This is a genomic window from Candidatus Enterovibrio escicola, assembly GCF_002464935.1.
GTDB classification, from domain to species: domain Bacteria; phylum Pseudomonadota; class Gammaproteobacteria; order Enterobacterales; family Vibrionaceae; genus Enterovibrio; species Enterovibrio escicola.
In genome coordinates this window covers 1-57,671 of the sequence record NZ_NBYY01000039.1, presented here as the reverse complement: position 1 = coordinate 57,671, position 57,671 = coordinate 1, and the positions used below count along the sequence as shown (strand labels likewise).

The following is a 57,671-nucleotide window of genomic DNA, read 5'->3' as shown; positions in this document are numbered from 1 at the left end:
TGCAACAAGCCGCTGACTGCGGCACCGACAACTTAGTGACGTCACTAACGCGTGCAAAACTTCAGTACCGCCATAAGCAATACGAAGAAGCATTGGCAAGTTTACAAGGTTTGATTCACGACTACCCTCGTAATGTGATTTTGTTAACTTTGCTAAAAGATACATATCTGCAGTTGCAGGATTGGCAAGCTCTGCTGAGTTTACTGCCGTCACTTAAACGCATCAATGTCATTCCGGAGGAAGATACACGTAAGCTTGAGATAAGGGCTGAGTGTGGTTTGATTAATTATATTGCCATGCAAAAAGGCAGTGATAGATTACTCACACATTGGAACAACCTATCCCGTACGACGCGTCAGCAAACTACCTGTATTACTTGCCTCGTTAAGCAACTCATTGCACGTAATGCGGATGATGAGGCTTATGTAATTTTACGTGAAAGCTTCAAGAAGAAACCCGATGAAACACTCATACATTTAGTATCTCAGTTATCGTTGCAAAATTATGATCCAGTGATCGTTAAGTTAAACGAACTGCTGCGTTATAACGAAAAAAGCTCTGTAATACACAGCACAATAGGACAACTGTATTTCCGTAAAGGAAAGTGGGTAGAAGCGAGAGAGCATTTTGAACGTGCGTTAAATATTCGTCCAGATGTTACCAATTATGCATTACTGGTTAATACTCTCGAAAAGCTTAATAAATCTAGCATAGCCAGCAGAATTTCTCGTGAAGCACTGAAACTTGCGTTGCCTCATCAATAATGAAACATGTGCTTATCAAGCAATATACAAAGTGTGGTGTTTCTTTACTCACACTTTTACAGAAACTGAAAATATATTTAAATTTCAGAGAAGATGCGACGAAATTTAAATAATGACTCCGACAAGTATAGTTTAGAATGAGGAAATAAACTTATAAAAATATACGCTCTTCCCGCCAAAGCCCGCCACAAAAGCACACGCAGTACTGCCATGAATGGCGTTGTTCTCAGAACACACTCGCATTACCCAATCATTAACGATGCTCAGTGCAAACCACCAACATATTGTGAGATTGCGTCGATTTCCTCGTCAGTGAGCTTCGATGCTACAATCTGCATCATACCGTTCATGTCATTGACACGTTGTTTTTCTCGAAAAGATATCAACTGCATTTTGAGATAGTTAGCATGCTGCCCAGAGATTTTTGGGAACCCTGATAGCTTTGTACCATTTCCACGTGGGCCGTGGCATGCAGTACATGCGACAATGCCACGTTCTGCATCACCCGCTATATACAACTGCCTACCAACAGGAATAGACGCCTCAGGCGTATTACCAATTTTTGTCGTTTTAGAGGAAAAATACGCAGCCAGATCATTTATTTCTTGTTCCGATAATTCTGCTACCATATTAGCCATTATTGGATTAAAACGTCCCTGTTCACCCTCTGAGGTAATGCCTAATTTAAAGTCGTTGAGCTGTTTTGCAAGATATATTTCATGTTGACCCGCCAGTACGGGGTTTTCAGGAATAACACTGTTACCATCTGCAGCGTGACAAACTGCGCAACTTGTTGATTTTGCTTTGCCTGCTTCTGCATCACCCAGTGCATAAACAGTAGCACTCACAATGAATGTGAGTAGGATCGCTAATTTACTCATGACATCCCGTTTATAATTATCGAGCTCAAGATGCTCATACAATCGTAATATAATTATGGTGCAAAAAACTAGCATCCTTACTTTATACACTTTATATATAAAAGTAATCAATTGCCGACACAAAATCAAGATGGAGTTAACAGTGAATCATTCACTTAACTATCGTAACACCCACTTTATTACCAGTGCGCAGAATATTAGTTATCTGCCACCGGATACTGGAATTGAGATTGCCTTTGCTGGCCGCTCCAATGCTGGAAAATCAAGTTCTATCAATAGATTATGTGACCAGAAAAAGCTAGTATATGTAAGTAAAATCCCTGGTCGTACACAACTTATCAACCTTTTTAAAGTAGGTGAGGGATACCATATCGTGGATTTGCCTGGATATGGCTACGCACAGGTGCCACTGGCATTGAAATTAAAATGGCAAAAATCACTGGGAGAATATTTACAAAAACGTGATCAGCTTAAAGGCTTGGTTGTACTGATGGATATCCGTCATCCACTACGTGAATTAGATCAACAACTGATTTGTTGGGCGGTAGATTGCAATTTGCCAATGCTTACGTTGCTTACTAAATGTGATAAATTTAAAAAAGGTGCACGTAACTCTGAATTGAAGAGAGTGCGTGAAGCTGCACTAAACTTCGGTGGCAATGTACAAGTTGAATTATACTCCTCCCTCAAAGGGATTGGCGTTGATATGCTAAGGAAGAAACTGGATAGTTGGTACTTCCCGTATTCTGAAATCTGTATAGACAAGGCAGAGGGTGTAGACACTCTCGATACGGGAAATGGCGTTAAAGGATGAATCATTGTGTTGGATAAATTAGTAAATATTTTTTAGCATAACAGTTGCTTCATGTTCTACGACATTAGATGAAATAATCTTCTGCTGTTATTTTTTGAATGTTTGTGAACAGATGTTGGAAGTAATAGTAGGGGTTAATGTAGTAAAGATTGGTATTCACCTATAAACTACTAGTTTAAACTGACTTTCCTGCACTAGGTCATGTGCTAGTTTGGATTGTCGCGCTCCTAGGTAGACGGACTGGAGTTTGAATGGACGTACGGTTGAGCTGGCTTGTACGTCAGAGCTGGCAAGCTATGGGGGACGGCACGCTGCTAATCCCTTACGGTTCTATGCCTCGCCTCGTCATGGCATATTTGAACACTTAAGCATTGCGAGACAGGTCGCCAGAAATTGAAGTTAGGAACAGTGCTAGCGCCTTTCTCAAGCAGCTAGGCAAGGATGCGACCGGAGAGAAGACAGGAAGGTATACCAATTTCAGAAAGCAGATTATGGCTCTATTGGCTTACAGTCTGACGCTAGGCTTCATCACGGCTACAATCGTGATTAATCTATAATGGTAAGCCCATCCGGTGGTCTGAGGCATGGATAGGCAACCACGACGACGAGGGCGTACTATGGCTAGGCGTCATCACCTTTTCCTAGGAGAGTATTACCACACCCTGACGGATCATGCGGTTCCTTTAGACTTGCGAGCTTTGAGATCATTCACCGGCACGCCTTGGCAATGGACATTTATGTAATACTGGCCGATAGGCTGCATCGGATCAACGACGACCCCTTGGTATTGCATTGGTGCAACCTATGGGAACAGTTTGGGCAAGAGTACGGTGGCTCGGAGACTGACAAGAACTTCAAGAAGAAATTTATTCTTGTGCGCCAGCAGGTTCTGGCCATCTATCTAAATGGCAAGGTTAAGTAGGTTACTGGTATCATTCTGATGATGCAAAGCCCCCAACAAAAAACCCTACCCTGACCGAGAAAACGGCACTACGGCTATTCTGGTACCTTTAAGGTACCGTCTGAACACTTGACAACCGATCTCTAACACCGCGCTGCCTGCTAGGTAGCGTCGTCTATCCAAAAAGTGACTGAACCACGGTTTATTAATGCTTGATTATCTGATCGTAGGAATTGAGATTAGTTCATATATTTGGGAAACATTGCCCCGATAACCGACAGATTCTAGTCATGTAATAGTTGCTTTTATTTCATATATAAAACCCTGGCTCTTCAAGCTTAGAGAAAATTTTACTTTACTTTAATTTAATTTGCATATGCATCACGATTAAATACTCCTTTTTCTTTTAGGTTATACCAAGGGTTAAACAAGGATAAAAACCTTGATCAATTACAAGATGGAGATACAACGCATGTTGTACTAGAGATCGATTGGATGAAGTCTCAAGCAGGGCTTGGAGGAAAGCATCATGTTTGGAGAAATTTTAGGGATAAGGTTATTCAGTAGTCAGTGGATAAGATTAATGCTGAAACAGATCTGCCTGTAATATGGAAACCAATTAAGACAGGGTGTTCTATTTCTGCAGTTAAGTTCAATTAACCTGAGCTGCGCATAAGAAATGAACTAAATGCCAAAGTCTCGATACCTAGATTAATGGAAAGCTATCACTATCGTCATCACTTCGCTAACTGAGAGGCGAAAAGGCTTGTTTCTTTGTTTGAAATCGGAAGAAATTAGGGGTTTTTTCCATGCAAGGAGGAAATTTTGGTAGAAGTCGTTGATATCGCTGAAAACAGCGTCTGAGTTATTCATGCCCAAGTCCTTGTGCAGTTAATAGTTTATTTCAAACGATTAGATCGTGACTTGGGCATTTAGTTCATTTCTTATGTGCAGCTCAGATTAATCATATTTCCTCTTGATGTACAGGAAGTGGGGCTTATTTGCGAAGTAGATGATCCATGGTCTTTAGTGGGTAAAAAGATAACCAATACTAGCTTTGCTATGGTTGGCAACCTGAATTGAGACAAATTATTTCTCACTCATTCAAGTTGTCGTGAAAGCGAAATCTTTAAGTTCTTTCTCAATCTGTTATTTATATTCAATGTTGAATTTTGATGCACGGATAGTTTCAATGTGTACGATATCTCTTTCAGAGAATATCTATATTGTGAACAAGATCTATACGTAACGCCCATAAGATCATATTACCACGCACTAAAAAATAAAGGAGTAATGCCCAATCTTCCACCTCGAAGCAACGCTTGGTACTGGGAGAAATGGTATCCGAGAAAGGAAGCTGTAAAGTCGTTGAAAGAAGACAAACTAGCGGAGTGGAAAAGGATAAGAGTTTATCACAAACGCTCATTAACAGAGACAGCAATATTTCGCTATAAACAGTTGTTAAGCTCTAAACTCACTCTTCGTAATTAAAAAGCTCAAGTTGGTGAAGTGCTGGAAAATGTGAAAGCGATGTACAAAGTTATAAGACTCGGTATGTATGTTTGCCAGCAGACAAATTAAAACTGTAAAAAATATTGGTATCCGTGCGTTATAGGCCTGATTGAATAAACAACGCCCATTGAGAAGGGAAATTTTGAACCCTTCGTATATGTTTAAAATGACTCTATCAGAAAATGATTGAATACTTAAGATCAACGAAAATTCACGATAAATTAATTGGTACATTCATTGTATCTGAATATTATCTTTAAATCATAATCAACTTATTGAATACATCACCCAGAGGTGGTGTTTTATTATTCGCTTGTGATCTAAAAGTACATTAGAAAGGTGCGATGTGAGGAATCTATCGTTAGAATAGACGTCCGAGGATGCACAAAGCGAAAAATCTTTATGGGTCATTCTTAGAGAGATTATAAATTTTGCTGGGAAGTTAGAAACTATAGGTAGCCTTGATGTCATTAGAAATTTTAGAGCAGCTTGAAGTCAAAATTAAGATGGCAGTAGATACTATTTCTCTACTACATATAGAAATTGAAGAGCTTAAAGAAAGGAATAAAATACTGGATCATGAATCGGAGACTGTCCGTGAAAGCCGAGATATCTTGGAGCAGGAAAATATAGGTCTACGAGCAGATCATGAAGTATGGCAACAACGCATACGCTGCTTACTTGGTAAAATTGAAGAAATAGAATAGAGAAACAGATCCCATGTAATCTATTTCTGACCATGTATCCAATAGATAGATCTTAGTGTAAAATATCTACTTTCCAAGGTGATCTTTGTGGCTATCATTGCCGATTGTGCAACAAAACCTTCCAGCTTGAAGATACATAGCCGACTTATTAGGCAGGAATAAGAGATAGAATTGTTAATTTTTTCCATGAACAATACTGGTATCTAAAAGCCTTTTCGAGTACTACATGTCTGCATTAATGCGGTTTTCAGTGTTTTAATAAACTCGTACTTCAGTGCCCAATCACACTCCTTCTTGATATGTAAGATATAGTGCTTATCTGCAAACAGTAAACGCCGATCTAAAACTGCCAAAATCAAGTCATTAACCTGGGTTACGCATAAGCGATGAACTAAATGCCCAAATAGAGATCTGATCATTTGAATCACATCATCAGTCGTAAAAGGACGTTAGCATGAATAATTTAAACGTTGTTTTCGTCGATGTTGATGACTTCTGCCAGACTTTCCTTCCTGCATGGGAAAGATACCTAATTTCTTCCGGTTTCAAACAAAGAAATAAACCTTTTCGCCTCTCAGTTAGTGAAGTGATGACGATAGTGATAGCTTTCCATCAATAGGGGTATTGAGACTTAAAAACCTATTACATCCACTTTGTTTGTCGTTACCTCATAATCGGGCAAGGCCAACAGGGATTTCCTTCGTTGATTCGTCTAAGCTACAGGTTTGTCACAACCTACGCATTATTAGACATCAGGTTTTTAAAGGTACTGAGAAGCGAAGAAAAGGAACGATGGGGTGGTTCTACGGTTTCAAATTACACCTCATTATCAATGACCGAGGTGCATTATCTCAGTCAAAGTGATGAAACTTTGGAACTGCCTGATGCTCCGGAAACGATTTATTATTAAAACCGTTTTTGACCAACTAAAAAATATATCCTAAATCAAGCATTCTCGGCACCGTAGTGGTATCAGCTTTATGGTCAACTTGCTGGCGGGGCTCATCGCGTATTCATTTCAACTAAAAATACCAAGTATTAAAATGATTCGGCTTGATAAGAAAGTACTTATGCAGATCTGCGGTTGATTATTATCTATGCGGTGTATTTCTTGTCGGTTGTTAATTTGGCAAGACCAATCAACAGGTTACACCGTGTTATTCCCTACCCCTACACCAGAAATTACTATAGCTCTCGCCGTATATTTTTAAGCCTGTAGTATCAATAACAACGTGGGTGATAACTCCTAGACTCGGTAAACGGCACTTAATTTATACGTTTTTTGAACGCTTATTAATACAAGTTTATGTAGGGAATTTTAGCGGGATATTCATCAATGTAAAAACTGAATTGAGAAAGCCTTCTAACGCATGAAGTGGGAACTTAAAAATACCTGTCATGATCAGTGCTGTTTCAATCGCGGTATTGATAAATATAAACCCACGGTCATGATGACCGTGATGCTTTAGACAATGGATGCCTTAATAGCAGTGTTGTTTATCCAAAAAGTGATTGAGCTCCAGTTTACTAATGATTGATTATCTTGTTTCAATTGCTGATCTTATACTGAACCCTTCCCATCGTCACCTCCGCTTAATTCCATGATGATCTAATCGTAGAAATTGTGATTAGTTTAGATATTTAAAAAATAACGCCTATTGAAACCGTACGTGTACTAAAATTCGACATTGCTTATGGATAACAAATTTAAAATTAAATTTTTTACCTCCACGAAAATAAGTGTTTATTATCTGGAAATAAATGAGCAGCTCTTCCTGTATATTTGGTGGGAATTCGGTTACACATCAGGGTATAAGTTTCTTAGAACGTAGACAACCGTATTTATGCAGGTGTATAGCATTCGCGAGGAGTAGCAGATACACCCATTATTAAGAGCAAATTCAACTTGTTATTATTTTATCCCTGCCTGATAAGTCGTTTATGTATATTAAAGATGGAGGCTTTGTCAACATGAGGGACAACGCTAGCGTTGTATTCACCATGACTAATACTATACTGTCTCACCATTCTTGTTTGCAGGCAAGAAAGACATCTAACGTCAACGGTAGATGTAATTTTCACCCTGTAAAAGTAGGTATTGTCTAGGAAGGCACTAGGAACCTCCTGGAGGTTCTTTTGAAAAAGGTCAGCTAGGATTTTTGGTGTTGGAAAAGGCTTTAATTGGTTTATCCGGATTCTTAGCGTATACTGAAATGGTCTGTCTCTTATCCCGCTATATCCTCAAAGTAAAATACCCACCGCAAACAGCACATTGGTTAGCAGTGCCACTTTTACCATGTTAGCCATCATGGGTCTTAGGGATGCTCCTTCAGAAGAGGAGAGAACTACTTTACTGTGCTTTATAGTCAGTGGAATTGTTAAGATAAATAACCATTTTGAAACTGGTATGTGCTCTAATATGGAGAAAAGGGTAAAGCATGCATAGGCACTTGCTAGTAAGACTTGGTGGTACGTACGACTACGGTGTGAACCCATGCGTACGACTAGTGTACGTTTGTTGCATGCACGATCATTGTCAATATCCCGTAAGTTATTAATATTTAGAACCGCAACCGCCAATAAACCGCAAGCGGTTGCAGGTAGAAATATAAAGATATTTAACGTACCTGTCTGTAAATAATAAGTACCCGCAACACCAATCAAACCAAAAAAAACAAGTACGGAAAGATCTCCGAGACCATGATACCCATATGGTTTACTACCTATAGTGTAATAAAGCGCCGCGATGATCGCAAGGGTACCTAAGACCATAAAACTAAGGATATCGGAGACTTTATGTAAAGCAGTAATTAATAAAATTAAACCGGATATTATAATTAATACAAGATTTAATATCATGGCTTTTTTCATTGTATAGGGTGTTACAAGACCTAGTTGAATAGCGCGTTTTGGGCCTATTCTTGCATCATTGTCCGTGCCTTTGACAGCATCACCGTAATCGTTTGCAAGGTTGGATAGGATCTGTAACAACAGTGCCGTAATTAGTGTAAGTAATGCGATTGTAAGCGAAAATCGCACGGTTTTAGCGGCTATTGAGCTGCCACACAAAATGCAAGCAACTGCCAGCGGAAGTGTTTTAAGACGAATGGCGTCAAGCCAAGTAGAAAATATGGTTGAAAACATAGCTTCTTTAGATAGCTTAAGAATGTGGCATCATTATTGGAACTTTCTGGTCTATAGGAAATAGAATTGCCAGAGTTATTTGATTTTATTAACTGCCATGAAATAAAAAAGGCTGTATTTTGGCAGCCTTTTTTTATTACATTATTGTAATTTACAATATGAAGCGGCTTAGATCTTCGTCGTTAATTAACGTATCGAGGCAATTTTTGACATAATCAGCATCAATGCTGATAACGTCGCCACTACGCTCACTAGCTTCATACGAAATCTCGTCTACCAGACGCTCCATCACGGTGTGTAGTCGACGAGCACCAATGTTTTCGGTTTTTTCGTTTACACACCACGCTGCATTAGCAATTTCTTCAATACCGTCTTCGGTAAAGGATAAGTTCACTTTTTCAGTACCCATCAGTGCAGAGTATTGCTCAGTCAATGAGGCTCTTGGCTCAATTAAAATACGTTTAAAATCTGACGCAGATAAAGCTTCAAGTTCCACACGGATAGGTAGACGACCTTGCAATTCTGGAATCAAGTCTGAAGGTCTTGCAACTTGAAATGCACCAGAGGCAATAAACAAAATGTGATCTGTTCTCACCATTCCATGTTTGGTTGACACTGTGCTGCCTTCTATCAGTGGTAATAGGTCACGCTGTACACCTTCACGAGATACGTCGGGACCAGAGTTTTCACAGCGTTTACAAATTTTGTCGATTTCATCAATGAAGACGATGCCAGTGTTTTCTACGGCGCTGATTGCTTGTTCTTTCAGATCTTCCTGATTTACAAGTTTAGCAGCTTCTTCTTCACCCGCTGCCTTTAGTGCATCTTTTAGCTTCATTTTGCGCTTTTTAGGAGTATTACCACCACCTAAATTTTGGAACATGTTTTGTAGTTGGCTAGTCATTTCTTCCATGCCAGGAGGTGACATTATTTCCATGCTCATTTGGGGTCCCGCCAAGTCAATTTCGATTTCTTTATCGTTCAGTTGACCTTCGCGAATCTTTTTTCGGAAGCTTTGACGAGTAGACGACTCCGTTTCCGGATCTTCTGGTTTTCCCCATGCATCACGAGTGGGTGGAAGCAGGACATCAAGAATACGTTCTTCAGCAAGCTCTTCAGCATGGGACTTTAACTTTCCCATTGCTTGCTGGTGTGTCATATTTATTGCAACGTCTGTCAAATCTCGAATGATGCTTTCAACTTCTTTACCGACATAACCAACTTCTGTGAATTTAGTGGCTTCTACTTTAATGAAGGGTGCATTTGCAAGTTTTGCTAATCGGCGTGCAATTTCAGTTTTACCCACACCGGTAGGTCCAATCATCAAAATGTTTTTTGGTGTAACCTCTGCACGTAATTCCTTGCTTAGTTGCATACGACGCCAGCGGTTTCGAAGTGCGATGGCAACGGCGCGTTTGGCTTTGTGTTGACCGATGATGTGTCGGTCTAGTTCAGACACGATTTCGCGTGGAGTCATTTCAGACATGCTGGGATCCTGCATTAGTAATCAAGCTCTTCAATGGTGTGGTGTTGGTTGGTGAAGACACAGATGTCGCCAGCAATGGTGAGTGATTTTTCTGCGATCTCGCAAGCATCCAACTCGGTGTTTTCAAGCAGAGCAGTCGCTGCCGCTTGTGCAAAGCTACCACCAGAACCTATTGCAATCAAATCATTCTCTGGCTGCACGACATCCCCATTACCCGTGATGATGAAGGATGCTGTTTCATCGGCAATTGCCAGTAACGCCTCCAAACGGCGCAGGGCACGATTCGTTCGCCAATCTTTGGCGAGTTCAACAGCAGCCTTAGTTAAATGACCTTGGTGCATCTCCAGTTTACGCTCGAAGAGTTCGAATAAGGTAAAGGCATCCGCAGTACTGCCAGCGAAACCCGCCAGTACTTTCTCATTATATAAACGACGTACTTTGCGGGCATTGCCTTTCATTATAGTATTACCCAGTGACACTTGGCCGTCACCGGCAATTACTACTTTGCCATTGCGGCGGACTGAAACAATAGTTGTCACAGAAAGACCTCTTTGTTTTATTCTGACATAACCAATAGTTATTTATATTTTATATTTTTTATGGTTTGTTAAAAGCATTAAGTGGGGGTGAAGAAAAGTAAATTCAAGGGGACTCAGGATTGAGATCCTGCTTTTATGCAGTTATTTCGTTTAGCACAATAGTTGGGAGGGGTCAGTTCCAATACCAGATAGCACAGGGTTCAATGTTTGCGCGACGTAGCATATTTTTGTCATGTTCAGCCTCACGTTTGAGCTGGTATGGGCCTAATACGACACGATACCAGATGCCTTTCTCGCTTCTACTAGTTGTGATATTACTATCTAAACCTTGAAATGCAATCATTGCTTTGCGTCCATCTGCTTGGGTTTCATTGCGATATGCACCACATTGCATCAAATAGGGGCGGTTAGATATTTTTTGCTCGTTAGTTTCAATATCTACCTCTTTATTTTCCAATTCGTTAATGTAGAACCAATGTTCTCTTGGTTGAGGGGGTAGTGTCTTTTTTGCTGTCATCTCACGTATTTCTTTTTCAGACTTCTCTTTTTTAGATTTAGTAGTGAGAGGTGCATCAGTTCTTTTTGGAAGAGTTGATTGATTGTTCGTGGAGAGATAATAGAGGGCATACCCAAAAGCACCGACTAATACTATAGCGAGTGCAACTCCTCTCAAATCGAAGGTCGCTCTAAAAGTCAGTTTTTTTGTATTTTTTGGTGGTCTTAGAGGCTTTTTGCCACGTTTTACGTAATCTCTGGTTGCCACTGATTTTTATATCTTTTCTACTGTTGGGAACTATATGGTACCTGCCTTCCGTACATGCTGGTACCAACAAACGGAGATTAGTGTGAGGGCTGTGCCACGCTTTCACGAATTATCATCTGTCCGTTAAGCAGGTGTAATCCTCTTTAATTCAAACAGCAACGAACGTAATATTTATTCTAATGATTAAGGACAAGCTACCTTGTTAAATATTCAAGTAATATGTTTCTCGTACCATTGATGTCATGCTCAACGGTAAATCCATTGCCTTTAATCATCTTTGATGAACCTAGTCTCTTATCAATTGAGGCCTCCTAGGTTTGAGTTTTTGATGTGTAGGTTTCATTACGTTCTACTATTTGTTTAACCTCAGATCTATAATATGCAAGGATTTTTCAAACTGAGTAATTTTAAGGCTAGGTTTTTTTAGTTGAAACAGATAAGCAATGAGTCCAGCAATAAAGTTGACCATAACTCTCACACCACTTTAGTGCCGAGAATGCTCGATTTGGGATATGTTTTTTAGTTGGTCAAAAAGGGTTTCAATAATAAATCATTTTCGGAGCATCAGGCGGTTCTAAAGTTTCATCACTTTGGATTTAATATTCTTTTTCACACCCGTTATCAGTGTCTACTCTCTTGTCTGCCAGTTCCCGATCGAATGGACCAGAGATATAACCTTTATTTCCGTATAAACACCCCCAAATCTCGTTAACCATTTCCGATACAGGTTTTCTATCATCCACGTTATCCGTCGTTACTTTGACTGAGACAATGCCACCTTTGTCATTGATAATAAGGTGTAATTTGAAACTGTAGAACCACCCCATCGTTTCTTTTTCTCTCTTCTGGGTACCTTTAAAAACCTGATGTCTGAGAATGCGTAGATTGTGACAAGCTTAGTAGCTTGTATTAATCAACGAAGGCAATCTCTGTCGATTTTGCCTGACGGTGAGTGAGGTAAGATCAAAGCGGAACCAGAACACCTTACATGAGCTTGAGCATACTCGTGTAGGTAACTAATTCAGGAAATTGGTTGGTGAGGTAACCCTAAATAAAGTGGATGTAATAAGTTTTTACGTCTCGATACCATTGATTGATGGAAAGAGATCACTATCTTAATCACTTCGCTAACCGATAGGCGATAAGGCTTATTTTTTATTTATCACTGGAAGAAATTAGGTTTTCCCAAGCAGGGAGGAAAATCTGGCAGAAGTCGTCGATATCGACGAGCGCAGTATTTAAGTTATTCATACCCAAGTCCTTATGCAGTCAATAGTTTTTTTCAAACGATCAGATCGCGACTTGGACATTTAGTTCATTTTTTATGCGCAGTTCAGGTTAAATGTATTGAGAACAGAATCGACAAAAATAATTATTTTGATGAAGAAAAAGCACTGTATGCTGAACTTTATATTTTTAGAGCGAGTAGAGCTGTCAGATTTTTCCTAGATGACTAGAGAATGAACATTCATGCAGATGCATATCAATACCGCCGTAAAGTTGGTTAGATTTAAGACAGTGTTTACGCTGTACAGCGTATGAGGATTTATCACAAAATGTTATAATGAAGGAATGGTTCATATAGTCTGTGTAAACTGCCACAGTGGCAGTTTATGTTCTAAAGGAGCATCTTTGGTGCAAATAATCAGCAAGAACACACGCATTTTATATAATCCATTATTGTTGCGTGAAGACCCTACTTTTTGCTTTGATATTGATTTATGGTGGGAAAAAGATGCAGTGGTTGGCTCAGCGGAGGGAAGAGGCACCACATGGTTTGTTCAAACGTCTACTTTAACAGCTGCTTTACGTCATTATCGTCGTGGAGGTTTGCTCGGTAAGTTGATATTCGATAGTTATTTCTTTACTGGATGGGAGAAGGTTCGGTCCATACAGGAGTTTAATCTGTTGAATTATCTTCGAAGTAAGGGTATCCCTGTTCCCCGACCACTTGCTTCTAGAACGATTAGAGAAGGGATGATTTATCGAGCAGATCTACTGGTGGAGAAAATTGAGAACGCTAGAAATTTAGTTGACGTACTGCTCACTACGTCACTGGGTGCCGAAAAGTATCGGTTAATCGGCATATTAGTTCGTCGATTACACGATGCTAATGTGTGTCATAGCGATCTCAACATCCACAATATTTTACTTGATGTAACGGGTAAGTTTTGGTTGATTGATTTTGATAAATGTGGGTGTCGTGACGGAGAAAACTGGAAGATTTCGAATCTTATACGCTTATTGCGTTCGTTTCGAAAAGAACTCAGCAAGCGTCAGATTAAATGGCAAGAGTCTGATTGGCAGACACTTATTCAAGGTTACTATTTACCAAATTGATAATTGTATTCATACCTCCAATTAAGAAGAGTAGAAAAAGGACAGGGGTTATCACAAACGCGCATTATCAGAGACTATTCCTCTGATGGGGTGATCCACATAGCAATCGTTTCGAGTGTCTTACTAACGGCTCCTCGGTTCTTGTTAACGATGTTCCGCGCTGCGTCTCCCAAGATCTGCCGTTGTATAGGGTTATTAAATCTCTCGATAACAGTTTCTGCGATCTCTTGCACATTATCACTTACAGTACAAGCGCCAACTGCTATCAACTGATCAGCGATTACTTGAAAATTAAAATAACTCGATCCCGTAATTAGAGGTTGGGATAATGATGCGGGCTCAAGAAAGTTATGTCCCCCTACTTTCTTGTCTACTAGACTTCCTGCCATAAAAACCACATTAGAAACTGCTAACAATATCATCATTTCACCCATGGTATCGCCTAGATATACATGGGTTTTTTCAGTAATAGGTTGGTGAGTGCTGCGGCGTATTTGTGAGAATACTTTTTGTTTGATAAGTGTTGCGACATCATTAAAACGTTCAGGGTGACGCGGAACGAGTATCATAACTGAATTCGGAATTTTATCTAACACTGCACGATGTGCATCAAGTAAAATTTCATCTTCACCCTCGTGTGTACTGGCAGCAATCCATACAGGACGCCCTTTTAGTTGATGTTTAAGTGTAGTAACGGCCTCGATAGTTTCATCAAAAAAAGGCAAGTCAAACTTAACTGAACCAGATACTGAAACTTTATTTTTAGCAACGCCAAGCTGAATAAAACGGTGGGCATCATTTTCGAATTGACAAAGAATGTGATCGATATTCTTAGAAAGAATATTAAATAATGGTTGTATTTTCTGGTAATTATGCATTGCTCTCTCTGAGAGTCGTGCATTTATTACGATTACTGGTATCCCAGCTTTATTTACCGTTACGAGTGTATTTGGCCAAAGTTCGGTTTCCATGATCAGCATAATTTTAGGATTTATGCGTTTTAAAAAGTGTTTAACAGCAAAAGTAAAGTCTATAGGCATGTATCTATGTACTATTCCATTTCCCAGTCCAGCAACTATGTCAGCACCTGTCGCCGTCGTCGTGGTCACTAATATTATTTGGTATGGATATTTCTTTTTAAGCGCTAATATTAGGGGTTTTGCCGCAATGACTTCTCCAACAGATACTGCATGGATCCAAATGGGACTGGTTTTAGTCAATTTTGGGGTGAAACCAAAATGCTCACCCCATCGTTTTCCTACATTTGGTTTTCCATCTTGAGAACGGTAAAGTCCAAACAGTAGAAATGGGGTCGATATTGCTAGCAACAGAGAATATAGGAGGCTCACGGAAAGACCTTTACTGTTGGATGTAATCCTAGGTTAAAATTTAGGATCCCCAATAGGAATTTTGGACAAATTGTAGTAAATCATTGTACTAGATTTTATGTCTTTGCCATAGTGGTTTACTTGTTCGAAAAAGTCCTTTTTGTAGGAGAATTTATTACTGTCATGGGCTTCAACAAAATTTACGACAAGGAAGAATTTAATTACTCCCGTAAGTAACCTGAGCTGCGCATAAGAAATGAACTAAATATCCAAGTCGCGATCTGATCGTTTGAAAAAAACTATTGACTGCACAAGGACTTGTGCATGAATAACTTAAACGCCGTTTTCGTCGACTTCTGCTATACTTTCCTTCCTGCATGGGAAAACATCTTATTTCTTCCGATATCAAACAAAGAAACAAGCCTTCTTTCTTCTCAGTTAGCGAAGTGATAAATATCCATCACTCGGGGTATCTAGGCTTTAAAACTGATTATATCCACTTTATTTACCTTTACCTCACCAACAAATTTCCTGAATTAATTAACCTCAGATCTGTGTAAGCAAGAGCAGCGTTGATAAATATGAAAGCGATGAACAAATAAGATAAGAAGTCATACATGACGATTCATACATATTGAGAATACTTGATCTGTGTCTAAAGACATCAGCTTAATATAAAATTAAAGGGCTCGGTTACAAGCGAGCCCTTTAATTTTATATTAAGCTGATGTCTTTAGACAGAATAATAAAGTTCAAATTCTAATGGATGTGTAGCCATGTTTATTTTTTCAACATCTTGAGATTTTAATTCGATGTAAGAATTAATGAAATCATCAGAAAACACGCCTCCTGCTGTCAGAAACTCACGATCGTCATCTAAACATTGCAGTGCTTGCTGTAGCGACTCCGCAACTTTTGAAATTTTAGCGGTTTCTTCTGCTGGTAGATCATATAGGTCTTTATCCATCGCATCCCCTGGGTGCGTCTTATTTTTAATACCGTCAATACCCGCCATCAGCATTGATGCAAAGGCTAGATATGGATTAGCCGCCGGATCACAGAAGCGAACTTCAATACGGCGCGATTTCGGGTTAGGTGTTGCTGGGATACGGATAGATGCTGATCGATTACGTGCTGAGTATGCAAGCATTACAGGGGCTTCATAGCCAGGAACTAAACGTTTATATGAATTGGTGGCTGGATTAGCAAAAGCATTGATTGCACGTGCATGCTTAATGATACCACCAATGTAATAAATGGCCATTTCAGATAGACCCCCATACTTGTCTCCCGCAAATAGGTTTTTACCCTCTTTTCTAAGTGACATGTGAACATGCATCCCTGAACCATTATCACCAACCAACGGTTTAGGCATAAAGGTTGCTGTCTTACCAAATGCGTGAGCAACATTATGAACAACATATTTATAGATTTGAATTTCATCAGCTTTAGCCGTTAAGCTGTTGAAGCGAGTAGCGATTTCGTTTTGACCTGCCGTCGCAACTTCATGATGGTGTGCTTCAACTACCAGCCCCATTTCTTCCATAACCAAACACATGGTAGAACGGATATCTTGTGATGAATCAACCGGCGCAACTGGGAAGTAACCACCTTTAACTCTTGGACGATGGGCTTTATTTCCTCCTTCAATTGTTATACCGCTATTCCAACTTGCTTCTACATCGTCAATTTTGTAAAAAGAACCTGACATACTAGTAGAAAATGTCACGTCATCAAACAGAAAGAATTCAGGTTCTGGACCAACCAATAGAGTGTCTGCCAGACCAGTCGATCTCATGTAATCTTCCGAACGTTTCGCGATAGAACGTGGATCGCGATCATATCCTTGCATAGTGGCTGGTTCAAGGATGTCACAACGGATATTCAGGGTGCTAGCTTCAGTGAAAGGATCCAGTATAGCAGTAGGCGTATCAGGCATCATTACCATGTCTGATTCATTAATACCTTTCCACCCTGCCACAGAGGAACCATCAAACATTTTACCATCCTCAAAGAAATCAGTATTAATTTGATGGGCTGGAACCGTAATGTGCTGTTCTTTACCTTTTGTATCGGTAAAACGTAGATCAACGAATTTCACTTCGTGTTCCTTAATTAAGGCAAGTACATTCTCAACTGACATGTGATAATATCTCCGATATTAATGTTCTCTACATTGGTTAATTTGCTTAATTCACTTAATTTACGTAGGTAAAAGTGGTCTTTCTTCCCTGTTCGTCCCTGTATGGTGAAAGTTATATCAAGTTTTAAGTTCCGTTATTGCTTAATTTTATATTGGTTTATCCAAGATAAATTGGATACCGTTATTATTATTATGGTACGCAAACACCTAGGAGGTACAACTACAGGTTCCATGTCCCACTTCCTCACTCAGCAGCTATTGTTCAATGTTATCAATAAATGATTCTGCGAAAAAACACCAGTGTTGTTCTAGCTGTGATCTCGATCGGAAAGTGGGAACAATACCGTCATTGCTTTTAAACAAAGCTTGTGATTGACGAAAAAGCAGAAAGAATTAGTATTCCTAGGAAAGGCATTATTTCCCAAATATCTTAACTAATCGCAATTCCTACGATCAGATCATCATAGAGTTAAACTGGAGCTGATAATGGGGAAAGGAAAGGACAAAGCAAAAGATCAGCAACTGGAAACAATATAATCAAGCATTAGTAAACCGAGGCTCAGTGATTTTTTGGATAAACATCATTGCTATTCCAACATGGCTTTGTCTAAAGCATCACGGGCAGCGTGCCCGTGGGTTTATATTTTCGGATACCGCGATTAAAACAGCACTGATGGTGAAAGGTATTTTTAAACTTCCACTTCGTGAATTAAAAGGCTTTCTCAATACGGTTTTTACGTTGATGAATGTCCCGCTAAAATCCCCTATACACACCTACATTAACCTCAGATCTGCATAAGCGCTTGCTTATCAAGCCCAGTCATCTTGATGCTCGGATTTTTCGGTTGAAATGAATACGCGATGAGTCCCACCAGCAAGTTAACCATGAAGATGATACAACTATGGTACCGAAAATGCTCGATTTGGGATATGTTTTTTAGTTGATTAAAAACGGTTTTGATAATAAACCATTTCCGGAGTATTAGGCAGTCCCAAAGTTTCATCACTTTGGATTTCATATTCTTTTTTACACCTGTTATCGGTGTCAATCCCTTGTCTGAAAGTTCCCATTCCAATGGACCAGAGATATAACCTTTATCTCCGTATAAACACCCAAACGCTTATCAGTTATTTCCGACACAGACTTTCTATTTATCCACGTTAGCCGTTGTCACTTTGATTGAGATCATACCACTTTGATCCACTGATAATAAGGTGTAATTTAAAGTTGTAGAACCACCCCATCGTTCCTTTTCCGCGCTTCGCGGTACCTTTAAAACCTGATGTCTGAGAATACGTAGGTTATGACAAACCTGTATCTTGGCCGAATCAACGAAGGTCATCCCTAACGATGAGTGAGGCAAGAGTAAATCGGAACCAAAACACCTTACATGAGCTTGAGCATACTCGTGTAGGTAACTAATTCAGGAGATTCGTTGGTAAGGTAACCCTAAATAAAGTGGATGTAATAAGTTTTTACGTCTTGATACCATTGATTGATGGAAAGAGATTACTATCTTAATCACTTCGCTAACTGATAGGCGATAAGGCTTATGTTTTATTTATCACCGGAAGAAATTAGGTTTTCCCAAGCAGGGAGGAGAATCTGGCAGAAGTCGTCGACATCGATGAAAACAACGTCTAAGTTATTCATGCTCAAGTCCTTGTGCCGTCAATAGTTTATTTCAAACGATCAGACATCGACTTTGGCATTTAGTTCATTTCTTATGCGTAGCTCAGGTTACATTAAATAAGCGTTCAAAACCGTAAAAGTTAAGTACCGTTTACCGAGTAGTGGAGCTGTCCGTCGCCCACGTCATTATTGATGTCTCAGACCTGAAAGTATATGACGAAGGTGAATGGAAAACACGTAAACACAGTTAAGGAGAAACAACGCATCTGGCGCAAACTTCATCTTGCCAATGATGAGTATACTCATGAGGTTATTGCTGCAAAAGTTATCCTAGTTTTTGTGGGTAACAATGAGATTTTACCTATATTGTTTAACCCATTACGACGAAAGATACAGCAAGTCAGTGCTGATGGAGCCTATGATACAAGAGCATATCACCACGTACTGAAGAACCAAGGAATAACGCCCAGTATGCCACCTCGAAGCAACGCGGGGTATTGGGAGGAATGGCATCCGAGAAAGGAAGTTGTAAAGGTTTTAAAAGAGGATACATTAGCGGAGTGGAAAAGTACAGGGGTTATCATAAACTCTCAATAGCAGAGACAGCAATGTTTCGCTATAAACAGTTGCTCAGCCCTAAACTTACGCTTCGTAATTACAATGCTCAAGTTGCTCAAGCGCTGGCAAAGATGAAAGCGATGAACAAAGTTATAAGGGTAGATGTGCCTGTTTGCCAGCAGATAAACTAAGACTGTAACAAATATTGGAATCAGTGCGTTATAGGCCTGATTTGATCAACAACGCCCTCGGAAACAGAAAGTATATCCTGTTAATGAGGAGGAAACCATAAATGTAAATTAGTTTCATGTCATATTGTTGAATGTATATTGGGAGAAAATATGTTATTTTATTGCAGTATTTTAATCAAGTGTCGGTAAGCAACCTAGTGGTTTTTAACTACACATATTTTTGAGTGAAAGAGTATCCATGTCTACGTTACAGATAGATAAATTGAGAAATATTGCGATTATCGCGCACGTTGATCATGGCAAAACAACATTGGTTGATAAACTGCTTCAGCAATCTGGCACCTTAGATACTCGTGGAGAGCACGAAGAACGTGTCATGGACTCTAACGATATCGAGAAAGAACGTGGCATTACTATTTTAGCGAAGAATACAGCTATCAACTGGAATGGTTACCGTATCAATATTGTTGATACACCAGGGCATGCTGATTTCGGTGGTGAAGTTGAGCGTATCATGTCGATGGTTGATTCTGTTCTGTTAATTGTGGACGCAGTTGACGGTCCCATGCCCCAAACTCGTTTCGTAACACAAAAAGCCTTTGCTCACGGCCTAAAACCAATCGTTGTTATCAATAAACTTGACCGTCCAGGCGCGCGTCCTGATTGGGTTTTGAATCAGGTATTTGACCTGTTTGATAACCTCGGCGCAACTGATGATCAGCTAGATTTTCGTGTGGTTTACTCCTCAGCCCTAAATGGTTGGGCAACTCTGGAGGAATATGAAGTTGGTGAAAACATGGAACCCCTATTCCAAGCAGTCATTGATAATGTTTCCGCACCAGAGGTTGATATAAATGGTTCTCTACAGATGCAAATTTCTCAGTTGGACTACAGTTCGTACGTGGGAGTTATTGGTGTTGGGCGTATCACTCGTGGTTCTATTAAACCAAATCAACAAGTCACTGTTGTTGGGGCTAACGGTAAAAAGCACAATGGTAAAGTAGGTAATATATTAGGTTACCTTGGCCTTGAACGTTACGATATTGAAGTAGCTAATGCAGGTGATATCGTCGCGGTTACAGGTTTGGGGGAACTAAAAATTTCTGACACTATTTGTGATGTGAATGTAATAGATGCATTGCCACAGTTGTTAGTTGATGAACCCACAGTTACCATGACATTCCAAGTAAACACATCACCGTTTGCAGGTAAAGAAGGTAAATATGTCACGTCACGTAATCTCCTTGAGAGACTGAATAAAGAACTGATTTATAACGTTGCTCTGCGCGTCGAAGAGACTGGTGATCCAGACCGTTTCAGAGTATTAGGCCGTGGTGAACTTCACCTGTCTATCCTAATCGAAAATATGCGTCGTGAAGGTTTCGAACTGGCGGTATCGCGTCCTGAAGTTATTATAAAAGAGGATGGCGGACAAAAAATGGAACCGTTTGAGACGGTGACTATTGACGTTTTGGAAGAAAACCAAGGTGGTATTATGGAGAAAATTGGCTTGCGTAGAGGCGAGTTGACTGACATGTCTACTGATGGTAAAGGTCGTATCCGTATGGATTTCATAATTCCCTCTCGTGGCCTGATCGGTTTCCAAACCGAATTCTTAACGTTGACTTCAGGCACTGGTCTGATGTATCATGCGTTTGACCATTATGGATCAATGAAACTTGGTGTTATCGGTCAGCGTAAAAATGGCGTCCTGATTTCAAACTCAATGGGAAAAGCATTAACTTACGCACTTTTTAACCTGCAAGAGCGAGGCCGTCTATTTACTGAGCATGCAGATGAAGTTTATGAAGGGCAAGTAATAGGTATCCACAACCGGTCTAATGACCTAACAGTAAACTGTCTTAAAGGTAAGCAACTGACTAATGTCCGTGCTTCTGGTACTGATGAAGCTCAAGTCCTGAGCCCAGCTATCAAATACACCCTTGAACAAGCACTGGAATTCATCAATAATGATGAGTTGGTAGAAGTAACTCCCTTAAATATTCGTATCCGTAAAAAATTACTTTCAGAGAACGAACGTAAACGCGCAAGCCGCGACGGTAAATAAGATTACTAATTAGGGATTCTGTACTAAATCCCTAATTTTCTCATTGGAAGTTAAACACTATTAAAAAGCATTCTATCTGTAATAGTAGACACTACTATATAACTACCTTGATAATCATGCCAACGAACCATTCAACTTATTGAATGGAATAACCGATTTACCACCCTCATCATCACAGCAATACATAAAAGCGTTCGGTGCAACACTTTCCAATAGCATTATTTCTAATCAAGCTACTATAGATCAGGATGATTAAGAAAATTTGACGTCAGTTTAAGATATAACATCTGTTAATTTCACCTGATAGAGGGAGAAAGTAGATTGAATCTCTCTCTTCCACAATAAATGAATGCGTAAACAATGATTTTCTTTAATCGAAGCTCCCAAGCATACATGAGTCAGCGTGAGTTATTTTGTTACCCACGAAAGACCATCACTCATCTACTTCTACTTCGCAGATAAGCACCACTTCCTATACATAAAAAGGAAATGTGTTACACAACAGGTTGTAAGTTTTTTAAAACCCTAACAACCTTGATTAATGCTGAGATGTAGCACGCGAGAGGAGTTACGGATACCTGTATTGTTCATAGCACGTTCAACAATTTACTCTTTTATCCCCACCTAACAAGCTATGTATGTATATTTATGTATGTATATCCAAGTTAGAAGCTTCGGTAACATATTTGGTAACGATAGCGTTGGTATCCACCACGGCCGATAGCATGCTGTTTAACCGGTTTATATACAGGTAAAGCAACTTATAATATCAACGGTAGTTATAAGGTGCACCTTGCAAAAGCAGGCGTTTGATATGAAAAATAACCTATTGAATGTATAACCAGAACTCGTGTGTTACATTTACAATAAATGATGAATAATTAACCAGTGTTTTAGGGTGGAAAAAACCTTTACGGTTAGAAGTAGTAACTTGCATGGTTATTGATAACCTCTCCGCTTTCCTAATATTGATCGTTGATGGTATCATGCATTATTACCAATTGATTCTAGCCAAAATTGGTCAGCATCGTAAACGCCTCGAGTGAACTGCTCACTGCTTGTTTCTGGGTAAAGTTAGGATATTGATTTCTAATCTACCAGTCAGGATGAAGCCCTGCTTGTGGTCGTCAATTTTCTATAGTATCGTTGCCTCCAGAAGAATCAGGAAGAGGATCGAGATGAGACACAAGGTAAAATCCTTAATACATTGAAGTGTCATTGACTTTTTAAATAATAGACTACGGTTGAAGCTGTGTCACAAATCAAGCTTTCCTTTCCAGATATAGTGCGTACTTGGTTGGCCTTCTCCATACATCTTATCCTCAGGATAAACCACGATCGATTGATGGTCAATGCTGGGTACATGGCATATGTAACGCTGTTGTCTCTAGTTCCCCTGATGACAGTGATTTTATCAGCCTTATCTGTTTTTTCCAGTGCTTCCAGCATAGAAGAAGAGATCAAAACGTTTCTGCTGCGTAACTTCCTACCTGCTTCGAATGAAGTATTGGAAATCTACCTCAATCAATTTATTGCCAATGCAGGCAAGGTAACCGTAGTAGGTGTCGCATTCTTGCTTCTGGTTGCATTAATGCTTATGTCTGCGATTGATAAAAGCCTTAATTATATTTGGCGAGTAAACCAAAAACGTGCACCCATGATATCGTTTTCAATTTACTGGATGGTTTTAACATTAGGTCCTATACTTCTCAGTGGCAGCATTAGTATCAGTTCATATATGGGCTCGTTGAATTTTTTTCACCTCGGAAGCAGTGAAAAGTGGCTTTCATCGCTGCTACGTACCGTGCCGTTCTTTCTTGTATCTGCTACGTTTCTAGGTTTGTATACACTGGTACCTAATCGTCCGGTGGTGCTTTGGCATGCTCTTGTCGGTGCAGTGTCAGCCGGTTTAATGTTTGAATTCAGTAAAAAGGTATTCGCTATTTATGTGGTAAATTTTCCATCTTATGACCTAATTTACGGGACATTAGCAGTGGTCCCTTTGCTCTTTATGTGGGTATTTCTGAGCTGGTGTATAGTACTACTTGGGGCGGAAATCACTACTTCACTTGGTGAAAAGCAATTTTGGCAACTTCATCGTCCTCAGAAATAACTGAAAGTACAGATAATTAAGATAATGTAGAAGGACGGATCTTATTATGCTAATTCAGCGAATTAGTGGAGCTTGCATTCAAGTCTAAAGTACGTTACTTTCCAAGCAAATTGCTACTGCCCTTTATTTAAAAATAACGGCAAGGCGCTTAAATCATAAAAACTTCTTAGGTTGATGATTGTTCCTTGCAGGAGCGCAGGTAATATCTGCATACGTGACTCTTTTAAAGTCTATCCATTTTTTACGTACTGTTTCAAAAACCCATTAAAATTCTCATTTATCCCTAGTTCCCATAAATGGGATAAAGGTGCCCAAAGTAAATTTCAACATCCAAAGCTTTTACTATCTTTTCATGATGAATAACCTCTCAACCATTATCTACCATAATTGTATGGTAACCATTCACTAGGTTCCTATTAACAGCAAAGATTAGCAATAGATCGTCATAAAGTGACGACCATTTCTTGCTTGGTTTTTGTCTGTTGAAAGATCCAGACAGTTGGTAACACTGTAAATTTAAGAAGATCAGTAACAATAAGGTAAAGATAAAGAACCTGTTAGCATTGAGAAACGACCTGATATTGCAGACAAGAAGACTGCATTTTCTCATTTTGAGATTAACTTTGTCATCGGGACTTGACATAAATTCTTCTGCTTACCCTAGTGGGATAAAGCCAATAGACTTTGCTACATCAGAAAGATGTGCAATAAGAAGGTGGGTACAAGATACGAGTGGTTAAAACGTTTATTGGTGTTGTAGATTCCACCTTCTATGATTTCAAAATTATCACGTCAGATAACGGTATAGCGTACGTCGGTCATGAAGCGGCAGGAGAAACCTAATAAAGTACAAAAATCGTAAACATCGGTGATGTTGGTGTCTAAATTAGACATGCCTAAGTCATTATAGAACTGATAGTTTGACTCCAGCGATCAGATCTCGGCTTAGGCATTTAGTTCATTTCTTATGCGAAGCTCAGATTAGTCTAGCTGTGGCCCCGCTTTAACTAATGACTGGCCTTGAACATTATCTGTATATTCCTCAAAATTTTTGATAAAGAGCTGTGCTAGAGCTTTAGCTCTACTTTGCCATTCCAATGGGTCAGCATAAGTATAGCGAGGATCTAAAATATTTGGATTCACAAAAGGTAAGCAAGTTGGAATTTCGAAATTGAAGATAGGAACTACTTTTGTTATTGTATCCTCAAGAGAGCCATCCAAAATGGCGTCGATAATACTGCGGGTGTCTTGGATCGAAATACGTTCTCCAGTGCCATTCCAACCTGTGTTGACCAGATACGCCTCTGCTCCGACCGCTTCCATGCGCTTAACCAATACGTCTGCATACTTAGTAGGGTGTAATGTTAGAAACGCTTTACCAAAACATGCAGAGAAGGTTGGTGTTGGTTCTATAATACCACGTTCAGTACCCGCAAGTTTGGCGGTAAAACCAGACAGGAAATGGTACTTGGTTTGCTCAGGTGTCAATTTTGATACTGGAGGTAACACCCCGAACGCATCTGCTGAAAGGAAGATAACTTTATTAGCATGACCAGCTTTAGACACAGGTTTGACAATATTTTTGATATGGTAAATTGGATAGGAAACACGGGTATTTTCTGTTCTGGAACAGTCATCAAAATCAATTGAACCGTCGCTACGAACTGTAACATTTTCTAACAAGGCATCTCGATGGATAGCATTGTAAATGTCGGGTTCAGCTTCTTTTGATAGCTTGATGGTCTTGGCATAGCAGCCACCTTCAAAGTTGAAGACACCGTTATCATCCCAACCGTGTTCATCGTCGCCAATTAGTTCACGTTTTGGATCTGTGGATAAGGTGGTTTTTCCAGTACCAGAGAGGCCGAAGAAAATAGCAACATCTCCATTTATACCTTTGTTTGCAGAGCAGTGCATGGATGCAATATCTTGTAATGGTAGGAAGTAATTCATCATGGAGAACATACCTTTTTTCATTTCTCCTCCGTACCAAGTACCACCGATAAGCTGCATTCTCTCAGTGAGGTTAAATACAGTAAAGTTCTCGGAGTTCAGATCATGTTCCTGCCATTTATCGTTCACACACTTTGCACCATTCATGACTACAAAATCGGGTTCGAAGTTTACGAGCTCTTCTTCTGTTGGGCGGATAAACATGTTTTTTGCGAAGTGTGCTTGCCATGCTACTTCGGTGATCACGCGGATAGTTAACCGAGTATCTTGGTTTGCGCCACAATAGCCGTCTACCACGAACAAACGCTTACCAGAAAGTTGGTTGGTTACGAGTAGTTTAAGATCGTTCCATACACGCAGGTCAATTGGTTTGTTATCATTAACCGCTTGATCAGCCCACCATAGCGTATTTTTGGTGGTTTCATCGAGAACAATGTATTTATCTTTCGGAGAACGCCCTGTAAAAATACCGGTATCAACAGCAACAGCACCAAGCTTGGTGACTGTACCTATTTCATATTTCTGAAGATTGACATCAGTTTCTTCGATAAATAGTTGCTCGTAAGTAGGATTACGAATTATTTCCTTAACATTGAACAAGCCATGTGTAGACAAATCAATATTATGTGCAACCCTTTTCTCGATATTCATGACAGGCATAGGCGCTCCTTGGGATAAGATGTAATTATACTTATGTATATTTTAGCAATCTGAATTCGGCAATTCAGAGCGTTAATTTAAAAAATAACCATAAACAACTTAAGGAAATAAAATGATCTCAACAAGTCTGATCTATTTTATATTACCGTCATATTGACCATTCACGCCACACGAAACGGGTTATTATTTATACGAAGTTAAGAACTTATATACCCAAATAATCTTAAGATGCTGATTTCAGCGATCCTCGAGGATGTCATCCTTAGAGCATCCATTTGTAGGTGGAGTGGACTACATCAAAAAGAGAGGACACATCGTATGGCGTCAATAAATTAGGCCTATAATGCACAGATCCCAATATTTATTACAGTCTTAATATGTTTTCTGGCGAACAGGCATATCGAGTCTTAGAACTTTTTTCATCACTTTCCCATTTGCCAGCTCTTCACTAACTTTAGCATTGTAATTACGAAGAGTGAGTTTAGGACTGAGCAACTGTTTATAGCGAAACATTACTGTCTCTGCTAATGACTTCTTGTGATAACCCCTGTCCTTTTTTCACTCTGCCTGTTTGTCTTCTTTCAATGCCTTCATAGCTTCATTTTTAGGATACCCTTCCTCCCAATACCCCAAGTTTCTTCGAGGTGGAATACTGGGTGTAATTCCTTTATTTTTCAGTACCTGGTGAAATGCTCTTGTGTCATAGGCTCCATCAGCACTGAACCTGCACTATCTTTCCTCGTAATGGGTGAAGTAATAAGTAATATAGGTAAAAACTCAGTATCACCTAGAAAAACTAGGCTAACTTCTGCAGCGATAACTTTATGAATAAACACATCAACGGCAAGATGAAGTTTGCACCAAATATGCTGATTCTCCTTCCCGTGTTTACGCGTTTTCAATTCACCTTCGCCGTATACTTTTAGACCTGTAACATGAATAATGATGTGGTAGACCTCTCCTCACCTCGGCAAATGGTACTTAACTTTTACGGTCTTCTAACGATTACTAATGCAGGTATATGTAGAGAATTTAAGCGAGAAATTCATCACCGTAAAAACTGAATTGAGAAAGCCTTCTAATCTAGAAAGTGGGAGCTTACAAATACCTTTCACCATCAGTGCCGTTTCAATCGCGGTATCCGAAAATATAACCCAACGACCACGATGACCGTGATGCTTTAGACAATACCGTGCCTTAATAGTAGCGACGTCTATCCAAAAAATCATTGAGCCCCAGTTTACTAATGCTTGATTATATTGTTTCCAGTTGCTGATCTTGTGCTTGGCCTTTTCCATCATCACCTCCCGCTTAACTCCATGATGATTTGATCGTAGGAATTGCGATGAGTTTAGATATTTGGGAAATAACGCTATTCCCATATAGTATACTACTTTTCAACTTCTTGGCGCTCAATGACAGCAATAGCTGCCTAACTTAACTTGAGCTGCGCATACGAAATAAACTAAATAGCCAAGTCGCGATCTGATTTTTTAAAAAACTATTGACTGCATAATGACTTGGGTATGAATAACTTAGACGCTGTTTTCGTTGATGTCGACGACTTATTCCAGATTTTCCTCCCTGCCTGATAAAAATGCCTCATGTCTTCCGGTGTCAAATAGAGAAACAAACCTTCTTGCTTCTTATGTTAGTAAAGTAATGACGATAGTGATAACTTTCCATCAATCTGGGTATAAAGAGTTTAAAACTTATTACATCCACTTTGTTTGCCGTTATTTCACTCACCGTCAGGGATTGCCTTTGTTGATTCGTCCACGCTACAGGTTTATTACAACCTTGGCATTCTTAGACATCAGGTTTTTAAAGGTACCTCGTAGCGAGAAAAAGGAACGATGGGGTGGTTCTATGGCGTTAGATTAAACCTTATTATCAATGACCAAGGTGGCAGTATTTCAGTGAAAGTGACGATGACTAACGTGGATGATAAAAAGCTTATGTCAGAAATGGCTGACGAGCTTTGGAGGTGTTTGTACGGAGATAAAGATTATATCTCTGGTCCATTGGAGCGGAAATGTGCAGACAAGGGAATGACCCTAATAACGGGTGTAAAAGAAATATAAAAGCCAAAGTGATGAAACTTTAGGATCTTCTTATGCTCCGGAAACAATTTATTATTAAAACCGTTTTTGACCAACTAAAAAACATATCCCAAATCGGGCATTATCAGCACCGTAGTTGTATCAGATTTTTGCGCAACTTGCTGGAGGGGCTCATCGCGTATTCATTTCAACCAAAAAAGCCGATCATCAAGATGGCTTGATTTGATAAGCAAGTGCTTATGCAGATCTGAGGTTAACTTATTTGCGAGAGTATGAATACTTGAATATAATATTATTGGGTTCCAAGGTTTTGATATTTTCTTGCTGATAAAGTCTATTAAAGAATATCTTTTGAATTAGAACTGAACAGTTCTTCATTTTTTACGGTGTTTGTGAGTTGGGAAAGGAAGATAAAGTCTTCAGCGTTGCTTTGAACCTCTGGCGGCGGTTTTCAATAATATACCTGCAGCTTTATTTAATCCGTTTACGTTTACATAGCACGTGTGTACCCCTGATAGGGTTTTAACTGTTTAAAATGCAAGAAGTAATCTTCTAAGTATACTCTAATGTAGCGCTCTCTAAGCCAACAACATCTTGATAGTGTTCGCCCTGCTTAGGCTTTTGTAACCACAATGTGTCCTTTGCCCACCATTTCTTACAGCGTTAGTGCTTTGAACAGTTTGCCCACCCAACGTGCGATTTCACGCATGACTGGATTGTAATTGACCTTAACTATCATAAGATGATATTACGACGCTGCTTTATTAGCATATCGTCGCTTTGATCATGAGTTATCTTCGTGGAACTTACGTTGAATATTTTTTCACTCCCAGATGGGAACACTAGTATCCTTTTCGCCGTAAAGTGACAACTCCATTTTTATGACAGATAGCTTATCGCTAATTTGTTTAACGATCACAGGTATTCTTCATTTCCTTAGCATAGTCTTATTTATGTACTAACCTCAACCAGCTTACTTGATTTAGAACGCTTACCATGGTAATAAACTCAGTCATCTTCAATTCATGTTTTTAGCCATGGAGTGGTTTTGTGAAACGGTCGTTCCTCATAACCATTTATCCAAGGGTACTTGTGAATTCTAGTTGCAATTAGCATGTTTAGAACCGATTAACCATCCCTTTATATTCAGGTGGCTATAACTTGCCACATTTAATTAATCCGATTAAGTTTCACAATTCAGCATTAGATGTTGTATGTAGCCTTATAACTTTAAAGTTATAACAGAAACATTTTGTTTAAATTAGGTTGTGTTACTGAGGATTTGGGGAAGAGTAAATAAGGTTAATTTAAGATTTGCATTTATATACTCTACATTAAGGCACTAAATCAGTCAACTCTGAATTTAGATAATAAGTGCGACACTTATGGTTTAGCGTAGAAAACAAAGCTAACTACCAAAAGTGATACACTCCTTTCTCCAAGGAAACTAGGAGTACTACTATGAATTATCAGCAGTTTTCTGCGAGAAGAAGATACTAAATTACAACCATTTTGGAATGGAGAATTCCTATCTCAGATAGAGCAAGGACAATCAAGGACTATCGTTTCTTAGTTTACCGATAATTAAAAATATACCGTAATAACGGTACATATTACACTAAAAGTGCGCACGTTCTATCGACGAATAATCGCAAGCAAGCAAATACAAGATACCAATAGATCAAAGGGATTTCGTTTATTTGTTGCTCGAAAATGATTGGACTCTAGAGCAGAGATCATACGTACTACTTAATTCAGGAGCTCCCGTCTGCCATAGTGGTCTTATTGTTTTATAGCCGACGATAAACGGCTAAAGAGACAAATTCCCTCGTCACTTAAGACAAGGACATAAACGATATCGAAAAGAGTGCTAAAAAGACGACAGCCATTGAAAATATGATCTCTTTTGATGGGAGATCCTCACTTGTAGATAGTCTATAACAATTTAATAATTGGGGAATGGATAGAATTATCGGCACCAATGGTATTGGTGCTATTGTCACGATATTAGAATGTAAAAGCCGTTCTTGTTTTAATTAAAAAAGAGCATCGAAATCGACTACTGACGTCACCGTAGCGACAATTAATTTACTAATACTAGACAAGAAGCATGTCCATACGATTACAGCAAATAATGCTCGAGAGTTTACTCATGATGTAAAAATAGCAAAAGCTTTGAATGTTAAGATTTACTTTGCTCACCCCTACTCTTCATAGAAACAAGTAGCGAATAAAAAGGCTAATGGGTTTTGAAACAGTATGTTAAAGAAAGGGATAAACTCAAAAATGCTCACGGATAAAGATATTACCTTATTTCCAGCCAGTAAGGATCAATCATCGGCCTAAGAAATGTTTAGGGTTTAAGCAGTATGCCGTTATTTTTAAAAAATGCGATTAGCAGCTTGCTTGGAACGTGTCGTATTTGAAACTTAAATTCAGGATAAATTAATTGCTAATGCAATACTGATTCATATGAACAGGAAAAATATGTTTTCACATCTTAGGATCAAGCACTTATTTCATGTGGTATTTCTACAATTAGGAAAAGAGGTACCCACAAAAATTGCAAAATTGGTAATGTACTCGTTGTTGTTATTACTTGCTTGGACGTTAGGAAGACTAGTATGGGTTTGGGTGGTTCCACCCACTGGCTCTATGGCATCGATACATGTTACGCAAATATCATCTGGACGAAATGAGCCTATTTACCACATTGAGCAGATTGCTAAAAACCATTTTTTCGGGCGATTTAGTGAAAAAAACACATATATAGAGAAAAAACAGGAATACATTATCGATGCTCCTCGTACTCACCTGAATCTCACTTTAGTGGGTCTTGTTACCAGCTCTGTTCCTGAACACGGTTTGGCCGTTATTGCAAATAATGGTATACAGAGCACCTATGGGATTGGAGAGTCAATTGAAGGGACGAGTGTGTTGTTATTACAAGTACTCAACGATCACGTGATTCTACGTAATAAGGGATTTAATGAAGTTTTGATATTAGCAGGTATTAATCACAACGATCTCATCAAGCCTATTCGCATTCAGGTGGGATCGGCACAAAAAACACGAATCAGTTAGACTTCAATAGGGTGAAAGCGGAAATACTAAATAACCCTCAGGTACTATTGAAATACTTCACGTTGTCTCAAACGCTGGGTGAAAAGGGATTAATTGGTTATCGGATTGGGCCGGGTAATTACAGCCGTTTATTTGACGAATCAAGTCTGCAGGCTGGGGATGTGGCGGTGAGGTTTAATGGCACGGATCTGACGACTGCATCAGGAATGAATCTTATTTTGCAACGCTTGTCTGCTACATCAGCAATAAACCTTACTGTTCAACGTGGTAATCAATTCCACGACATTTATATCAGCCTCTAGTAGGCCTGCAAACGGAGAACAGATTGGATACGTGGAAGAAATATAAAACTTGGGTAATTGCAGGCGTATTTGCGATGCAAAGCATGGGTACGTGGGCAGATGAATTCAGTGCCAGCTTTAAAGGAACAGATATTCAAGAATTTATTGAGGTTGTAGGCCGTAATCTCGGAAAGACCATAATTGTTGATCCAACCGTACAGGGTAAGGTGAATGTGCGAAGTTATGATGTACTCAATGATGCACAGTATTATCAGTTTTTTCTCAACGTATTGGAGGTTTATGGATTTGCTGTTGTCGAGATGGAGAATGGGATACTCAAAGTTATCAATGACAAAGACGCAAAGCAGGCTGCTGTTCCAGTGGTCGGTGACAACACAATTGAAGGTGATGTGGTTATCACCCGTGTTGTATCCGTCAAAAATGTTACAGTTAGAGAACTGTCTCCACTTCTACGTCAACTGATTGATAATGCAGGTGCTGGTAACGTGGTGCACTATGATCCGGCTAATATCATTATGATTACAGGGCGTGCCGCTGCCGTAAATAGACTTGCAGAAATTATCAATCGTATTGATAGAGCGGGTGATACGGAAACGGAAATTGTCAACCTTATTTATGCTTCCGCATCTGAAATGGTGAGGATTGTAGAAAGTCTTCATAAAAAAGTCGATGGAAGGAGTACACCTGCATTATTGCAGTTGAGTGTTGTAGCGGAAGAACGCACCAATTCAATTTTGATTTCTGGTGAGCGACAGGTGCGTGAACGTATACGAAAACTCATTTCCCAACTAGATCATGAAATGGCAACCACCGGAAACAGCCGTGTTATCTATCTTCGGTATGCCAAAGCGGAAGATGTAATGGATGTACTGAAAGGTGTTTCTGATAACTTGGTTGCCGAGAAAAAAGGCGTAGCAAAAATTAGTGCATTTTTGGAAAAAAATATTCACATTGCTGCGCATAAACGTACTAATTCTATCGTAGTTACAGCACCACCTGATATAATGCAGACACTGGAAGGTTTAATTTCCCAGCTTGACATTCGACGTGCACAAGTACTAATTGAAGCAATGATCGTGGAAGTATCTCAAAATGATGGAGTCAATCTAGGAATTCAGATGGGAGCTTCGGAAAATGGAGGTATTCAGTTCGCAAACACTGGGGTTTCGCTCACTAACTACCTTTCTGCACAAGAACAGGCGAAAACAAGCGTGAATATCGAGAAGCGTTTTGATAAAAACAATAACCCACTGAATGTTAACGTAATTAAACCTAGTGATCCGACTGCCATAGCAAAAGCATTTAGCCATGTGAGTGGTTTAGCGACTGCTATCCAGCTGGGGAAATGGACAGCACTCGTTACCGCAGTGTCATCTGACACTGACTCCAATATTTTATCATCACCAAGTTTGATGGTGCTCGACAACGAAGAAGCCTCGTTCATTGTGGGTGAAGAAGTTCCAGTTGTTAACGGTATAACCATGGGTTCAAGTAACGACAAACCTTTTAAAACAATTGAACGGAAAGATGTTGGGATTAAACTCAAAGTTACACCACAAATTAATGAAGGTGACTCCGTTCAACTTACCATCGAGCAAGAGATCTCAAATGTGTTGGGTGCCAACGGTGCAGTAGATATCCGTTTTAGTAAGCGTCAACTGACCACTACAGTTCTGGTGGCTGACCAACAAATGATTGTTTTGAGTGGTCTGATTGATGAGCTGACCATGGAAAGCGAGAAGAAAGTGCCAATTCTGGGTGACATTCCTATCTTGGGACATCTGTTTAAGTCAACGTCAATAAACAAAACAAAACGTAACTTGATGTTATTTATTAAACCGACCATCCTTCGGTCAGGTTTGACGGCAAATGGTGCTACACAGCGTAAATACAATTATATTCGTGCTGAGCAAATTTTACATGCTCAAAAAGACGTGAAGCTAATGTATGGGGTTACCACCCCAGTATTACCGCAGTTCGGTGCTGATTTGATGCTGCCAACGGAAGTCCATGCCATAATGGCTGAGCTAAGGTAACGTGTTATGAATGAGTCTTCAGCAGTAACAAACACCGAGTACACGCAAGTTACACCAATAACAGTAACTAGATTACCCTTTAGTTTTGCTAAACGATATGGTGTTGTGGCTGAATATATCAACGGTGAGTGGGTGTTGTATTACCTCGGTCAACCTAAACCTTCCGTGTTGACGGAAGTCCGTCGGGTTATGGGGCATGCTTTCACACCTATCCATTTAGGCGGGGAAGAGTTCGAACCAAAACTTACTCAGTTATATCAACGTGGCTCGTCTGAAGCTCAGCAATTAATGGAAGATATCGGAGCTAACGACGACTTTTTTGCTTTGGTAGAAAAACTACCACAAAGTGAAGACTTATTAGAATCCGAAGTCCATGCGCCAATTATCAAGCTGATCAATGCGATGTTGGGTGAAGCTATCAAAGAAATAGCCTCAGATATTCATATTGAAACCTTCGAAAATACCTTGTCGATTCGTTTCCGTATCGATGGTGTTTTGCGTGAAATCTTGAATCCTAATCGAAAATTAGCACCTTTGCTAGTGTCACGTATCAAGGTAATGGCACGTCTTGATATAGCAGAGAAACGTGTGCCTCAAGATGGTCGTATTTCATTGCGCATCGGTGGACGTGCGGTAGATGTACGTGTATCAACTATGCCGTCATCTCACGGTGAGCGTGTAGTCCTGCGTCTGCTGGATAAAAATGTGACTCCTCTGGATTTGGGCAGTTTAGGTATGACAAATACAGTGTATGAAACTTTCCAAGTTCTGATAAAACGTCCGCACGGTATTTTATTGGTAACGGGTCCAACAGGTTCAGGTAAGTCGACCACCTTGTATGCGGGGCTGACAGAACTGAACAGCCCCGAGCGAAATATTCTCACCGTAGAAGACCCAATTGAATTTGATATTCATGGGATTGGTCAAACACAAGTTAACACAAAGGTTGATATGACGTTCTCACGTGGTCTTCGTGCCATATTACGACAAGATCCGGATGTGGTGATGGTTGGTGAAATTCGTGATCTTGAAACAGCTCAAATTGCCGTACAAGCATCACTAACGGGCCACCTAGTATTATCTACTTTACATACTAATACCGCCGTCGGTGCTGTAATTCGATTACGTGATATGGGAATTGAACCTTTTCTTATTTCATCATCCTTACTAGGTGTGCTTGCACAACGTTTGGTTCGTATTCTTTGCCACGAGTGCAAGGAGGGTTATGAGGCAGACATACAAAGTAAATCGTGGTTTGGTATGGTAGAGGATGAGCCGTTAATACTTTTTCGTGCTAGGGGCTGCCACCAGTGTAACCAGAAAGGTTACCGTGGTCGTGTCGGTATTCACGAACTGCTGTTGGTCGATACGCAAGTGCAAGACTTTATCCACAATGAGGCAGGCGAGCAAGAAATTGAGCGTTACGTTCGTCAGAATACGGTAAGTATTCGTGCAGATGGTTTAGGTAAAGTCCGTAAAGGGATTACGACACTTGAAGAAGTCCTGCGTGTGACGAGAGAGGGATAATGACCGCGTTTGAATATAAAGCACTAAATGCCAAAGGTCGTACCGTTAAAGGCGTGATTGAAGCTGATACGGCGCGTCAAGTACGTCATATGCTCCGCGAGGAAACACTGATACCTGTTGAGGTAGTTCCAACTAGTGAGAAAGAGCGTCAACACCGATCACAATTTATAAGTTTTCAGCGTGGAATCAGTACCAATGAATTGGCATTATTCACGCGTCAGGTGGCAACTTTGGTACAAGCGGCGATGCCTTTGGAAGAGTGCATCAAAGCTGTTGCAGAACAATCTGAAAAGCAACGGCTGAAAAATATGCTCACGGCGGTGAGAGCTCGTGTTGTTGAAGGCTATACTCTGTCTGAGAGTCTCGGAAATTATCCGCATGTCTTTGATCAGTTATTCCGTGCCATGGTGGCAGCGGGAGAACAATCAGGACACTTGGGTCTGGTATTAGAACGGTTGGCGGACTATGTAGAAAAGCGTCAACAGGTGAAAAACAAGCTTATCCAAGCCATGGTGTATCCAATCGTATTGACTGTGGCTGCAATCTTGATCGTTGCTTTTCTACTTTCGACCGTAGTCCCGGATATCGTTGGCCAGTTTTTGCGCACAAGCTCAGAGCTACCAAGTATCACCAATGTACTATTGAGCGTGAGTAACTTTATCATAAAGTGGGGCTGGCTAGTATTATTGTCCACTGTAGGGTTGCTTGTAATAACTAATGTCATGCTCAGGAATAACAAACGTAAATTGCAGTGGGATCGTAACGTGTTAAACATGCCTGTGATTGGTCGTGTGGCACGAGATTTAAACACCTCACGTTTCGCTCGTACCCTTTCTATTTGTACGTCGAGTGCTATTCCGTTATTAGATAGCATGAAAGTAGCTGTCGACGTGATGAGCAATACTTGGGTGAAGGAAAAAGTGTTAGAGGCATCAAATCGAGTTCGTGAAGGGGAAAGCCTTCGTGTATCGCTTGAAAAATCTAAGTTGTTTCCTCCCATGATGCTCTACATGATCGCCAGTGGTGAACGCAGTGGTGAGTTGGAACAAATGTTGTTACGTGCGGCTGATAATCAAGATCGAGATTTCGAATCTCAGGTCAATATTGCGCTTAGTGTTTTTGGCCCATTATTGATTGTTTGTATGGCTGGTATAGTTCTTTTTATCGTTGTGGCAACCTTAATGCCCATAATTCAGCTTAACAATATTATTGGTATTTAAACCAACAGAGAAGCTGTACTGCAGCACTTGTTTAGGAGAAATATAATATGGAACGTCGTCAACAGGGTTTCACCCTACTTGAAATCATGGTGGTGATCGTCATTTTAGGTGTGTTGGCAAGTTTGATCGTGCCTAACTTGCTGGGAAATAAAGACAAGGCTGATCAGCAAAAAGCTATCACAGATATAAGTACGCTTGAACAATCTCTCGACATGTACAAACTGGACAGCAATATCTATCCATCTACTGAACAAGGTTTAGAGTCTTTGGTTAAAAGGCCGATTAGCGCACCAGAGCCACGCAGTTATCCAGAAGGTGGTTACATTAAGCGTTTACCACAAGACCCTTGGGGAAATAATTACAAATACCTGAAACCTGGTGAGCACGGAACAACGGATATTTTTACGTTGGGTGCGGATAACCAAGAAGGCGGTGAAGGTGTGAATCAAGACATCGGTAATTGGAACCTACTGGATATTAAATAGTCATTGAAAAGCACACACCCAACTGGGTTTACATTGATGGAAATTTTATTGGTACTGCTTTTATTGGCAGTTACTGCAGTAGTTGTTGTGCCTAATTTCTGGCAAAGCCAAAGTGATGAGGCCAAAAAAGAAGCCCAACGTTTCTATCAACTCATACAGTTGTGGACAGAACAAGCACTGTTAACTGGACAAACATTCGGTCTGCGCGTTGAGAATAACCATTACACGTTAAACAAGCTTACCCCTGAAAATTGGCAACCAGTAACAGAAGGTAGGTATGCTTATGCTGTGTCGATGCCAGAAGGTATTCGATTAGAATTGGAGGTAACAAGCTTCCTTGCTGAAGAGAATCGATTGTTTGAGCGAGAAAGTTTGTTTAATTATAACATGTTTATTGTGGAAGATAATAAACGAAAGCCACCTCAAGTGGCACTGATGGGCAATGGTGAAATCATTCCGTTTACCCTGACCTTTATAGCAAATAAAAAGCGTTTATGGCGGGTAAACGGTAATGAGGTGGCAATTTTTGAAATAAATGCCTTAAATGAGAACAAAGAATGAGGATAACTAGCGGTTTTACCCTGATTGAAGTATTGGTGACGATGACTATCTTTGCCGTCGCTACAATGGCTGTGCTCAATGCAACTGGACAGCATGTGAGGACATTGGGTGTATTAGAAGAGAAGACATTTGCTTCCATAGTGGCAGATAATCAGCTTTCCTTATTTGTGTTAGAGAAAACAGTACTATCGTCAGAGAAAAGTGGTAAATCAGAATTAGCAGGGCGCACTTGGTATTGGACGATTCAACCGACAGTGACTATTAACAGCGCGTTAGAGGCTGTTGATATCATCATCTGGCAAAATGAAAAAAAGCGGAGTTCCATACTGTCAGTGAGAACCTATGTTTCGGCAAGATAACCACTCTTGGCAAACTAAAGGCTGTTGGAAGGATAAACGATCCTACCACGTTAAAACGGCACAGAATCTTCGTTGGCGAGATTCACTCGGATTTACATTGATTGAGGTGATATTGGCACTAGCAATTTTTGCTAGTTTGAGCATGTTAGCTAACCAAGTTCTTCGTAATGTCATCACAGCCAATCAGCAAACTGAAGAAGTGGGTAATGCGCTTAAGATCTTACAGCGAACCTTGGTGATTATGGATAGTGATTTCCGCCAATTACTGGCCAGACAATATCGGAATGGCGGGAATGAAGCAGAAATATATTTGCTCGAAATGGGTGACAATGTGTTGGATTCCCACGGGGATGGGATCCGTTTCGTACGAGGTGGTTGGATAAATCCACAACAGCTTTTTCCACGTAGTGAAGTGGTGAAAGTGGGGTATAGATTGAAGGACAAGACACTTGATCGTATGCGCTGGATGTACCCAGATGACAGCCTAGCAACGGAACCAGCGGTAATAAAATTGATGGAAGGCGTGACTGACTTATCGTTTGAAGTTATGGATGATAATAGCTGGAAAAAAAACTGGAAGAAACCTTCGATGATCCCAAAGGCTATCCGTGTGACGCTGGAAACTGAACGTTATGGGAAACTCACGCGTATCTATCTTCTGCCAAGCCAAATACTTGGTTCATAAAATGAATATGCGATGATACGAAAATCTCAGCAAGGTGTGGCGTTACTGATTGTATTGCTAATCATGGCATTAATGACCACCGTTGCGGTTCGTATGGCTAGCCGGATGTTTGCCAATCTAAACCGTGTGGAATCCCAACTTAGATACCAGCAAGCATATTGGTATGCTCAATCCGTGGAATCATTGGTACGATATGGTATAGGGAAAAGCATAAACAACGAGGATCACGTGACATTGAGTCAGTTTTTATCATTGCGTTATCAAATATACCCCATTGATAGAGGACAGGCGACTAGTAGTGTATTTGATCGACAGGCTTGTTTTAATGTTAATAGCCTGAGAGATATTAAACCGACAACAAATGGCACCAATCCGTTTTTGGTGGTTGTGTTGCAGCAATTGATAGAGTCACAGGATATTGACAGCTTTGAGGCGGAAACTGCTGCAGCATCGACGTGGGAATATATTGATATAGATACGACTGTACAATCACGTCTTGGTGTTGAAGATAGCAAATATGAAGTTCGACCATTAGCACATGTTATCCCTAATGGTTTTATGGCAGACATCTCTGAGTGGCGTGCTGTGAATGGTGTTTCACAAGAGATGTTCGAAAAAGTCAGTCCGTTCTTGTGTGCCTTACCTAACAGCAAGTTAGTGCTTAATGTTAATTCGTTGCTTAAAAAAGACACACCGTTGCTGACGGCAATGTTCTACCCAAATTTGAGTGACGATCAAGCCAAGCAACTTATCAGTGGGAGGAACACAATAGATGGTTGGAAAAATATAGCTAGTTTTATGACGGAACCTGCACTGATACATATAGAGAAACAAGAAAAAAAACGTGTGCTACCTTTTTTTGAGGTTCAAAGCGTTTACTTTGAGTTAGACACAAAAATCACCATTGACAGCACTACGTTGAGAATGCGTGTACTTTTGAAAAGAAATAAAAATGGCACGGTCACAGTGACCCGTCGACGCTTTGGAGGAATGAGTGAGCGAAATCCTGACAATCAGGTTTAATAGTGATCCGAAGGCCATGATACCGTGGCTGGTGTGGTCACCAAATCAGCAAAATGTGATTGCATCGGGTGAAGCTAATAGTGTGGTGCAGCTGGCTAAATATGCCAAAGACCGTGAAGTCATGGTATTAGCAGACAGTGCTTCATTGATGTTGATCTCAGTCGTGCTCCCTTCCGGCAGTGAGCGTCAGTTGGAAACGATATTACCTTATCTGCTTGAGGATAATCTGGCTCAAGATGTGGATCAAGTACATGTTGCTTTGCTGGGAAAAACAGAAACACTTGCACATGTTGCCGTGATCGATCGGTGTATTATGCAACGTTGGTTGGATCTATTGTCTGATGCAGGTATATCAATTAAACGCCTAATCCCTGATTGCTTGTGTCTACCACATCGTGACGATGCGTATAGCGCAGTATCACTAAGCAAGCGTTGGTTACTCCGATTTGGGGAAATGCAAGGAGGTGCGGCAGAAGATAGGTGGTTGCTGATATGGTTACGAGGAGTGAATAGTGAGTGTAATTACAAACATGTTGATTTCCCTGTGGTAAGTTATTCTACGTTGCCTGTTTCTGCTCCCATGAGTTGGCGTTGTGAACCCACAGAACAGGTGCTGCTACTGTTGGCTCAAGGTGCTATGCAACATCGATATACGTTGCTGACAGGAAAATATAAACCACAAAGTCAAATATATAAACATCTTAAACTGTGGCGTGGCGTAGCCATCGTTGCCAGTGTCTTACTATGTGTGCAGGTCGCAGAAGAAGTAACAAACCTATATCAGATGGAAACCCAAGCACGGCAGTATCGCGAAGAAAGTGAAGCACGGTTGCGCACAGTACTACCCAATAACCAACATATTCCCACTGCCAGTTATTTTCGTCTCTTGATGAATAACGAAGTCAGTCGTTTGTCTGGGGAGAATCAGCAAACTGGTGTGATGGTTTGGCTTGCAGAGCTAGGTCCATTATTGAAAAGTGTATCTGGTATCGAGCTTGATTCCATGCGCTATGATCAAAAGCGGGGTGAGTTCCGATTTAACGCCCGCGGAAAAGAGTTTGGTGATTTCGAAAAACTACGAGAAGTTCTCTCAAGTAAATACGAGACTGAACGTGGTCAATTAAGTCGAAATCAGCAAAGTGTGACAGGTGCGTTTGTGCTGAAGAGGTCTTAACAAATTAAATTAATATTGGCTTATTTTCAAAGATTGTCCCGTCGAGAAAAATGTTTGTTAAGGGGAGTTTTGTCTGTACTGTTGCTTGGTGGACTCTATTGGGGGGGTATCCATCCATTATGCGAGCGTGTAAAACTCGCAAAACAGTGGTTATCCAATGAAAAGATTCTCCTAACATGGGTAAGTGAAAAGGCAGCAGAAATTGAAGGGCTACGCGCGACTGCTGGTAACCGTAGACAACTTAGCTCACTACCCTTGAATCAGGCTGTCACGACCAGTGTAAAGCGCTATAACCTTGAAATTGTCAGGTTGCAACCACAACAAGAAGAATTACAGGTATGGTTGAAACCAATGCCGTTTAATACCCTATTGAGTTGGTTAGATTTTTTGGAGGTAACTCATGGAGTTCAGGTGAAATTTATCGACCTAGGTAAAACTGATACCGAAGGTGTAGTAGACGTAAAACGTCTTCAGTTAGGAGGCTATTAAAATTAAGATTGAAGGAAAACTTATTATCGGTGTCCTTTTCTTCTTCGTGACCTTTGTCAGTGTAGTAACACATATCCCAGCTTCCTTTGCCTTACGATATTTACCGGCGACACCTAAATTATATTTTCAAGAAGTGTTAGGGACAGTGTGGAAAGGGAGTGCTCAAGCATTGCGTTGGCAAGGTACGCCATTGGGAATACTCAACTGGCAGTTTAATCTGTGGTCTTTGTTTACAGGTAACGTCGAAGTAGAAACTCATCTGTCCGGCATTCTGGGGTTGTCAGCACACGGTAATCTTGGTTATGGCGTAAAAGGTATATACGCCAATAATTTTCTTCTTTCAGCACCAGCTACTCTTGTTCAATCTTTTATCCCGTATCCAGTGCCAGTTAGTTTGTCGGGTCAGTTTGATTTAACTGTACAAGAGTATCAGCTTAATGAGCCATTTTGCGATACATTAAAGGGTTATCTAACATGGTCACGGGGCAATGTTGTTTCACAACTGGGTATGGTTAATCCTGGTCATGTGATAGTAATACTCTCATGTGATACAGGTAGCCTAGTGTTGAATGGTCGTAGTGAGTCTGATGCACTGCGAAGTGAATTTAACGTGTCGCTGGATCCAAATCAACGTTACGAAGTAAATGGTTGGTTCATTAATGGTGAGGCTTTGCCTGAAGGCATTAAAGATCAGTTGGGTTGGTTAGGCAAGCCAGATAATGAAGGTCGTTATCGACTAAGTTTCAGCGGGTAACTCCCTTTTGTCAGGAGAGGCAAATGACGCAAAAACATAACGCCCCAAAGATCTTTAACGCTAAGCTTATCGCTCAGTCGCGCTTATTTCAGATTGAATCGCTGGATCTTCGTTTCAGTAATGGGGTTGAGCGAACTTATGAGCGAATGAAACCCAGTAATCAACACGCTGTCTTGATGGTTCCTGTCACTAAAAATGGTGATTTGCTGCTGGTTCGAGAATATGCTGCTGGGACAGAACGTTATGAACTAGGTTTTCCAAAAGGCTTAATCGATTCAGGTGAGACAGAATTAGATGCGGCAAATCGAGAATTAAAAGAAGAAATCGGCTTTGGATCCAACAGGTTAATGACTCTTAAAAAGGTCGTACTGGCACCATCGTATTTTTCTAGCAAAATGACTCTGTTTTTGGCGCAGGAATTATATCCAGAAAAGCTAGATGGCGATGAACCTGAGCCATTGGAGTTAGTTCATTGGCCAGTTAGCCAAGCTGAAACGTTACTGTCACATATTGATTTTGTAGAAGTCCGCAGTATTACGGCATTACTATTAGCACTGAAACAACTTGCCAACCAGTAAACGTTTTAAACATGATGTCGATGACTAATTACATTGAATAAAGGCGTAATGTAAGTGTTTAATAGGAGGATTACATGGAACTGTCGAAGCTATTGCAACCAGTGATCGAGATTGCAAGGGAGTCAGGACAAGTGATTCTGAATATTTATCAGTGTAGTGATTTTAAACAAAGAATTAAGAGCGATAATACACCTGTAACTAGCGCGGATCTTGCTGCGCATAAATTAGTGACGGAAAAGCTCACCGTGTTGACGCCTGATATTCCGGTGTTGTCAGAAGAAGATGCGAGTATCCCACTTAAAGAACGTGAAAGATGGCATCGGTATTGGTTGGTAGATCCCCTTGATGGTACGCAGGAATTTATTGCAGGCAGCGGGGACTTTGCTACCATCATCGCTTTGATGGAAAAGAATCAACCAGTAATGGGTGTCGTTTATAGACCGGTATTGAAAATTTTTTACTATGCGATCAGAGGTCACGGTGCATGGAAGGTGATGCCAGATGGTAAAAGAATACGTTTGTCAGTGCTTAAGCACTGCAACGATGTTAGATCGTTGTCGATAGCGATAAGTAGATGGCAAGACGTTAGTATCATTACCGGTCGTTTAACGTCAAGTAGAAGCTACGATCTGGTGTTGCTTGGCTCAGCCTCCTTAAAATCTTGCTTGGTAGCTGAAGGAGGAGTTGATTGTTATCTCCGCTTAGGGCCAACGGGTGAATGGGATACGGCGGCGACACAGTGCATTGTTGAAGAATCTGGTGGTCGTATTCTCGACATGACCTTATCACCCCTTTCCTATAACGAGCGCGATTCCTTAGTAAATCCCAACTTTATTGTGCTAGGGGATACAGGTTTACCATGGCGTGAAATCGTTCGTTTTGATGGATAATTACACAACAGTTTACACCTCTCTTACGTTAAAATGAAACTAAGTACCCCGTAAACCATGTTTTAATCCACTAAAATTACATTCTATTATTGTGTTTCTAATTAACCTGAGTTGCGCATAAGATAGGTAGATGTAGACACTTAAGTTTATAAAAAATACCTTACCGTGTTTCTTTATATACTATGTTCTTTATCAATATGATAGAGACTGTATCCCTGAAGAGATGAAATCTAAATCTCCACTAGTTGCTCTTGATTAACCTCAGATCTGTATAAGTATGGCTTGTTAAAACCAAGTAATTTTGAAGATGGTTTTTTTGTTGGAACGTATAAGCAATGAGTCCTCAATCAGGTGGATAATAAAGTTTTCTTCACTTCGGTGTCGAAAATTCCCAATTCGGGATATGTTTTTTAGTTGGTTAGAAACGGTTTCGATAATAAATCGTTTCCGGAGTATCCGGCGATCCCAACGTTTCATCACTTTGGGTTTTATATTCTTTTTACACCCGTTATCAGTGTCTACTCTCTTGTCTGCCAGTTCCCGCTCCAATGGACCAGAGATATAACCTTTATTTCCGTATAAACACCCCCAAATCTCGTTAACCATTTCCGATATAGGTTTTCTATCATCCACGTTATCCGTCGTCACTGTGACTGAGATAATACTACCTTGGTTATTGATAATAAGGTGTAATTTGAAACCGTAGAACCACCCCATCATTCCTTTTCCTCGCTTCGCGGTACCTTTAAAAACCTGATATCTGAGAATGAGTAGGTTGTGACAAACCTGTAGCTTGGACGAATCAACAAAGGCAATTCCTGACGGTGAGGGAGTGATAAACAAAGTGGATGTGATAGGTTTTGAAGTTTCGATACCATCAATTGATGGAAAGCTATCGCTATCGTCATCACTTCGCTAACGGAGAGGCAAAGAGGCTTATTTCTTTGTTTGATACCGGAAGAAATTAGATGTTTTTTCCATGGAGGGAGGAAAGTCTGGCAGAAGTCGTCGACATCGATGAAAACAGCATCTAAATTATTCATGCCCAAGTCATTGTGCAGTAGATAGTTCTTTTAAACGGTCAGATCGCGATTTTGGCATTTAGTTTATTTCTTATGCGCAGTTCAGGTTAACCAATAGAACATAAATGGGCAGAGGTGAAGTTTATAAGAAGGAAAGAGCGTTGTTCCATTGATGAGCTGTTTTATTATAATGTAGATTATGCCAATTTATTTTGATCTAGCTATAGGTGTAACCTTGGCTCTATTACGAAGAGCGTAAATCATTTCTGATCATACTTTTCACACGGTTTATAAAAGCGAGAGAAAAACAAACCCACTTCAAACAACAAACACATTGGAATGGCCAATAGCATTTGTGAAAAAAGGTCTGGCGGTGTTAGCAGCATGCCAACCACAAATGCTACAACAACGATATAAGGACGTTTGATTTTGAGATCATCTGGTGTAACTAGTCCCCGCCACACCAATAAGATGATACAAACTGGAATTTCAAACGCAATACCAAAGGCCATAAATAATGATAATATAAAGTCTAGATAACTCGCAATATCTGTGGCAATTTTTACATCCACCGGGGCGATGGACGTAAAAAAATAAAATACTAACGGAAACACCACAAAATAGGCAAATGACACGCCAAAATAAAACAACAGTGAACTCGATATCAATAACGGTATCACCAGACGTTTTTCGTGCTTATACAAACCAGGTGCAATAAAAGCCCATAATTGGTATAGAACCACGGGTACTACGATGAGTACAGAAATTACTAACGTTAACTTGATTGGCGTAAAAAAGGGTGAGGCCACATCTGTTGCAATCATGCTAGTGCCCTCCGGTAATCTGGCAACCAAAGGCGCCGCAATAAAAGTATAAATATCGTTGGAGAAATAGACCAAACAGATGAATACAAAGAATATGGCCACCAGAACACGTAGAAGACGGTCTCTCACTTCAGCTAGATGGTTAATGAGTGGTTGGGTATTTTTAACAGATGGCATATGTTATCAATAAAATACTTGAGCCTCCCCGAGCTCTACTATTCAGTTTTATCTTTAGTAGATTCTAAGACATTGTCAACTTCGATGTGGACAGTGTTGTCATCTACACCATTTCTTCTATAAGGACGCCGCACGTCTTGTGTCATTTGTTTTAACTCATCAATCGACTGTTGTAGATCCCGTGATAGATTTTTCATTCCCATCTGCTCGGCTTTCTTTAAGCAGTCTTGCTGTTCTTGATTTGTGAGTTCTTCTCGAAACTCATAACACACAGAACAAGCCATACGACGTACCGCATTAATATAATGAAACACATTTCGAATAACAACCAGAAACTGCTGTGGACCAAAAACTATCAGACCAACAGCCGCTATTAAAATAAGCTCCCAAAAACCGATATCAAACACGAAGTAAACCTATTATTTGTTTTTCGCTTTGTTCTTTCCCGTAACGCTTTTCTTCTTTTCCAGTTTATTCTGGCAGAAAGCACTATATTTTTTCTCCTCATCAGACATGGTTCTTTTAAAGTCTTTGATTATTTTTCCTAAATCACTGCCGATGTTACGTAGCTTCTTGGTACCAAACAACAGCATAACGATCACTGCAACGATTAGTAATTGCCCAATACTAATACCACCCATGTTGTGGTTACCTATGAATTATATTACTTAAAAATTAATAAGATCCGACTCGCTCAGTATTACAACATTTTTCTATATACCATACCCCAATCTACCTTAAATTGACTGAGTACTTAACCTCCTTTATTCAAAGTACACCATGCAAATAACCAACTACCAAGTGCCGTTGCTCCAGAAATATGAGGAAGAAATTTCACCTGATTGCTATACAGTATGGCTGAGGTAACAAGAAGTGTTGCTCCCACACCAAGAAAAAAGTTGGCACAGTTATGCTGCTTACGCGCGACTATAAATTTTGTGTACATAGCATCTATACGATGGTTCATCTGGCGCCCTTGTTTTAAACTATCGTAAACAAGCGCGGGTAATTCTGGTAATTTTTCTGCCCAAAAAGGGGCATTGTCTTTTATCACATTAAAAAGCGCTTTCGGCTCGAGCTGATGAGACATCCAATCTTCAAGGAAAGGTTTGGCAGTGTTCCACAAATCGAGCTGTGGATAAAGTTGCCGTCCAAGGCCTTCCACGTACAACAAAGTTTTCTGCAGTAGCACTAACTGTGGTTGCACTTCCATGTTAAAATCACGTGCGGTGTTGAATAAATTTAAGAGCACGTGACCAAAAGAAATTTCACTCAACGACTTCCCAAAAATAGGCTCACAAACAATACGAATAGCGAATTCAAACTCATCAACATTAGTGTTATGTAGCACCCAACCAGAATTAACATGCAATTCAGCAACTTTCCTATAATCTCGATTAAAAAACGCCAAGAAATTTTCCGCTAAATAACGCTTATCTTCCCGATTGAGTGTACCAATAATGCTACAGTCCAGTCCAATCCATTGTGGATTATTTGGATGATCATAGGAGACAAAAACATTGCCTGGGTGCATGTCTGCATGGAAGAAGTTGTCACGGAACACTTGGGTGAAGAACACCTGTACACCGCGTTCTGCCAGTAATTTCATATTCGTACCATTAGCCACTAGAGCAACAAGATCAGACACTTGAATACCGTAGATACGCTCGGATACCATAAAATTGGTACGACAATAATCACTGAACACTTCCGGAATATAGAGAATATGATCATTTTTAAAATTGCGCCGAAGCTGGATAGTATTGGCTGCTTCACGCATCAGATCGAGTTCGGCAAATAAGTTTTTTTCATATTCTCTAACAACCTCAACAGGTTTAAAGCAACGAGCTCTTGGGAAGAAGCGTGTGACTATTTTTGCCATCCGGTACATCAGATTAATATCCGCTTGGATTAAGGGTAGAATATCGGGGCGAATAACTTTTAGCACCACTTCACGGCCATTTTCTTTTAGCGTCGCTGTGTGTATCTGTGCGATAGATGCAGATGCTAGTGGTTTTTCATCAAAGTTATCGAACCAAGTTTCAAGCGCTCCACCAAGAGCACTCTCCATTTGAGTTCTGGCTAACTTGCCATCAAAGGGTTCAACTTGATCTTGCAGCATCGCTAGCTGATCAGAAATTTCTGATGGAAACAAATCGCGTCGAGTAGACATCATCTGGCCAAATTTAATCCACACAGGACCTAGTGATTGTAATGCTAACCTTAACCGTTCACCGAGTACCTTATCATCATGTCTATTTTTCAACCAAAATATCATTTTCCGCATAAAATAGGGAATACGGGTTAATGGTTGCTTTGGCAAAAGCTCATCGAGTCCGTAGTTGAGATAAACTTTAGTAATTTGATAAAGACGACAAATTTCACTCAGTGTCATGTATCCTCCATCAAAGGGGATAATGCAGGATATACAAGTTTTTCTTCAACTACATCAAGCTGAGCTCTTACCCGACATGTTTGACGTTGCAGATCTTGAACTTGATCTGTAAAGTAAGCAACCTCGAACATACCCAATGCTAAACGCCATTCTTCCACTAATAGTTCGGCAGCATATTGTTGCTGACGTGCTCCCATTTGTTTTAGAAATATCATACCTTTCTGTGCCGTACGCAGCACAGTATGTGCTACTACATCACCAGTATAGTGAGATAACCATTCTTCAATATCAAGATTAAAACCATCAAGTAGATAGGAGAAATGCTGAGCAACTCCAATATCACCAGATAACTGCAGTTTCTCTTTCTTAATAAGTTGGGTTAAATTGGTTTTCTCTTTCACCTCTAAGACAACCGAAATAGCGAGAACCAATTCACAATCTGCATTACCTTCATACGAAGGTAGTACATCGATCTTATGATTAAAAAAAAATATCAACTGCTTATTAATATCTGTCAGTATCACGCGTAACACTTTTCCTTTCAATTTTGACAAAGAACGTTGACTTTCACTGTCTTGGCAGATCAGCCTATTGATGATAGTTTCTACAACAGCAGTTACAAACAGATCAAGAGACATAGATAAACCTTAGAATTTATAGCCGCGGTGTAGCGCAACAATGCCACCTGTCAAATTGAAGTATTTGACTTGTTCAAAACCAGCCTCTTCCATCATGTCCTTCAGAGTTTCCTGATCTGGGTGCATCCGAATAGATTCTGCCAAATAGCGGTAGCTTGCCCCGTCATTAGCAATGATTTCACCTATTTTTGGTAGTAGGTAAAATAAATAAGCATCGTATATTTTCAACAAAGGCTGAATAATCGGCTTAGAAAATTCCAATATTAGCAAACGACCACCTAGCTTGAGTGTTCTATACATGGAACAAAGCGCTTTGTCTTTATCTGTTACGTTACGCAGACCGAAACCGATAGTGATGCAATCGAAGTAGTTATCTGGGAATGGTAATTTCTCCGCGTTTGCCTGCACATAGATCACGTTGCCGATCATACCAAGATCACGCAGCTTGTCTCGTCCCACCTTCAACATTGAGTTATTGATATCCGCCAGCACCACCTGGCCTTTGTCGCCAACGATTCGGGAGAACTTTGCCGTCAGATCACCCGTACCTCCAGCTAAGTCTAGAACATGATATCCGCGACGTACGCCACTGCAATCAATGGCGAAGCGCTTCCAGATTCGGTGAATACCCAGAGACATTACGTCATTCATTATGTCGTATTTTTCCGCTACATTGTGGAAAACATTAGCAACCATGCTGACTTTGTCTTCTTTAGCTACTGTTTGAAAGCCAAAATGCGCGGTATCTTGGTCTACCTTTTTCGTAAGATTTGTCATAGTACTCCCCTGAGTAATACAAAACTAGGACAAAGATATATCAGATATTCTCGCTGCATAGCATATTTTATACTCAGTGCAAGATCACAGAGCTTCATGCTATTGACAAAATATCTGACTCAATCTAGGGAAACCGACAATTCAGACGTATCTTCATCCTCATCCAAGGCATGCTTTTTAAGTGTTTTTGGACTAATATCACGTTTTACTTCAACGCCCAAGGATTTAAATGCTTCAACCTGTCGCAAAATATTTCCACGCCCTGTAGATAACTTATTCAATGCCCCTTGATAGCTATCAGCTGCTTTCTCCAGCGCACCTCCCAATACCTCAATATCTACAACAAACAGACGAATTTTGTCATACAACTTCGCTGCCTTATCAGCGATTAAGCGAGCATTTTTATTTTGATGTTCATACCGCCACAGGTTGTTTATAGTTCTCAGTGCCACTAGTAAGGTCGTTGGACTCACCAACATGATGTTATGATCGAGTGCCTCACGAATAAGTGCCGATTCAGATTCAAGTGCAATTTGAAATGCAGGTTCGATAGGAATGAACATTAGTACATAGTCGAGACTTTGAATTCCATGTAACTGATGATAATCTTTACTACCAAGGCTACGGATGTGGCCACGAATAGAAGCAACATGCTCTCGAAGCGCATTCTCTCGATCAGCTACCTTCTTAGCATGGTAGTAATGCGCATACGCAACCAATGCCATTTTTGCATCGATAACAACATTTCTTCCTCTAGGTAGACGGACAATCACGTCAGGTTGGTAGCGCTTTCCATGTTCATCTTCCAAACTTACCTGTGTGTCATATTCATAGCCTTCTCGCAATCCGGATTCCTCCAATACACGAGCCAGTACAACCTCACCCCAGTTACCCTGCTGCTTATTATCCCCTTTTAGGGCTTGGGTTAGGTTCATCGTTTCACGGGTCATGTCTTCATTGAGTTTATGTAGATTTTGAATTTCGTGGACGAGGGTATGACGCTCTTTGGCTTGTTCACCAAAACTATCCGTTACCTGCTTATGAAACCCTTCTAATTGATTTTTTAGTGGGTTAAGAAGCGCTTCTAGGCTATGACGATTTTGTTCATCGACAGATTGGATTTTATGGTCAAATACTTTATGGGCAAGTTTCTCGAACTGAACACGAAGATGTTCTTCTGCCTTTTCCAACAATTGAATTTTTGCATCTGACGCTTCTAATTGTTCTTCTGTCCGTGTTTTTTGCTCAAGCCTTGCCAATTCTAAGGCTACGTTACGGTCACGCAAGCTGTCGACTAGTTCTTTTAAACATAATTTCTCACTGTGAAGTTTTTCCATTTGACACAATTTCTCCTCAGCAGCGGTAAGCTTTCCGTATTGACAACACAGCTCCTTATTCAAGCAGTCACGCTCATAAATCATATCATCGAGTTGATTTTGCAGCCCCCGTAACTCCAACTGAAGGTGTTGTCTCGCCATCAGATTCATCTTTTCATCTGCGTCACGTTGCTGCATCATAAATTTACGTAGGCTTCGTTGAGCTAAATGCTGAAAAGCAACGCAGGGCAATATAGTCACAGCAGCTCCCGCACCTACAGCTATCCATATCATTTCATCAGAGAGTAAGTATTCAATCTGCATTCTAATCACCCTTAATATCTGTATAAGTGTATTTTCTTGAGCTTAATAATTGAATGCTGAGCTTTTTGGTTAGAACGTGCAAGCAATGAGTCCAGCAATCAGGTTGACCATAAAGTTTACCCCACTTAGGTGCCGAGAATGCTCGATTTGAGATATGTTTTTTAGTTGGTCAAAAACGGTTTTAATAATAAATCGTTTTTGGAACATTAGACGGTCCCAAAGTTTTATCACTTTGGGTTTCATATTCTTTTTCACACCCGTTATTAGTCACACACTCTTGTCTGTAAGTTCCCGTTTCAATGGACCAGCGATATAACCTTTATCTCCGTATAAACACGATCTATAGTGATTTCTGGTGTATGGATCTGAAATAATACGCTGTAACCTGTTGATTGATCTTGCCAGATAAACAACCAACAAGGAATACACCGCATGGATAATAGTCATAACGTTACCGAGCTGCATAAACTAGAAAACCTGCTTAATGAACTGCTGGAATAAGGCGAACAGTAGTTGTTGGCTCAAGCTATAGAAGCCGAGATTCAATCCTTGCTCAATAATGTCACATCACATCACATCACATCACTTCAAACTAACGGAAAGCAGGGAGTGGTTCACAAGGGCCATTTGCCTGAGCGGCATCTACAAACTGGATTCGGCGACATTACCGTCAAAGTCCCAAAGGTTCGAGATAAAACAATGTAGGTCTTAGGTTCATCTGTGTTGGATTTGAAATGACTTGCATTTGAAAACAAGTCTATTTTATCTCTCATGATATCTATCATGTCTCCTTTTTTAAATAAGTAGATATATCTCTTAATAAGTTTTTATCAATATAAAATAAAAACCCTAAACCGAGTGTTTTGCTAGCTAAGGGCTAGGTAGAGCAACCACCATTTCTTGGTTTAACCTATTAAAACCATGTTTCTCATAATTAATTTAACTTGTTGATATTTAATGAATTAGATTATACATAGATAATATGTTTTTTCTTCGTAAATTCATCTAGGTCTTTAACAATCAACATTACAGAAATATCCTCGACGCTTCACTGTCGCATAGGCAACTTAAAAAAGTTGGATGACGATAGCGTCTTTGTTCGTGTTCAATCTTGCTAAATGTATCAGAGAAATGGACATGCTTAAGCTCTACCACATATAGTTTCTGGGAGGAAATTCTTAGGTAAAAGAGCAGGGAGCGGGATCAAGTTCAACAGCACACTGGTTCTGCCATATCTCAAGCGAACCAAAAACATAGAAGAGCTTATCCCTTGGCTTTATCAGTAGGGGATCTCCACGGGCGATATGCAGCTAGATCTGGAATCTCTCTTAGGTAAGCAAGCCAAGTGATTGTCAGCAAACAGTGTTTCTGGACTTAAGCAGCTGTGAGAAGAATAATACTACCAGTGGCATAAACTCGATCAAAGTAAATGGCGGTATGTCTACATTTTTGCCGATGGTATTTACTGCAAAATTCAGATGGATGACAAGCTTTGCCTGCTTGTTGTCATCGGTATCGATGATGCCGGCTGCAAGGAAGTGCTAGCCGTTGTCGATGGGTACAGGAAGTTATAGGTCAGTTGGTTTGAAGTTCTGTCACAGTTATCGTACCACGGTATCAGTATCGCTCCTGAACTTGCTATGGGTGATGGCGCTTTCGATTTTTGGAATGCAGTGATAAAGCATTGGCCAACGACGCATCATCAGCACTGCTGGATACACAAAACAGTCAATGTATTAAACAAAGTCCTAAAATCTGTTCAATCAAGAATAGAAGAAATGCTTCACGATATCTGGATGTAGGAGACACAACAAGAGGTACATAAAGCCTTCGTATAGTTCGAAACCAAATATGGTGCTAAATATCCCAAAGCAGCGGAGTGGCTGACCAAAGACAAAGTGGAAATGCTGGCATTTTACTATTTCCACACCGAGCACTGGATTTATATTCGAACGACAAACCCCATTGAATCAATGCTTGCAACCGTGAGACGAAAAATGAACAAAACCAAGAATTGTGGAAGCCAAAAAACGACACTGGCAATGGCCTGTTGATGCAAATCGCTGAGGTTAACTAGCGTATCCTACGAGGCTTTAAATTACTCTCGGATATCATCACAGGCATGAAATTCAGAGATGGTATTCGTGAAATAAACGTCAATCATCAAAATACTTCTCTGGAGGCTGTACACCAGATTTAACCTTAGTTCGTAGAAACACCTCCAAAGCTCGTCAGCCCTTTCCGATATAGGTTTCCTATAATCCACGTTAGCCGTCATCACTTTGACTGGAATAATGCCACCTTTATTATTGATAATAAAGTGTAATTTGAAGCCGTAGAGCCACCTCATTATTCCTTTTCCTCGCTTCGAGGTACCTTTAAAAACCTGACGTTTGAGAATGCGTAGGTTGTGACAAACCTGTAGCTTGGACGAATCAATGCAGGTAATCCCTGTCGACCTTGCCTGACGGAAAGCTATCACTATCGTCATGACTTCGCTAACTGAGAGGCGAGAAGGTCTATTTCTCATTTTAACAGGCGTTATTTCCCAAATATCTGAATTAATCGTAATTTCTACGATCAGATAATCATGGAGTGTAGTTAAGCGGGAGGTGATGATGAGAAAGGGGAAGGCCAAGATCAGCAACTGGCAACAATATAATTAAGCATTAGTAAACCGTGGTTCAGTGATTTTTTGGATACCGCGATTAAAATGGTACTGATGATGAAAAGTATTGTTAAGCTCCCAATTTGTGGATTAGAAGGCCTTCTTAATTAGGTTTTTACATTGATGAATATTTCGTTTAAATCCCCTACATACACCTGCATTGGTAATGCGTTTGAAGAACGTAAAAGTTAAGTACCATTTGTCAAGTCTGGAAGCGCTCCCCCACGTCGTTATTGATATCAAAGGCCTAAAAGTATACGGCGAAACTGAATGGAAAACACGTAAACACGGTAAGGATAAACGGCATATCTGGCGTAAACTGTACCTAATTATCGATGACTACAAAGTACCTGTGCGATGATATTATTTGAGGATGGTAAAAAATATTTATGTGCCACCCACTTGCAGGCCTTATTGTTTATACATTTCAACCCAAAACCAAACTATTAAACTCTAAGTTTAAAAGATATGCACTTATTACAGATCGAGGTTAATAACAACCCTATTAAGGGTTGATATCAATATTAAAGACGACACTGACTTTTTTGTTGAGAAGAGTTCACTTACTTATGCACTCGCCGAGATAGAAACCTCTTAAGCAAAGCAATTCTAGATACCTACTAAACTAATGTTACCTGAGCCTAAGGTAACCACGCTATTTAAGATGTTGTTATTACATAATGCAGGAAGATAATAGCCACAACTCCATCAATGTATGTCATTTTAGACTGGATGATTTAATGAAAAGCTCCGTCTAATAATAAAGCAGACGAAAAGATGATATTCAACACTACACGACCAAGCACTATCGAGTAAACTAGGTTTCACCAACAAGTTGCAGATACATAGGAAACTGATGTGTACGCCCTACCTAAAACTGTAATTGATAATTTAATCACAGCAGTGTTAGTGCTTGATAATGATCTTCTTGTGACCTACGCCAACCCAGCCGCAGAACAGTTATTTTGCCAAAGTTTACGGCGTTTACGTGGACATTCTTTTACTAAATTAGTAAAGCAGAGTTCTATCGATTTATTTGTGGTTAAAGAAACTATCAAAAATGGTCAAGGTCTGACAGACAGTGATGTTACCCTTGAGATCAATGGTCGTCAACGAAAAGTTGAACTCAGTGCCAGCCGTCTAATATATGAGCATTGTACGTCCATATTGCTAGAAATTAGAACTATCAGCCACCAGCAACGCATCAGTAACGAATTGTCACAGAAAGAACAACAACATGCTGCACGCGAGTTGGTTCGAAGGCTAGCTCATGAAATTAAGAACCCTCTTGGCGGGTTACGTGGCGCAGCACAATTACTCGAAAAAATGTTACCGGATCCAAGCCTCAAAGAATATACACGCATCATCATCGAACAGGCGGATCGCCTGAGAAAGCTTGTCGATCGTTTATTAGAACCGCAAAAACCAGGTCGACTCCAACAGGAGAACATTCATGTAATACTCGAAAAAGTCAGACTCTTGGTAACGTTGGAATCTCAATGTATCAATGTAGTGCGTGATTACGACCCAAGCTTACCTAATATCGAGATAAATCCAGAGCAGATGGAGCAAGCTATGCTCAACGTTATAAATAATGCTGCGCAAATCCTGCAAGACACCAAAAATGCAAAAATTACACTTCGGACTCGCACTAAACATCAGGTGATAATCAACGGGCAACGTCATCGACTTACCGCTCGTATCGATATTTCCGATAATGGACCAGGAATCGCTACCGAGCTTCAAGATACTCTGTTTTATCCCATGATATCTGGACGATTAGGAGGGACAGGTTTAGGTCTTTCCATTACACGTAACTTGATTGAGCAGCACAAAGGAAAAATTTACGTCAATAGCCAACCCGGAAATACCACCTTTACCATTTTATTACCCATTCAATGCGTAGGAGGAAATCATGAGTAGAGGGTTGATCTGGGTAGTCGATGATGACCGCTCAATTCGGTGGGTATTAGAACGCACACTCCATTTAGCAGGGTTGGCTTGTGAAACATTTTCTGGTGCTGACAATGTGTTAGAAGGGCTACATCAAGAAGTTCCAGATGTTCTGATCTCTGATATCAGAATGCCTGGTACAGATGGTTTAACATTGCTCAACCGATTACAACAGGAATACCCGACACTACCCGTGATCATAATGACTGCACATTCCGATCTCAACGCGGCAGTCAACACCTACAAAAAAGGTGCCTTCGAGTACCTACCAAAACCATTTGATGTTGACGAAGCCTTACTGTTAATTGAACGGGCACTTTCTCACAGTCAAGAACAAAAATGTCAAAGGCCACCACAAGAAGTGTTAGCAGCAGTGCCAGAGATCATTGGTGAAGCACCCGCGATGCAAGCAGTCTTTCGTGCCATTGGTCGATTGTCACGTTCATCAATTTCGGTTCTAATTAATGGTGAGTCCGGCACTGGCAAGGAATTAGTCGCACAGGCGTTGCATCGACATAGTCCAAGTTGCAACAATGCCTTTATCGCTATAAACATGGCAGCAATACCAAAAGACTTGATTGAGTCTGAACTATTTGGTCATGAAAAAGGGGCTTTCACGGGTGCCAATAACCTTCGTCAAGGGCGCTTTGAACAAGCCAATGGAGGCACATTGTTTTTAGATGAGATTGGTGATATGCCACTCGACATTCAAACCCGTTTACTTCGTGTGTTAGCCGACAGCCAATTCTATCGCGTCGGCGGTCAATTGGCGATTAACGTCAATGTACGTATTATAGCAGCCACTCACAAAAACCTCGAGAACCTAGTGGTTGAAGGCTATTTTCGGGAAGACCTCTTTCATCGTTTAAACGTAATTAGAATTAATTTACCACCTTTACGAGAACGCCGTCAGGATATCGATCAGTTAGCCAAATGTTTTCTCATGCAGGCGTCTAATGACCTCAATATCGAGGTCAAATCACTTCACCCAATGACACTGGACGTGCTTTCTACCCTAGCTTGGCCCGGTAACGTTCGCCAGTTAAAAAATATCTGCCTCTGGTTGACCGTGATGGTAAGCGGTAAGGAAGTTCTACCAGAAGATTGTCCACCAGAGTTACTAGCATCCACAGGGGAATCGAATAAAATTGACGGAGACAGCTGGCAATATGTACTGTCTAAGTGGGCAGAACATTCACTTGACAAAGGTAGCAATAACCTATTTAGAGAAGCATTACCCGAGTTTGAACGCATTTTGTTACGTGAAGCACTTAAACATACCCGCGGGCACAAACAAAAAGCGGCGAAACTATTAGGGTGGGGGAGAAATACCCTAACGCGAAAACTCAAAGAACTTCGAATGCTTTAGAAGCTAATTTTTTATGTAAAACACTATAAATGCAAGAATTAGTTGGAAATATTCAGCTCCTATTCCAACCTTCTTTAATCATTCACGACTTCTACGGTCATCTTGATAGTTCTATTCGTATTCTAAGTACCTAATTAACCTCACATTTACAAGATAAAAAGGACGGGTATGCGGATTTAGTGATTGATTTTCACAGGATGTATTAATTGGTTAAAATCGGATTTAATGATTGATATCATAAACCAAATACACTTGTATTAAGAACGTGGAGACATCCACAGCCGAACTCAGCGACGACTCTGAGAAGACAAGGATTTAACCATGAAAACTATCTCTATTGCTGAATTTGAAACTCTGGTAGCTCGCAACGACTGGCAGCGAGAACAAGATTGCGAAGTTTTAAAGCGTCTTGATCGTCAGGTTGAAGAGTGGAACGAAGAAAACGAATCTTTTGATCTGAACGATATTCCTCACGTTTTT

48 protein-coding genes and 12 pseudogenes (1 of these 60 running past the window's edge) are annotated in these 57,671 nt (G+C 40.2%); 36 read left to right on the top strand and 24 right to left on the bottom strand.

The genetic code is table 11. From position 1 onward, the window contains the following. Nucleotides 1–764 carry the 3' portion of a heme biosynthesis HemY N-terminal domain-containing protein gene (locus BTN49_RS12410; protein ID WP_097357431.1) on the top strand. It extends 421 nt beyond the left edge of the window, so 764 of the gene's 1,185 nt are visible here — the last part of the coding sequence; its start codon lies off the left edge, out of view; the stop codon is at nt 762–764. A gap of 263 nt (nt 765–1,027) precedes the next feature. On the opposite strand, the gene BTN49_RS12405 is transcribed toward BTN49_RS12410, so the two are convergent. After that, a complete protein-coding gene (locus BTN49_RS12405; RefSeq protein ID WP_097357441.1) occupies nt 1,028–1,645 on the bottom strand; it encodes a c-type cytochrome in 618 nt (205 codons plus the stop codon). 142 nt (nt 1,646–1,787) lie between these two features. On the opposite strand from BTN49_RS12405, the gene yihA reads away from it, so the two are divergent. Next, nucleotides 1,788–2,459, top strand: coding sequence for a ribosome biogenesis GTP-binding protein YihA/YsxC (gene yihA / locus BTN49_RS12400; RefSeq protein WP_097357430.1), 672 nt, complete (start codon nt 1,788–1,790; stop codon nt 2,457–2,459). A gap of 1,471 nt (nt 2,460–3,930) precedes the next feature. Next, the gene (locus BTN49_RS21510; protein WP_369073699.1) at nt 3,931–4,020 is read left to right on the top strand and encodes a hypothetical protein; all 90 of its coding nucleotides are present in this window, start codon (nt 3,931–3,933) and stop codon (nt 4,018–4,020) included. 54 nt (nt 4,021–4,074) lie between these two features. Here BTN49_RS21510 and BTN49_RS21505 read toward each other — a convergent pair. Beyond that, nucleotides 4,075–4,233 (bottom strand): annotated as a pseudogene (locus BTN49_RS21505) (IS982 family transposase); the annotation flags it as partial. Between the two features lie 402 nt (nt 4,234–4,635). Between BTN49_RS21505 and BTN49_RS18675 the strand changes: the two are divergent. Further along, nucleotides 4,636–4,941: pseudogene (locus tag BTN49_RS18675) on the top strand (IS5/IS1182 family transposase); the annotation flags it as partial. Nucleotides 4,942–5,336: 395 nt separating this feature from the next. After that, on the top strand, nt 5,337–5,579 hold the full coding sequence (gene zapB / locus BTN49_RS12385; RefSeq protein ID WP_097357428.1) for a cell division protein ZapB: 243 nt from the start codon (nt 5,337–5,339) through the stop codon (nt 5,577–5,579). A 203-nt stretch (nt 5,580–5,782) separates the two neighbouring features. On the opposite strand, the gene BTN49_RS14360 is transcribed toward zapB, so the two are convergent. After that, nucleotides 5,783–5,932, bottom strand: a complete 150-nt coding sequence (locus BTN49_RS14360) for a hypothetical protein (RefSeq protein ID WP_158523782.1) — start codon at nt 5,930–5,932, stop codon at nt 5,783–5,785. Between the two features lie 101 nt (nt 5,933–6,033). Between BTN49_RS14360 and BTN49_RS12380 the strand changes: the two are divergent. Continuing rightward, nucleotides 6,034–6,667 (top strand): annotated as a pseudogene (locus BTN49_RS12380) (transposase). Between the two features lie 216 nt (nt 6,668–6,883). Here the strand turns inward: BTN49_RS12380 and BTN49_RS18670 are convergent. From BTN49_RS18670 to BTN49_RS12350, 6 genes and pseudogenes are all read right to left on the bottom strand, one after another. Beyond that, entirely contained in the window at nt 6,884–7,057 is a 174-nt protein-coding gene (locus BTN49_RS18670; protein WP_097357427.1) for a transposase, read from the bottom strand. Between the two features lie 763 nt (nt 7,058–7,820). Then, nucleotides 7,821–8,723 (bottom strand): 1,4-dihydroxy-2-naphthoate polyprenyltransferase, encoded by a 903-nt coding sequence (locus tag BTN49_RS12370; RefSeq protein WP_097357426.1) that lies wholly within the window; start codon nt 8,721–8,723, stop codon nt 7,821–7,823. Nucleotides 8,724–8,874: 151 nt separating this feature from the next. Then, nucleotides 8,875–10,209, bottom strand: a complete 1,335-nt coding sequence (gene hslU, locus BTN49_RS12365; protein WP_097357425.1) for an HslU--HslV peptidase ATPase subunit — start codon at nt 10,207–10,209, stop codon at nt 8,875–8,877. Between the two features lie 14 nt (nt 10,210–10,223). Continuing rightward, on the bottom strand, nt 10,224–10,748 hold the full coding sequence (gene hslV / locus BTN49_RS12360; RefSeq protein WP_097357424.1) for an ATP-dependent protease subunit HslV: 525 nt from the start codon (nt 10,746–10,748) through the stop codon (nt 10,224–10,226). Nucleotides 10,749–10,920: 172 nt separating this feature from the next. Next, nucleotides 10,921–11,511, bottom strand: a complete 591-nt coding sequence (locus BTN49_RS12355) for an SPOR domain-containing protein (protein WP_097357423.1) — start codon at nt 11,509–11,511, stop codon at nt 10,921–10,923. A gap of 352 nt (nt 11,512–11,863) precedes the next feature. Continuing rightward, nucleotides 11,864–12,762: pseudogene (locus BTN49_RS12350) on the bottom strand (IS982 family transposase). Nucleotides 12,763–13,143: 381 nt separating this feature from the next. Here BTN49_RS12350 and BTN49_RS12345 point away from each other — a divergent pair. Then, nucleotides 13,144–13,851: a 3-deoxy-D-manno-octulosonic acid kinase gene (locus tag BTN49_RS12345; protein ID WP_097357422.1), complete on the top strand. Its 708-nt coding sequence runs from the start codon at nt 13,144–13,146 to the stop codon at nt 13,849–13,851. 74 nt (nt 13,852–13,925) lie between these two features. On the opposite strand, the gene waaA is transcribed toward BTN49_RS12345, so the two are convergent. Continuing rightward, a complete protein-coding gene (gene waaA / locus BTN49_RS12340) occupies nt 13,926–15,200 on the bottom strand; it encodes a lipid IV(A) 3-deoxy-D-manno-octulosonic acid transferase (RefSeq protein WP_097357421.1) in 1,275 nt (424 codons plus the stop codon). A gap of 356 nt (nt 15,201–15,556) precedes the next feature. On the opposite strand from waaA, the gene BTN49_RS14355 reads away from it, so the two are divergent. Continuing rightward, nucleotides 15,557–15,739 carry a hypothetical protein gene (locus BTN49_RS14355; RefSeq protein WP_150139307.1) on the top strand — a complete coding sequence of 61 codons (183 nt, stop codon included), beginning with the start codon at nt 15,557–15,559 and terminating at the stop codon, nt 15,737–15,739. Nucleotides 15,740–15,912: 173 nt separating this feature from the next. On the opposite strand, the gene glnA is transcribed toward BTN49_RS14355, so the two are convergent. Next, on the bottom strand, nt 15,913–17,322 hold the full coding sequence (gene glnA, locus BTN49_RS12335) for a glutamate--ammonia ligase (RefSeq protein WP_097357420.1): 1,410 nt from the start codon (nt 17,320–17,322) through the stop codon (nt 15,913–15,915). A 514-nt stretch (nt 17,323–17,836) separates the two neighbouring features. Between glnA and BTN49_RS12330 the strand changes: the two are divergent. After that, a pseudogene (locus BTN49_RS12330) lies at nt 17,837–18,115 on the top strand (transposase); the annotation flags it as partial. Here the strand turns inward: BTN49_RS12330 and BTN49_RS22790 are convergent. After that, nucleotides 18,108–18,665 (bottom strand): annotated as a pseudogene (locus BTN49_RS22790) (transposase). The pseudogenes BTN49_RS12330 and BTN49_RS22790 sit on opposite strands and share 8 nt — an antisense overlap. Nucleotides 18,666–19,082: 417 nt before the next feature. Here BTN49_RS22790 and BTN49_RS18660 point away from each other — a divergent pair. The 3 genes and pseudogenes from BTN49_RS18660 to BTN49_RS12310 form a co-directional block, all read left to right on the top strand. After that, nucleotides 19,083–19,704 (top strand): annotated as a pseudogene (locus tag BTN49_RS18660) (IS5 family transposase); the annotation flags it as partial. A 238-nt stretch (nt 19,705–19,942) separates the two neighbouring features. After that, complete coding sequence (typA, locus tag BTN49_RS12315; protein ID WP_097357417.1) at nt 19,943–21,772, top strand: translational GTPase TypA; 1,830 nt, start codon at nt 19,943–19,945, stop codon at nt 21,770–21,772. Between the two features lie 1,252 nt (nt 21,773–23,024). Next, nucleotides 23,025–23,885: a virulence factor BrkB family protein gene (locus tag BTN49_RS12310; protein ID WP_223824030.1), complete on the top strand. Its 861-nt coding sequence runs from the start codon at nt 23,025–23,027 to the stop codon at nt 23,883–23,885. A 981-nt stretch (nt 23,886–24,866) separates the two neighbouring features. Here the strand turns inward: BTN49_RS12310 and pckA are convergent. Beyond that, on the bottom strand, nt 24,867–26,498 hold the full coding sequence (gene pckA / locus BTN49_RS12305; RefSeq protein WP_097357416.1) for a phosphoenolpyruvate carboxykinase (ATP): 1,632 nt from the start codon (nt 26,496–26,498) through the stop codon (nt 24,867–24,869). Nucleotides 26,499–26,870: 372 nt separating this feature from the next. Continuing rightward, nucleotides 26,871–27,796: pseudogene (locus BTN49_RS12300) on the bottom strand (IS5 family transposase). Between the two features lie 364 nt (nt 27,797–28,160). Between BTN49_RS12300 and BTN49_RS16660 the strand changes: the two are divergent. From BTN49_RS16660 to cysQ, 18 genes are all read left to right on the top strand, one after another. Continuing rightward, a complete protein-coding gene (locus BTN49_RS16660; RefSeq protein ID WP_199399622.1) occupies nt 28,161–28,382 on the top strand; it encodes a hypothetical protein in 222 nt (73 codons plus the stop codon). Next, nucleotides 28,355–28,582, top strand: coding sequence for a transposase (locus BTN49_RS19590; RefSeq protein ID WP_199399621.1), 228 nt, complete (start codon nt 28,355–28,357; stop codon nt 28,580–28,582). Before BTN49_RS16660 ends, BTN49_RS19590 begins: the two co-directional genes overlap by 28 nt. 32 nt (nt 28,583–28,614) lie before the next feature. After that, entirely contained in the window at nt 28,615–28,782 is a 168-nt protein-coding gene (locus BTN49_RS19585; protein WP_199399620.1) for a transposase, read from the top strand. A 2,251-nt stretch (nt 28,783–31,033) separates the two neighbouring features. Beyond that, nucleotides 31,034–31,645 carry a type II secretion system protein N gene (locus BTN49_RS18650; RefSeq protein ID WP_338026464.1) on the top strand — a complete coding sequence of 204 codons (612 nt, stop codon included), beginning with the start codon at nt 31,034–31,036 and terminating at the stop codon, nt 31,643–31,645. Nucleotides 31,646–31,656: 11 nt separating this feature from the next. After that, entirely contained in the window at nt 31,657–31,947 is a 291-nt protein-coding gene (locus BTN49_RS18645) for a hypothetical protein (RefSeq protein WP_223823700.1), read from the top strand. Nucleotides 31,948–31,970: 23 nt separating this feature from the next. Further along, nucleotides 31,971–33,983: a type II secretion system secretin GspD gene (gene gspD / locus BTN49_RS12285; protein WP_097357415.1), complete on the top strand. Its 2,013-nt coding sequence runs from the start codon at nt 31,971–31,973 to the stop codon at nt 33,981–33,983. A 6-nt stretch (nt 33,984–33,989) separates the two neighbouring features. Continuing rightward, nucleotides 33,990–35,510: a type II secretion system ATPase GspE gene (gene gspE, locus BTN49_RS12280; protein WP_097357414.1), complete on the top strand. Its 1,521-nt coding sequence runs from the start codon at nt 33,990–33,992 to the stop codon at nt 35,508–35,510. Next, nucleotides 35,510–36,730: a type II secretion system inner membrane protein GspF gene (gspF, locus tag BTN49_RS12275; RefSeq protein ID WP_097357413.1), complete on the top strand. Its 1,221-nt coding sequence runs from the start codon at nt 35,510–35,512 to the stop codon at nt 36,728–36,730. Before gspE ends, gspF begins: the two co-directional genes overlap by 1 nt. Nucleotides 36,731–36,777: 47 nt before the next feature. Then, a complete protein-coding gene (gene gspG, locus BTN49_RS12270; RefSeq protein WP_097357412.1) occupies nt 36,778–37,215 on the top strand; it encodes a type II secretion system major pseudopilin GspG in 438 nt (145 codons plus the stop codon). Nucleotides 37,216–37,251: 36 nt separating this feature from the next. Then, the gene (locus BTN49_RS12265; RefSeq protein ID WP_223824028.1) at nt 37,252–37,776 is read left to right on the top strand and encodes a GspH/FimT family pseudopilin; all 525 of its coding nucleotides are present in this window, start codon (nt 37,252–37,254) and stop codon (nt 37,774–37,776) included. Next, nucleotides 37,773–38,135, top strand: a complete 363-nt coding sequence (gene gspI, locus BTN49_RS12260; protein WP_097357410.1) for a type II secretion system minor pseudopilin GspI — start codon at nt 37,773–37,775, stop codon at nt 38,133–38,135. Before BTN49_RS12265 ends, gspI begins: the two co-directional genes overlap by 4 nt. Beyond that, nucleotides 38,119–38,820: a type II secretion system minor pseudopilin GspJ gene (gene gspJ, locus BTN49_RS12255; RefSeq protein ID WP_097357409.1), complete on the top strand. Its 702-nt coding sequence runs from the start codon at nt 38,119–38,121 to the stop codon at nt 38,818–38,820. The genes gspI and gspJ overlap by 17 nt, the downstream gene beginning before the upstream one ends. 12 nt (nt 38,821–38,832) lie before the next feature. Next, nucleotides 38,833–39,843: a type II secretion system minor pseudopilin GspK gene (gene gspK / locus BTN49_RS12250; protein WP_097357408.1), complete on the top strand. Its 1,011-nt coding sequence runs from the start codon at nt 38,833–38,835 to the stop codon at nt 39,841–39,843. Between the two features lie 16 nt (nt 39,844–39,859). Next, nucleotides 39,860–41,017, top strand: coding sequence for a type II secretion system protein GspL (gene gspL, locus BTN49_RS12245; RefSeq protein WP_241896519.1), 1,158 nt, complete (start codon nt 39,860–39,862; stop codon nt 41,015–41,017). Between the two features lie 15 nt (nt 41,018–41,032). After that, nucleotides 41,033–41,506, top strand: a complete 474-nt coding sequence (locus tag BTN49_RS12240; RefSeq protein WP_223823702.1) for a type II secretion system protein M — start codon at nt 41,033–41,035, stop codon at nt 41,504–41,506. A 133-nt stretch (nt 41,507–41,639) separates the two neighbouring features. Continuing rightward, complete coding sequence (locus BTN49_RS12235) at nt 41,640–42,260, top strand: type II secretion system protein N (protein ID WP_223823703.1); 621 nt, start codon at nt 41,640–41,642, stop codon at nt 42,258–42,260. Nucleotides 42,261–42,283: 23 nt separating this feature from the next. Beyond that, nucleotides 42,284–42,838 carry an ADP compounds hydrolase NudE gene (gene nudE / locus BTN49_RS12230; protein WP_097357404.1) on the top strand — a complete coding sequence of 185 codons (555 nt, stop codon included), beginning with the start codon at nt 42,284–42,286 and terminating at the stop codon, nt 42,836–42,838. 74 nt (nt 42,839–42,912) lie between these two features. After that, nucleotides 42,913–43,728 (top strand): 3'(2'),5'-bisphosphate nucleotidase CysQ, encoded by an 816-nt coding sequence (gene cysQ, locus BTN49_RS12225; RefSeq protein WP_097357403.1) that lies wholly within the window; start codon nt 42,913–42,915, stop codon nt 43,726–43,728. A 241-nt stretch (nt 43,729–43,969) separates the two neighbouring features. Here cysQ and BTN49_RS12220 read toward each other — a convergent pair. The 9 genes and pseudogenes from BTN49_RS12220 to BTN49_RS12180 form a co-directional block, all read right to left on the bottom strand. Further along, nucleotides 43,970–44,771: pseudogene (locus tag BTN49_RS12220) on the bottom strand (IS982 family transposase). A gap of 239 nt (nt 44,772–45,010) precedes the next feature. Further along, the gene (gene tatC, locus BTN49_RS12215; RefSeq protein ID WP_097357402.1) at nt 45,011–45,751 is read right to left on the bottom strand and encodes a twin-arginine translocase subunit TatC; all 741 of its coding nucleotides are present in this window, start codon (nt 45,749–45,751) and stop codon (nt 45,011–45,013) included. 38 nt (nt 45,752–45,789) lie between these two features. After that, on the bottom strand, nt 45,790–46,158 hold the full coding sequence (gene tatB / locus BTN49_RS12210; RefSeq protein ID WP_097357401.1) for a Sec-independent protein translocase protein TatB: 369 nt from the start codon (nt 46,156–46,158) through the stop codon (nt 45,790–45,792). 12 nt (nt 46,159–46,170) lie between these two features. Then, nucleotides 46,171–46,392 (bottom strand): twin-arginine translocase TatA/TatE family subunit, encoded by a 222-nt coding sequence (gene tatA / locus BTN49_RS12205; RefSeq protein WP_097357400.1) that lies wholly within the window; start codon nt 46,390–46,392, stop codon nt 46,171–46,173. Nucleotides 46,393–46,505: 113 nt separating this feature from the next. Beyond that, a complete protein-coding gene (gene ubiB / locus BTN49_RS12200) occupies nt 46,506–48,146 on the bottom strand; it encodes a ubiquinone biosynthesis regulatory protein kinase UbiB (protein ID WP_097357399.1) in 1,641 nt (546 codons plus the stop codon). Next, entirely contained in the window at nt 48,143–48,784 is a 642-nt protein-coding gene (locus BTN49_RS12195) for a ubiquinone biosynthesis accessory factor UbiJ (RefSeq protein ID WP_097357398.1), read from the bottom strand. Before BTN49_RS12195 ends, ubiB begins: the two co-directional genes overlap by 4 nt. Nucleotides 48,785–48,793: 9 nt before the next feature. Then, nucleotides 48,794–49,561 (bottom strand): bifunctional demethylmenaquinone methyltransferase/2-methoxy-6-polyprenyl-1,4-benzoquinol methylase UbiE, encoded by a 768-nt coding sequence (ubiE, locus tag BTN49_RS12190; RefSeq protein ID WP_097357397.1) that lies wholly within the window; start codon nt 49,559–49,561, stop codon nt 48,794–48,796. 119 nt (nt 49,562–49,680) lie between these two features. Beyond that, on the bottom strand, nt 49,681–51,201 hold the full coding sequence (gene rmuC, locus BTN49_RS12185; protein ID WP_097357396.1) for a DNA recombination protein RmuC: 1,521 nt from the start codon (nt 51,199–51,201) through the stop codon (nt 49,681–49,683). A 69-nt stretch (nt 51,202–51,270) separates the two neighbouring features. After that, nucleotides 51,271–51,534: pseudogene (locus BTN49_RS12180) on the bottom strand (transposase); the annotation flags it as partial. A 183-nt stretch (nt 51,535–51,717) separates the two neighbouring features. Here BTN49_RS12180 and BTN49_RS12170 point away from each other — a divergent pair. The 3 genes and pseudogenes from BTN49_RS12170 to BTN49_RS21490 all read left to right on the top strand — a co-directional run bounded on the left by BTN49_RS12170 (nt 51,718) and on the right by BTN49_RS21490 (nt 53,255). Beyond that, nucleotides 51,718–51,906 carry a hypothetical protein gene (locus BTN49_RS12170; protein WP_146679481.1) on the top strand — a complete coding sequence of 63 codons (189 nt, stop codon included), beginning with the start codon at nt 51,718–51,720 and terminating at the stop codon, nt 51,904–51,906. Between the two features lie 482 nt (nt 51,907–52,388). Continuing rightward, nucleotides 52,389–52,547: pseudogene (locus BTN49_RS22785) on the top strand (IS256 family transposase); the annotation flags it as partial. 246 nt (nt 52,548–52,793) lie between these two features. After that, nucleotides 52,794–53,255 (top strand): annotated as a pseudogene (locus BTN49_RS21490) (transposase). Nucleotides 53,256–53,299: 44 nt separating this feature from the next. On the opposite strand, the gene BTN49_RS12160 reads toward BTN49_RS21490, so the two are convergent. Then, nucleotides 53,300–53,731 (bottom strand): transposase, encoded by a 432-nt coding sequence (locus tag BTN49_RS12160; protein WP_097357391.1) that lies wholly within the window; start codon nt 53,729–53,731, stop codon nt 53,300–53,302. Between the two features lie 304 nt (nt 53,732–54,035). Here BTN49_RS12160 and BTN49_RS12155 point away from each other — a divergent pair, with 304 nt between their 5' ends. From BTN49_RS12155 to glnG, 3 genes are all read left to right on the top strand, one after another. Continuing rightward, nucleotides 54,036–54,230 carry a hypothetical protein gene (locus BTN49_RS12155; protein WP_146679480.1) on the top strand — a complete coding sequence of 65 codons (195 nt, stop codon included), beginning with the start codon at nt 54,036–54,038 and terminating at the stop codon, nt 54,228–54,230. Nucleotides 54,231–54,727: 497 nt separating this feature from the next. After that, nucleotides 54,728–55,792, top strand: coding sequence for a nitrogen regulation protein NR(II) (gene glnL / locus BTN49_RS12150; RefSeq protein ID WP_190319232.1), 1,065 nt, complete (start codon nt 54,728–54,730; stop codon nt 55,790–55,792). Further along, complete coding sequence (glnG, locus tag BTN49_RS12145; protein WP_097357389.1) at nt 55,785–57,191, top strand: nitrogen regulation protein NR(I); 1,407 nt, start codon at nt 55,785–55,787, stop codon at nt 57,189–57,191. The genes glnL and glnG overlap by 8 nt, the downstream gene beginning before the upstream one ends. Nucleotides 57,192–57,671: the final 480 nt, after the last annotated feature.

Excerpts from the sequence above, each read along its gene's own strand:
- gspG (WP_097357412.1), top strand. The coding sequence starts at position 36,778 with ATGGAACGTCGTCAACAGGGTTTCACCCTACTTGAAATCATGGTGGTG.
- glnA (WP_097357420.1), bottom strand. The coding sequence starts at position 17,322 with ATGTCAGTTGAGAATGTACTTGCCTTAATTAAGGAACACGAAGTGAAA.
- tatC (WP_097357402.1), bottom strand. The coding sequence starts at position 45,751 with ATGCCATCTGTTAAAAATACCCAACCACTCATTAACCATCTAGCTGAA.
- pckA (WP_097357416.1), bottom strand. The coding sequence starts at position 26,498 with ATGCCTGTCATGAATATCGAGAAAAGGGTTGCACATAATATTGATTTG.
- rmuC (WP_097357396.1), bottom strand. The coding sequence starts at position 51,201 with ATGCAGATTGAATACTTACTCTCTGATGAAATGATATGGATAGCTGTA.
- gspK (WP_097357408.1), top strand. The coding sequence starts at position 38,833 with ATGATACGAAAATCTCAGCAAGGTGTGGCGTTACTGATTGTATTGCTA.
- BTN49_RS19585 (WP_199399620.1), top strand. The coding sequence starts at position 28,615 with ATGCTCCGGAAACAATTTATTATTAAAACCGTTTTTGACCAACTAAAA.
- tatA (WP_097357400.1), bottom strand. The coding sequence starts at position 46,392 with ATGGGTGGTATTAGTATTGGGCAATTACTAATCGTTGCAGTGATCGTT.
- ubiE (WP_097357397.1), bottom strand. The coding sequence starts at position 49,561 with ATGACAAATCTTACGAAAAAGGTAGACCAAGATACCGCGCATTTTGGC.
- nudE (WP_097357404.1), top strand. The coding sequence starts at position 42,284 with ATGACGCAAAAACATAACGCCCCAAAGATCTTTAACGCTAAGCTTATC.
- zapB (WP_097357428.1), top strand. The coding sequence starts at position 5,337 with ATGTCATTAGAAATTTTAGAGCAGCTTGAAGTCAAAATTAAGATGGCA.
- hslU (WP_097357425.1), bottom strand. The coding sequence starts at position 10,209 with ATGTCTGAAATGACTCCACGCGAAATCGTGTCTGAACTAGACCGACAC.
- gspF (WP_097357413.1), top strand. The coding sequence starts at position 35,510 with ATGACCGCGTTTGAATATAAAGCACTAAATGCCAAAGGTCGTACCGTT.
- gspJ (WP_097357409.1), top strand. The coding sequence starts at position 38,119 with ATGTTTCGGCAAGATAACCACTCTTGGCAAACTAAAGGCTGTTGGAAG.
- BTN49_RS12195 (WP_097357398.1), bottom strand. The coding sequence starts at position 48,784 with ATGTCTCTTGATCTGTTTGTAACTGCTGTTGTAGAAACTATCATCAAT.
- BTN49_RS12155 (WP_146679480.1), top strand. The coding sequence starts at position 54,036 with ATGCGTTTGAAGAACGTAAAAGTTAAGTACCATTTGTCAAGTCTGGAA.
- gspI (WP_097357410.1), top strand. The coding sequence starts at position 37,773 with ATGAGGATAACTAGCGGTTTTACCCTGATTGAAGTATTGGTGACGATG.
- ubiB (WP_097357399.1), bottom strand. The coding sequence starts at position 48,146 with ATGACACTGAGTGAAATTTGTCGTCTTTATCAAATTACTAAAGTTTAT.
- BTN49_RS12370 (WP_097357426.1), bottom strand. The coding sequence starts at position 8,723 with ATGTTTTCAACCATATTTTCTACTTGGCTTGACGCCATTCGTCTTAAA.
- gspE (WP_097357414.1), top strand. The coding sequence starts at position 33,990 with ATGAATGAGTCTTCAGCAGTAACAAACACCGAGTACACGCAAGTTACA.
- cysQ (WP_097357403.1), top strand. The coding sequence starts at position 42,913 with ATGGAACTGTCGAAGCTATTGCAACCAGTGATCGAGATTGCAAGGGAG.
- BTN49_RS12265 (WP_223824028.1), top strand. The coding sequence starts at position 37,252 with ATGGAAATTTTATTGGTACTGCTTTTATTGGCAGTTACTGCAGTAGTT.
- BTN49_RS12405 (WP_097357441.1), bottom strand. The coding sequence starts at position 1,645 with ATGAGTAAATTAGCGATCCTACTCACATTCATTGTGAGTGCTACTGTT.
- gspL (WP_241896519.1), top strand. The coding sequence starts at position 39,860 with ATGATACCGTGGCTGGTGTGGTCACCAAATCAGCAAAATGTGATTGCA.
- BTN49_RS18650 (WP_338026464.1), top strand. The coding sequence starts at position 31,034 with ATGAACAGGAAAAATATGTTTTCACATCTTAGGATCAAGCACTTATTT.
- BTN49_RS14355 (WP_150139307.1), top strand. The coding sequence starts at position 15,557 with ATGGGAAAACATCTTATTTCTTCCGATATCAAACAAAGAAACAAGCCT.
- BTN49_RS16660 (WP_199399622.1), top strand. The coding sequence starts at position 28,161 with ATGACGATAGTGATAACTTTCCATCAATCTGGGTATAAAGAGTTTAAA.
- typA (WP_097357417.1), top strand. The coding sequence starts at position 19,943 with ATGTCTACGTTACAGATAGATAAATTGAGAAATATTGCGATTATCGCG.
- glnG (WP_097357389.1), top strand. The coding sequence starts at position 55,785 with ATGAGTAGAGGGTTGATCTGGGTAGTCGATGATGACCGCTCAATTCGG.
- BTN49_RS12160 (WP_097357391.1), bottom strand. The coding sequence starts at position 53,731 with ATGAGAAATAGACCTTCTCGCCTCTCAGTTAGCGAAGTCATGACGATA.
- BTN49_RS19590 (WP_199399621.1), top strand. The coding sequence starts at position 28,355 with ATGGGGTGGTTCTATGGCGTTAGATTAAACCTTATTATCAATGACCAA.